Here is a 53275-nt window from a genome sequence, read left to right as displayed (position 1 = left end):
CTCCACGGCCGTGAGCGCCGTGGCCACGAACCTCGCGGTCCGCGCCGAGCTGCGCCGCCTGCAGCGCGTCATCATCGCGGCAGAGTCGTCCCCGGCGTCGACGTCGTCGACGCCCTCGGAGAGCGCCGACACGAGCTTCTCCGGGGGGCGCGGCATCGTCGCCGAGGGGCGCGACATCACGACCGTCGTCGCGCCCGACGCCGACGTGCGCATTCTGCTCACCGCGAGCGAGGAGGCGCGCCTGGCCCGCCGCTCGCTCGAGGTGCACGGCGCCGCCGACGCGGCCGCGGTCGAGGCCACCAAGGACCAGGTGCTGCGCCGCGACCGCGACGACTCGACCGTCTCGCAGTTCCACGTCGCGGCCGACGGCGTCGTGACGGTCGACTCGTCCGACCTCGACTTCGAGCAGACCGTTCAGGCCGTGCGCGACGTCGTCGAGCACGCCACGGCCACCACCGCCGCGGGGGGCGAGGGGACCGCTCGGTGAGCACCCCGCACGTCCCCTCTCCCACCGGGCCCGCCTGGTCCCGGTGGGTGGGGCGCTTCCTCGCGCGCGTGATCTGGGACACCCACGTGGTCGGGGCCGAGCACGTCCCCGCCACCGGACCCGTCCTGCTCGCCGCCAACCACACGGGCCTCGTCGACGGACCCCTCGTGCTGGGCGTCGCCCCCCGGCCCCTGCACGTCCTCGTCAAGGAGGAGATGTTCGTCGGGCCGATCGGATGGATCCTGCACGCGGCCGGGCAGATCCCCGTCGACCGCCGCGGCGGACGATCGGCCCTCGTGACGGCGCTCGCGGTCCTGCGGCGCGACGGAGGAGTGGGCGTGTTCCCCGAGGGCAACCGCGGGCGCGGCGACGCCACGTCCGCGCGCGCCGGCGTGGCCTGGCTCGCGCTCAACGGCCACGCGCCCGTGGTCCCCGTCGCGGTGCTCGGCACGCGCCGCACCGGCGACGGCGTCAACCGCGTCCCCGGGTTCCGTCGCCGCCTGTACGTCGAGTTCGGCACGCCGGTCGTCGTCTCGACGGCCGACGGCGTGCGCGGCAAGGCCGCCCTCGACGCCGCGAACGAGCAGATCCGGGCCGCGCTCGCGACGCTCGTGACCGGCGCCGTGGACCGCTCGGGCATCGCGCTGCCGGTCGACGGACCCGAGCGCCTCGTCCCCGGAGGACGCCCCGCGCAGTGACGTCGTGCACTCCGGGCGTGTCGCGCACGGTCCTCGTTCGGAGAACTGCCCGGTTGCTGGGAGAATGGTCGCCATGACCACACCCGACCACGCACAGCCCGATGCCCAGGCATCCCTCGACGAGGTGTCGCAGACCCCCGGTGAGACGATCGACCAGGCGAGCGACGTCGTCGGGCAGCCCGAGGACACCACCGAACCACTGCTCGCCGCCGAAGGTGACGAGCAGGACGACGAGAGCCGCGAGCGCGCCCTGCGCGCCGGCCTCGAGGACTACGAGCTCGCCGACGAGGACATGGCGCTCCTGTCCGGCGAGTACGACGAGGACGGGAACCTCGAGCCCGAGGCGCCGCTGCCGGTCCTCGCGATCGTCGGCCGCCCCAACGTGGGCAAGTCGACGCTCGTCAACCGCATCCTCGGCCGCCGCGAGGCCGTGACCGAGGACAAGCCCGGCGTCACGCGCGACCGCGTCTCCTACCCGGCCGAGTGGGCCGGACGCCAGTTCACGCTCGTCGACACGGGCGGCTGGGAGGTCGACGTCGCCGGCATCGAGGCGCGCGTCGCCGAGCAGGCCGAGGTCGCCATCGCGCTCTCGGACGCCGTCGTGTTCGTCGTCGACGCGACGGTGGGCCCCACGGCCACCGACGAGCGCGTCGTGAAGCTGCTCCGCAAGTCCGGCAAGCCCGTCGTGCTGTGCGCCAACAAGGTCGACGGCGCACGCGGCGAGGCCGACGCGACCGAGCTCTGGAGCCTGGGTCTCGGCGAGCCGCACCCCGTCTCCGCCCTGCACGGCCGCGGCACGGGTGACCTGCTCGACGCCGCCATGGAGGCGCTGCCGCTCGTCTCCGAGCACGCCGTCGTCCTGCCGTCCGGCCCCCGCCGCGTCGCGCTCGTCGGCCGCCCCAACGTCGGCAAGTCCTCGCTCCTGAACAAGGTCGCTGGCGCCGACCGCGTCGTCGTCGACTCCGTCGCCGGCACCACGCGCGACCCCGTCGACGAGCTCGTGCTCCTCAAGGGCATCCCGTGGTGGTTCGTCGACACCGCCGGCATCCGCCGCCGCGTGCACCAGACCAAGGGCGCCGACTTCTACGCCTCGCTGCGCACCCAGGCCGCGATCGAGAAGGCCGAGGTCGCCGTCGTGCTCGTCGACGCGTCCGTCCCGCTCACCGAGCAGGACACGCGCGTCATCTCCCAGGTCGTCGACGCCGGGCGCGCCCTCGTCATCGCCTACAACAAGTGGGACCTCATGGACGAGGACCGTCGCCCCTTCCTGGAGCGCGAGATCGAGAAGGACCTCGTCCAGATCCAGTGGGCACCGCGCGTCAACGTCTCGGCCCGCACCGGCTGGCACACCGACCGCCTCGTGCCCGCGCTCGAGCGCTCGCTCGAGTCCTGGGACAAGCGCATCCCCACCGGGCGCCTCAACGCGTTCCTGGGCGAGCTCGTCGCGGCCCACCCGCACCCGCTGCGCGGCGGCAAGCAGCCCCGCATCCTGTTCGCGACCCAGGCGTCCACGCGCCCGCCGCGCTTCGTGATCTTCGCGACCGGCTTCCTCGAGGCCGGCTACCGCCGCTTCATCGAGCGTCGCCTGCGCGAGACCTTCGGCTTCGAGGGCACGCCCATCGAGATCTCGGTGCGCGTGCGCGAGAAGCGCAAGCGCTGACGCACCTCCTGCCGGGGCCCGTGGGGCTCCAGCGGGGCGTGTGAGGCGTCGAGAGACCCCACGGGAGGGCCGTGCGTGCCGGAAGGCGCGTGCGGCCCTCCTGGGCGTTTGTGGGGCGCGCTGGGGGAGTGCTGGGACCGGGTGGGGGCTGACGGCGTCCTGGTGGGGCACTGGTGGCGCGCTGGGCATGGCCTCGACATGGCCTGTGACGCAGCCGAGGACTCCCCGGACGCGCGTGACCCGTGCCACTCACCAGCGACGATGCACGGAGCACGCCCAAAGTGGGGTATTGTTTCTCTCGGCCCTGAAGGGCTGGTGAAGCCCTCCGGGGCTCACGGGCTGTGGCGCAGCTTGGTAGCGCACTTGACTGGGGGTCAAGGGGTCGCAGGTTCAAATCCTGTCAGCCCGACCAAAAGCCCAGGTCAGGAGGTGTTTTTCACCTCCCGACCTGGGCTTCGTCGTTGGAAGCTTCCACAAATGGCACATGGCGTCACGTCATAGCAGTGCTAGGACGGCGGCGACGTCTCCACAAACTTGGACGTGCGGCTCTCCGCACGGTGCGGCATCCAGTGCGAGGCCGACGGTCCCTGCGCTCGCTCGTGGCGACACGCGGTGATGGGAGCCATCGGGCCGCCGCATAGAGACGGCATGGCCCGTAGCAACCGTCTGTTGACCGTGAGCGACCTCGCCGCCCACCAGGGCTCGGCCCGCCGTGCCAGCCACCCCTTCCACGCATCCAGGGCGAGTCCGCGTGCTCCACGTGTCGGGAGTAGGTTGCGGTACCGGCAGGACGACGGCCAGACATGGTCGTACTCGGCCACGATGGAGCCCACATTCGTTTCGATGTCTGGCGGCGATCGACCGCTGGACCTGATCCGGCGGTCGTCATGATGCACAATGGTGGAAGACCTCAGCGTTTACCCGGCACGCACGGCGCCCTGGTCCCGAAGAAGACCGCGAACGGGCGCTGGAGGGTCGATGCCCGTGGAAGCGATGGCGACGGGATAGTGCGTCGCATCCAGGTAACCGAAGACTCGCCGGCCACCGCGATCACCGCGTGGGCGAGGAAGTTCTACTCCAACAGCGGACGCGCGGACAGCGTCACAGACCTGACTGCGAACACATTGTTCGAGACGGTGGCCCGCCTGTGGGTCACCTTGCGCATGGAGGAGGCTCACGCCCCTGGTGGACGGGTGCGGGTTCAGACAGTGGAGCAGGACCTACGGCTGCTGCGTGTCGACGTGGTGCCCGTCATCGGGCAACTCAGGTTGCGTGACCTGACCACTCCGCTGCTGGAACAGTGGTTGGCGTCCATCCGTGGTGCCGACGGTGCGGAACATTCCCTGAATGACAAGCGCCGCAAGTGCAGGTCCCTCGTCAAGCGGATCCTGGACTACGCGATCCGCATGGGTGCGATCGAGGGTGTGAACGTTGCCGAGCGAACCACTGTCCCACCCAAGAGAAGGAGCCAGCCCAGGGCGTTGTCCACGGACGAGATCCACGCTCTCCGGGACGCCGCGCGCCGATGGCGTGCTGACTCGGCGAGGCGTCTCGGGCCCGCCCCGTCCCTCAATCTGGCCGTGCTGGTCGATCTGCTCCTTGGATCCGGGATGCGAATCGGGGAGGCACTCGCATTGCGGTGGGGGAACGTGCACCTTGCGACAGGGCCGGGGGAGCGGTCGACAGTGACGGTGGTGGCGACCATGGTACAGGTTGGCTACCAGTCGGTTCGCCAGGAGGTCACGAAGTCCGAGCGCGGAATGCGCAGCATCACCGTTCCGCCGTTCACCGTCGAATCGCTACGGCTTCTGCGGCCCGACAACGCCGACCCGGATGACCCAGTGTTCAGGACCAGAGTCGGTACCCACTGGCAGACTCAGAACGCACGACGCTCCCTGAAGCAAGCGCTCGAAGCAGCTGGGATCGACCCGAGGTCACTGCACCCGCACACGCTGCGAGCCACCGTCGCCACCGCCCTCCGGGCGGGTGGGTACGAGGTCGCCACCGCCGCCGCTGTCCTGGGGAACACCGAAGCTGTTACAGCGAATTACTACATCGAAGGCGTGCACACCGCCCCGGACGTTCTCGGCGTACTGCAGGACATCGTCGAACAGGCTGATCCACCGAAAGATGATGCCTGACCGCTGCCTCGTGCCCGGCCGTGGTTCGCTACCGCCACTTCTGTACCGAGGCCGAGAAACGTGCCCATGCGCGTGGCCGACAAGGGACGCTTCCTGCGAGGGGGAGACCTCGCTGACCACTGCCTCATCGCCGCCCCCACCCGCAGCGTCTCGAGCTTCAGCGCCAGCACCCGTCGGGTACCGCACCGAGGTGCCGCGCGAGGCCCCAGACCGAACGCGGGTAGACGAGCGATCGTCAGCAGCGCCGTGTGCGCTTGGGTTGGGTCGAGCGGGCTCGCCCGAAGCCGCTGCGCGAGGCCCTGGCCGACGGCAGCTATGAGAACTTCCTCAAGCCCGACGGCGTGCGTGAGCGCGAGGAAGCCGGCGAGCCGTTCTTCCCCCTCGACCTCGCTGCCCTCGTGCACGAGGAGTCCTCGCACCTGGCGCGCGTGCTGCGCGACGAGGCCCTGCGAGAGGGGACCAACGTTGTGATCGACTCCGTGCTGTCCAAGCCGGCACCCGCGGTCGAGCTCGGTGAGAAGTTGGCGGCCGTGGGGTACGAGGTCGAGGTCGTGGACGTCGAGGTGCCCTACGAGCTCTCCCAGGCCCGCATCGCCCAGCGCTGGCGCCAGTCCTACGAGGGCGCCGTCGTGACCGGCGACGGGCTCGGCGGCCGCTGGGTCCCGAGCATCTACGCCCGCGACGTCTTCAACGGCCCCGACGGGCGCTCCCGCTCCCAGGAGTCCGCGGCCGCCCTCGCCACCTCGTGCCCGGCCGTAGTCCGCTACCGCCGCTTCTGGACAGAGGCCGAGAACACGCCCATGCGCGTGGAGACCGACAAGGGACGCTTCCAACGCGGGGGAGACCTCGTCGACCACAGCCTCATCACCGCGCGCACCCGCAGCGCCACGAGCTTCGGCACCAGCACCCGGCCAACCCCGCACCGAGGCGGCGCGCGAGGCCCGCAGACCGAACGCGAGTAGACGAGCGATCCCCGCCCGTCCCGGGACGCGACGACGCCCCGGCAGGCAGGGGGAGCAGCCGGGGCGTCGTCAGGGGGATCGTAGCGCTTGGCGACGCCCAGCAACCCACGAGGACCAAGGCTGAGCGACGCGACCGAACCTCATCGCATCCGGGAGCGTTGGGCGCGTGTGAGGCGGCTGCCGCGGGCGGAGCGGACTTGGTTGAGGCCAGACTTTGAACACCTGACTTGGCTTCGTTGCCTACCTTGAACACCTGAGCTGTCTCAGTCCCCGTCGACGGGCGGTCGCGTCGGCGGCTGGGCTTCCTCGACCGGGACGTCGGGCCGCGCACCTGGCGGGATCCCATATTCGAGACCTTCAGTATTCCTCGCGCTTCGGAACGGCACACGGTGCTCGGATGCGCCGAGCGGTGCCCCGGCTGCTGAGACCGACAGCCTCCGTGTCGTGGTCCCAGCGCCAGCGCTGTGGTGGTGCTGCGGGCTGGTCAGCGGGGCGAGACGCGGACTGAAGCGCCCTTGGGGCCTTCGCCCTGCATGATCGGCACGGCGAAGCTCTCTTCGGCGCTGCCGTACTTGGCCTCGTAGGCAGCGTCGATCGCGGCCTCGTCGTCGCTGCCGGCGTCTTCGAAGGTGACCTCGTAGTCGACGCCGTCCACGCGCACGCGCCCGGCCTTCTGAGTGATCGCGGCCTGGTACCAGCGTGAGTCTTTGCCGTTGGCTGCGCGGACGTAGACCTTGCCGTCCACGACCAGGGCCCAGGTCTGGGTGGGGGTGCCGTAGGTGACCCCGTCTTCGCGGAACGGGGAGACGAAGAGGTCTTCGTGTTCGATGATCGTGCGGAGCTGGTCTGTGGTCCAGGCGGTCATGGTGTCTCTCTCTCGGGTGGTGCGGTGGTCAGAGGTCGATCGAGGCCATGTTGGCGTCGTCGTGTCGTGCGCCAGCGGCGGGCTGCAGGGTGTCGAGGCGGTGGATCTGGTCGGTGGTGAGTTCGATGCTGTCGGCTGCGGTGTTCTCCTCGACGCGGTTCACGCGGCGAGTTCCCGGGATGGGGGCGATGTCCTCGCCGCGGGTGAGCAGCCATGCCAGTGCGGTCTGCGCGGGCGTCGCGTCGATCTCAGCACCGATGGCCTTCACCTCATCGACGAGAGCGAGGTTGCGGCGGAAGTTCTCCCCGGTGAATCGCGGGTTGGTCTTGCGCCAGTCGTCATCGGCGAAGTCGTCGACAGTGCGGATCTGGCCGGTGAGCAGGCCGTGGCCGAGCGGGGAGTAGGGCACCAGGCCGATGCTGAGCTCGCGCAAGAGAGGGAGGATCTCGGCCTCCACGTCACGGGTCCAGAGGGAGTACTCGGTCTGCAGTGCAGTGACGGGCTGAATGGCGTGGGCGCGGCGGATGGTTTCCGGTGAAGCCTCCGAGAGCCCGAAGTGCAGGACCTTACCTTCGGCGATCAGCTCGGCGACGGCGCCTGCGGTCTCTTCGATCGGGGTGCTGCGGTCGACGCGGTGCTGGTAGTACAGGTCGATGTGATCAGTGCCAAGACGCTGGAGGGAGCCTTCGACGGCGATACGGATGTTCTGCGGGCTGCTGTTTGCATTGCGCCCACCTGCCGCATGGGAGAACAGGCCGAACTTCGTGGCGAGGACGACCTCGTCGCGACGGCCGGCGATCGCACGGCCGACGATCTCCTCGCTGAGGAACGGCCCGTAGATCTCGGCCGTGTCGATGTGCGTAACGCCGAGATCGAGGGCGCGGTGGATGGTGCGGATCGACTCGGCATCATCCAAGGCGCCCTCGGAGGTGTAGGTACCGGCCATGGTCATGGCACCCAGACCGATTCGGGAGACCTCGAGGTCTGCCAGGTGTGCATTCTTCATCAGGGGACTTCTCTCAGTCGTGTGAGGTCGTGGTGGGTCCTGTCGCCACGGGTGGGGCGTCCGAAGGGGCGTGTGATCAGGCCTGGTCGGTGGGTACGATCCACAGCTCGCCGATCGATGTGCGGCTGGATCGGGTGACCATGAACGCAACGCCGTCGGCGACGTCCGAGGGCAGGCGTCAGTGCGGGGTGCTGGTCGCGCCCGCCGCGGGGTTGGACGCGACCAGCAGGGGCGCTCAGGCGTCGTAGGTGAGGGATGCCGAGAGCTCGCGGTGGGCGTCGATCTGGGACTGGATGGTGGCGAGCTTCTGCTCCTCGCTGGCCATGCCGTCGGCGCCGGCGATGAAGCGCAGCGGCAGGTCGCCGGAGTCGGAGAGGATCACGAGAGCCTGGGCGAGCTTCTTGGGGTCGCCGCCCTGCTGGCCGTTCATGGCCTTCCAGGCCTCGATGGTCGTGGCGGTGCGCTCGGCGTAGTCCTCGATCTCGAGCTCGGGCCAGATGGTCGATGAGCCCTCGACCAGGAGCTCGGTGCGGAAGAAGCCGGGCTCGACGGCCATCGTCTTGATGCCGAAGGGCTCAAGGTCGAAGCGCAGCGACTCCATCCAGCCCTCGAGGGCGAACTTCGAGGCGGCGTAGGCAGCGCAGAACTCCTGGCCGATGAGGCCAGCCATCGAGGTGACGGTGATGACCTGGCCTGAGCGCTGGCGGCGCATGACAGGCAGCACGGCGCGGGTGACGTTGAGGGGACCGAAGAAGTTGGTCTCCATCTGAGCGCGCAACTGGGCGTCGCTGATGTTCTCGAAGTACCCGGCGTAGAAGTTGCCGGCGTTGTTGACCAGCACATCGATGCGCCCGAAGCGCTCGACCGCTGCTGCCGTGGCGGCCTCAGCCGCGGCTGGGTCGGTGATGTCGAGCGAGACGGTCAGCAGGTTCTCGTGCTCGCCGATCGCGGCGAGCACACGGCTCGCGTCGCGCCCGGTGGCCACTACAGAATGCCCAGCGGCCAGGGCAGCCTGGGCGATGTCGATACCCATGCCGCGGCCGGCACCGGTGATGAACCAGACGGAACTCTGCGTGCTCATGTGATCTCCTCCAGGGTGCGGATCGGCCTTGTTCGCCGGTCTCGGTGGTGTGATGAGATCCAGTCAAGAACATCTCCTGGGGGCCAGGCAGACCCCACCTATACGGTTAATGGCAGTACCCCCCTAGGCGCGGATTCCTGTCGTAGGTTCGGTGCATGGACACCTCCGCCGACATCCGCGAGTTCCTGACGTCCAGGCGCGCCCGGCGCACGCCCGCCGAGGCCGGGCTCCCCGATTTCGGCGGTCGGCGCCGTGTTCCGGGGTTGCGCCGCGAAGAGGTGGCGCTGTTGGCCGGGATGAGCGTGGAGTACTACGTCCGCCTCGAGCGCGGGAACGCCAAGGGAGTCTCAGAGTCGGTCCTCGACGGCATCAGCCGGGCCCTCGACCTCGACGATGCTGAACGTAGCCACCTCTATGACCTCGTGCGAGCCGCGAACGACGGCGCACACCCCCGCCGCAGGCGCGGCCCGTCACGCGCGGAGAAGGTCCCGCAGTCCGTCCAACAGCTCCTGGACGCCATGCGAGACGTCCCGGCGTTCGTCCAGAACGGCCGGCTCGACCTGCTCGCCACCAACGCACTCGGCCGAGCAGTGTTCTCCGAGCTCTACGTCCAGCCCCAGCGCCCCGCAAACTTCGGCCGTTTCGTCTTCCTCGAACCCCGGGCCCTGGACTTCTACCGCGACTGGGACGAGGCCGCCGCGCAGACCGTCGCGCTCCTGCGCTCTGAAGCAGGACGGTCCCCCCACGACCGCGTCCTCAGCGACCTCGTGGGCGAGCTCTCGGTCAAGAACGAGACTTTCCGAGCCCTCTGGGCATCACACGACGTCCGACAGCACAGCACCGGGATCAAGAGCATTACCCACCCGGTCGTCGGTGACCTCGACCTCAACTACGAGGCGATGGCTCTCGCCTCAAGCCCCGGCCTCCAACTCATCGCCTACAGCGCACCCCCAACCAGCACCACCGCCGACGCACTGACCATGCTCGCGAGCTGGTCAGTCACCCACCGCGAAACCGCCACGACAACAGCAGAACCGCGCGAAGGCCCGTAGCCATATCGAGGGCGGGCTCACAATCCGCTCACGCCGACAGCGAGTTCCAAGCGCACGGCGAGCCACGCACCCCTGGGGTTAGGTGTGCGCGCACCCCGGCCGGGTGCGCCCAAGCCTGCCCAACCCTGACGAACTCCAGGAGAACAACCGCACTATGACAGACCTCGCAGCGCCCATCTCTTGGGGCGCGTTCCGATCGGCCAACCGCATTGCACTGGCCCCGATGACCAACAAGCAGAGCCACTCCGACGGAAGGCTTAGCGACGTCGAGATCGCCTGGCTCGCTCGCCGAGCCGTAGGCGGCTTCGGCACCATCATCACCGGCGGCTACGCGGTCTCGCCAGAGGGCAGAGTCTGGGAGGGACAGGCTGGCGTCTACTCCGACGACCACATCGCGCCGCTTGCACGGCTCGCCACAGCCCTGGCCCCGACAAGCACACCCGGCATCGTGCAGCTCATCCACGGCGGTTCTCGCTTCACTCCCGAGATCGCGCACACACAAGGAATCTCTGCATCACCAGGAAGCAGCTGGCGGTCAGCGACAGACCGCGACATCGAGCACCTCATCGACGCGCACCGCTTCGCAGCGCTCCGCGTACAGGCAGCAGGCCTGCAGGGAATCGAGATCCATGCCGCACACGGCTACCTCCCCGCACAGTTCATCAGCCCGACGGAGAACACCCGCACAGACCAGTGGGGCGGAGACTTGAACGCCCGGGCCAGCTTCTTGCGATCGCTCGTACAGACCGTCCGGTCCGCGGTCGGATCCAACTTCGCCGTCGGCGTTCGGCTCTCCGCAGAGGACCCACGGCGAGGTATCACTCCCCAAGAGACGGCGACCATCGCAGGCTGGATCGCGCAGGACGGGATCGACTACCTGCACCTGTCACTGCGCAACGCGCTCGCCACATCGGCCGAGCCCCCGTATACCCACCCCCTCCGCCTCATCCGGGCCGCGATCCCCTCCGAGCTCCGTCTCGTCGTCGCGGGAAAGCTATGGAGCCCGCAGGACGCGAAGTTCGCTCTGACACAGGGTGCAGACATCGTCGCCCTGGGACACGCAGCCATCCACCACCCGAACTGGCCCCAGGGCATGGCCGATCCGACATGGACCCCGACACCACCACCCACGAGCACAACTCGACTGACCGAGCTCGGAGCCAGCGCCCCCCTCCTCCGATACCTGCGCGAGAACTGGCCCGAGACGGTCATGGACGACACATCCGAGGACCACACACCTGGTACGCCGTAGGGCCAGTGTTCTCGGCTGCGGCCGCCTGACAGAGGAAGCTACCAATCCAGACGGACACCTGGCGGGCTCCCGTATTCGAAACCGTCGATATTCCTGGTGCCATCTCCATCGGTGATACCTGACAAGCGGTTGGCATTGCGTCAGAGCATCTGGACGGCGACACGCCGAGAGGTGTCAGTGCCTCGATCTACACTCGAAAGCGTCAGCTCGGGTCACATGGCCCGAACGGCAAGATGGGTCCCGGCGGCAACCGGGACCCTGCCGGCCACTGACTGGATGCGTCGTTGTGAGTGGCCATCGTTCTGCTGAACTCGAACTTGGCCTCATCCTCACACAAGTTTGTCGGGGTCCGCGCACTGAGGAGCCTGTGATTCTTGCAACGCGACGCCTTGTGCACCACGGAGGCACTATGGCAAAGCTCGACTCCCTGACTCTCACCGGGATCACCAACTACCTCAACACCCCGCCGCTGAAGCGCGGGACCCTGATCCGCTCGATGCTCGACTCTGCGGGCGGGTTCGACTACTGGATGCCCATCAAGCAGGCCGCCACCAAGGACCGCAACACGACCCGGGACGGAGCGGCGCTCACGGCAGCTGCAGCGAACGCCCGAGAGGACCGTCGCACTTCGTTCGGGGTGATCGCTCGGGCCTGGGCCGAAACGGTGGTCCCCCGATGGGCCACGTCCACTCCGGTTCCGATCACGCCGGCCACGGTCCAGATCGGGTCCATGGAAGTGCGTGTGCGCCCGCAGTTCGCGGATCAGCGGGCGGACGGACGTGTCGAGGTCGTCTTGGTGTACTGCAACAAGACCCCGCTCGAGGACTTTGCTCTCAACGGGACTCTCCGAGTGATCGAGCGCGCCTACCCCGACATGATCGCGGTGCTGGTGGACCTGCCCCGTGCCGCGATCCACACCAGCGAGCGGAAGCGACTCGAACGCCTCGACCCCGGCCTGAACGCCGAGGTGGCCGGACTTCGCTACCTTCTCTCGCCGGGTGACGCCGTCGCCTGATCCTCGAGGAACCATCGGCCCCAGCGCAGCCCCTTGCGTTGGGGCCGATGCACTCCGGTGACGGGCTCGCGCTGCGCAGGGCCACCGAAACTACAGGCGGGATGCAGCAGCTAGGCGCCGTGCTCAAGGGTGGCCAGGTGTCGGTAGAGGGTGTCTCGGGAGACGCCGATAGCTCGTGCGACGGCAGCGCGGGACTGACCGCCGGCGAGCGCGACGCGGGCGGCATCGATACGCTCGCGCGTCATGACGGTAGGACGGCCGCCGACGCGGCCGCGTGCTCGTGCGGCAGCGAGGCCGTCGAGGGTGCGTTCGCGGGCGAGGTCGGCTTCCATCTGCGCGACAGCCGCGAGGACGTGGACCATGAGGCGCCCAGCCGCGCTCGAGGTATCGAGCGTCTCGGAGAGCGATCGCAGGATGACGGCGCGCTCGTCGAGGTCACGCACCAGGCGGGCGACGTGTGCGGCGGAGCGGCCGAGCCTGTCGAGCTTGGTGACGACGAGGGTGTCTCCCTCGCGGAGGCCGGCGAGCACTCGTGCGAGCTCGGGGCGGTCCTCGCGGGTGCCGGAGGCCTTCTCCACGACGACGTCGCGCTCGTCGACGCCACCGGGCCCGGTGAGGGCATCGATCTGGGCGTTGAGGTTCTGCGCGGTCGTCGAGACGCGGGCGTAGCCGTAGGTGTGAGCCATGGGGTGACGGTAGCGAAAACCCCCGGGGCGCGTTCTGCGACACCGGGGGTTTTCGGGCACTAGTTCTGCGACACGTTCTGTCGGCGTGTCGCTGCCGCGGTGGTGGTGCCTGACAAACGGTCGGTTCTGCGACGTCGAAGAACCTTGGGAGCTTCCGGCAGGAGCGGGGCAGCCGAGTGGCCGGTGGTCAGTGAACAGGGGTGGTCGTCGGATCGGTCGATGGGTGTGGGCGGTGGCGCCTGATTGCCCAGACCGTGAGTGGTGCCCCGATTGCTGTTGGCAGCAACCAGAATGACCAGTCCGGAAGTCGTTCCCACACTGGCAGATGCGGTCCGTTGTCGACGTAGAACGCGGTCAGCATCGTGATGTACGCCAGGCCCATCCATGCGATGTGCGCACCGTCGCTGGCGCCGCGCCGCCGGTTGCGCCAACCGAGCAGCGCGGCGGCCAAAGCGATGCTTCCCAGTGCGGCAAGGTGGATCGTGGCCGGCCAGCGGATCACCACCATGGCGAGCATCGATCCGAAGAGGGCGATGATCCCGCCGAGGAAGACGCGCCCTGCCCCGATGTGCCACCCCCCGCCCTTGTGCGAGAGCATCGCCAAGAGCCCGGCGAGCACAGCGGTGATCCCTGCGGCGATGTGAACGGCCAGTGCCACGTCGAAGATGGGGCCCGCGTCCGGTACCGGTAGTCCGGGGATGTCGATCATTGCCGCCTCCGGGAGACGCGGCGCTCGTGCGAGTCAGCTGCTGGCGGTGGTCTCGGTCAGGGTGGTCGCGAGCTGTGTCAGGGCGCCGGGGATCAGGGAGTAGTAGGCCCAGCGTCCGCGCTGCTCGCGGGTGAGGACGCCGGCGTCGACGAGGATCTTGAGGTGGTGGCTGACGGTCGGCTGGGAGAGGCCGACGGGCTCGGTGAGGTCGCACACGCAGGCTTCGCCGCCGTCGTGGGAGGCGACGATCGAGAGCAGCTGGACCCGGGTGGGGTCGGCCAGGGCCTTGAAGGTGCGCGCGAGGTCGCGCGCGGTCTGGGGGTCGGCGGCCTGGCGGACCAGCGGCGCGCAGCAGGCAGTGCCAGCCGTGCCGGCTGGTGCGAGGGGCAGGTCCGTCGTCGTGGTCATGGACACCATCTTGCCACGTATCGAAGTTTATGGATACGTTGTCAGCATGCGAGTCATTGATGGTTGTCGATGCGAGGAGTGGTGATGAGCGAAGTCGTACGTGCGGAACTTCCGGTCGTAGTGATCGGTGGGGGACCGGTGGGGCTGGCCGCGGCCGCCCACCTGCTGGAGCGGGGCCTGGAGCCGGTCGTGTTCGAGGCGGGCGACGGGCCGGGCGCGGCGGTGGCGTCGTGGGGACACGTGCGGTTGTTCTCGCCGTGGCGCTACGACATCGACGAGGCTGCGCGCCGACTGCTCGAGCCCACCGGATGGAGGGCCCCGGACCTGGACCAGCTGCCCACGGGGCGCGATCTCGTGGACGAGTACCTGGTGCCGTTGGCCGCGATCCCGGCGATCGCCTCGCGGTTGCGGACAGGGACCCGTGTACTGGCCGTGGCCCGTGACGGTGCGGACAAGACCCGGTCCCTGGGCCGGGAGCGGCGCGCGTACCGGGTGCGGACCGTGGGTGCGGACGGGCACGTCGAGGACGTGCTGGCCCGTGCGGTGATTGACGCGTCCGGGACGTTCACGACCTCGAACCCGCTGGGCACCAGCGGCCTTCCAGCGGTTGGCGAGGACCAGGCGCAGGGCTTCATCACCGGCCCCCTGCCTGATGTCCTGGGCTCGCAGCGGGAGCGGTTCGCCGGCCGGCACACGCTGGTGGTCGGGATGGGGCACTCGGCGGCGAACACGTTGCTGTCCCTGGTCGAGCTCGCGGAGTCCGAGCCTGGCACCACGGTGACCTGGGCGATCCGGGGCGGTTCTGCGCGGCGCCTGTTCGGCGGCGGGGCCGACGACGAGCTGCCCGCGCGCGGGCTGCTGGGCACCCGCCTGCAGGCCGCCGTGGAGGCGGGCCGGCTGACCCTGGTGAAGTGGATCTCGATCGAACAGCTCGTGCCCGGCCAGGACACGGTGCGGGTCCTGGGCCGTTCGCGCGAGGAGGTGCTGGACCTGGACGTCCACGCGATCGTGAACGCGACTGGGTTCCGCCCGGACCTGGACATGCTGCGTGAGGTGCGCCTGGACCTGGACCCGGTGGTGGAGTCCCCGCGCCATCTGGCCGAGCTCATCGACCCGAACTTCCACTCGTGCGGCACGGTTCCCCCGCACGGGGAGAAGCTGCTCCAGCACCCTGACGACGGGTTCTACCTGGCCGGGATGAAGTCCTACGGGCGGGCCCCGACGTTCCTGCTCGCCACCGGGTACGAGCAGGTCCGCTCGATCGCCGCCGCTCTCGCGGGCGACCGGGCCGCGGCGGACCTGGTCCAGCTGAACCTGCCCGCCACCGGTGTGTGCTCGACCGACCTGGCACTGGAGACCGACGACGAGGTCGGCGGCTCGTGCTGCGGCACAGGAGCCGCCGAGCCCCAGCTCGTCACGCTCGGGGTCGGGGCACCGGCCGGGTCCGGGTTCGCTACCGGCGTCGTCCACGGGCGCTCCGGCGACGAGCCGGCGCCGGCGAGCACCTGCGGGTGAGCCTGAACCTGCGCGCAGCGAGCCCCGCCGACGCGGCGGGGCTCGCTCGCATCTACGACCACTACGTCACCACCTCCACCGTGACGTTCGAACTGACCGCGCCTGGGCCGGTCGTGTGGGCGCAGAAGGTCGAGGACTTGGGTTCGGCGGGGTGGCCGTTCCTCATCGCCGAACTCGAGGGGCGCCTGATCGGGTTCGCCTACGTGGGCCCCTGGCGCCCGCGCCCGGCGTACGCGCACACGGTCGAGGACACGATCTACCTCGACCCGGCCGTCACCGGCCAAGGGATCGGCACCCGGCTCCTGGCCGAGGTCCTCGATCACGCCCAGGCCGCTGGGGCGCGGGAGGTCGTCGCGGTGATCGCCGACGCCGAGACCGCGGCTTCTCTTGCCCTGCACCAGCGGGCCGGGTTCACCCCGGCAGGGCGCCTGGAGCGGGTGGGCCGCAAGTTCGACCGCTGGTTGGGCACCACGTTGCTGCAGAAGGCTCTGGCCACCGAGTGAACGCATGACGAAGGGCCGGACGCGTATGCGTCCGGCCCGTCGGTGCGTCTGGGGTCAGGCGGTGGCGGGGATCTCGACGGGCTCGACGCCGAGCTCGGTGAGCAGGGTCAGGATGCGGGTGTGGATCTCGTCGCGGATGGGGCGCACGGACTCGATGCCCTGCCCGGCGGGGTCTTCGAGCTTCCAGTCCTCGTAGCGCTTGCCGGGGAAGATGGGGCACACGTCGCCGCAGCCCATGGTGATCACGACGTCGGAGGCCTGGACGGCTTCGGTGGTCAGGACCTTGGGGGTCTGGGTGCGGATGTCGATCCCGGCTTCGAGCATGGCTTCGACGGCGACGGGGTTGATCTGGTCGGCGGGCACGGACCCGGCCGAGCGGACCTCCACGGCCCCGCCGGACAGGGCGCGCAGGAACCCGGCGGCCATCTGGGAGCGGCCGGCGTTGTGGACGCAGACGAACAAGGCGGACGGCTTGTCGGCGGGGGTGTTCTGGGTGGTCATGAGGTTCTCCGGGAGGGCGGTGTGGTCAGGCGGGCAAGGTGAGGTCGGGCAGGAGGTCGGTGAGCAGGGCACGGACCCGGGTGTCGAGCTCGTCGCGGATCGCGGCGACCCCGGTGGGGGAGGCCAGGGCGGGGTCTCCGACGAGCCAGTCCTCGTAGCGCTTGCCGGGCAGGACCGGGCACACGTCGCCGCAGCCCATGGTGATCACGACGTCGGCCGCGCGGACCGCGTCGTCGGTCAACGGCTTGGGGAACGCGTCGTGAGCGGAACCCAGGTCGTCGAGGGCTGCGCGGACCCCGGCGTGGATCTCGGCGGCGGGGGTGGAGCCGGCCGAGCGGACGGTGACGCGGTCACCGGCGTAGTGGCGCACGAGGGCCGCGGCGAGCTGGGAGCGGCCGGCGTTCGCGACGCACACGAACAGCACCTGAGGCTGGCCCGTCGGCTCGCGGGTGATGTCGGCCAGTCGTTGGCGGGCGAAGCGCTCGGTGAGGGTGACCAGGTGAGCGGAGACCTTCGCCGAGCGCGCCAGGTCGGTGTATGACTCGCGCACGACGCGTTGGACGACGTCGAAGCGCACGCCGGGGAACGTGGTCGCGAGCTCGGTGGCCAGGTGGTCCAGGGCCGGGTCGACGTCCTCGAGCCCGCGCAGCACCTCCTGGGTGACCGATGCCTCGAGGGCTGCGGGGGCGAAGGAGTCCAGCAGGGTGGTCACAGCGGCCTTGTAGCCGGGGGTGATGCGGTACCAGACCCACGTGCCGCGCCGCTCGGAGGCCAGGACCCCGACGTCGCGCAGCACCTTGAGGTGGTGGGAGACGGTCGGCTGGGACACGTCGGTCAGGGCCGCCAGGTCGCACACGCACGCCTCGCCGGCCGGGGCGGTGGCGATGAAGGACAGCATGCGCAGTCGCAGCGGCTCGGCCAGGGCCTTGAGCGCGGCCGCGACGACGGTGGCGATGTCGGCGCCGATGGCGTGGGACTCGATCCGGGGGCCGCAGTCCGGGTCGCGCACCGTCAGGGGTAGGGGAGTGGTGGTCATGGGGTCACCTTCTCGGGTTCGGCCACCGGTGCGGTGGCGTAGGGGTCGACGGCGAACCAGCGGCGGGCGATCCACAAGGAGACGTAGACCAGGCCCACCAGGACCGGGACCTCGATGAGCGGACCGACCACCCCGGCCAGAGCCTGGCCAGAGGCGGCACCGAACGTCGCGATGGCCACCGCGATCGCGAGCTCGAAGTTGTTCCCGGCCGCGGTGAAGGCCAGGGTCGTGGACTTCGCGTACCCGAGCTGCAGGGCCTTGCCGGTGACGATGCCCACGCCCCACATCACGGCGAAGTACACCAGCAGCGGCAGGGCGATGCGGGCGACGTCGAGCGGGTTGGAGGTCACTGCCTCGCCCTGCAGGGCGAAGAGCAGCACGATCGTGAACAGCAGCCCGTACAGGGCCCAGGGGCCGATCACGGGCAGGAACGTGTCCTCGTACCAGGCCCGGCCCTTGGTGCGCTCACCGATCAGGCGCGAGGCGAACCCGGCTACGAGCGGGATCCCGAGGAATACCAGGACGTTGAGCGCGATCTGCCCCATGGAGATGTCGAGCCCGGCGGTGTCCAGGCCCAGCCAACCGGGCAGGATCGTGAGGTAGAAGTAGCCCAGCAGCGAGAACGCGAGGACCTGGAAGACGGAGTTGATCGCGATCAGGACCGCCGCGGCCTCCCGGTCCCCGCAGGCCAGGTCGTTCCAGATGACGACCATCGCGATGCACCGGGCCAGGCCCACGATGATCAGGCCGGTGCGGAACTCGGGCAGGTCCGGCAGGAAGATCCACGCCAGGGCGAACATCAGCGCGGGGCCCACGAGCCAGTTCAGGACCAGGGACGAGAATAGGAGCTTCTTGTCCCCGGTGACCGAGGCGACCTTGTCGTAGCGGACCTTGGCCAGGACCGGGTACATCATCACGAGCAGGCCGATCGCGATCGGCACCGAGATGCCTCCGACCTCCATCGAGGCCAGCACGTCCGACAAGACCGGGACGAACCGGCCCAGCAGCAGGCCGGCGACCATCGCGAGACCGATCCACGCGGGCAGCCACCGGTCGAGCGTCGACAGGCGCCCGGCGCTCAGACTGCTCGTGGACGTGGGCTTCTGCACGGCTTGCATCGACATATCTCTATATTGACATGTATCGATATAGATCGCCAAGGCTCCGTCGAGATCGGACCCGGCAGGCTGTGTGCTTCGGGATCCGCCGGCGAACGTCGGCCGCTGGCGTGAGGATCTAGGTGCAGTAGTGCGGGGCCTCGCCGCACACGACCCCTTGGACGATGTCGGTGAAGCCTGCGACCAGTGCGACGACGGCGACGACCACGAGCACCATCGCCACCAGGAGCACGATCGCGCCGACGACGATCAGCGCGATCGTGCCCCCGCTCATCGTCCGCGGCCGCGCGGGGCGCGCGACCGCGGCGCGCTGCGAGTGCTCGGTCCAACGGTTCCCGTCGAACCAGCGCACCCGCCGCTGATCCTGAGGGTCGGGATACCAACCCGGCTGGTACGTCATGCGTCTCCTCCTCGCCACCACGTCGTGGAGCGGCTCACGATCGTTCGTCGGTCGCGACGTCGCCGGCGCCCCGCCGTCGGGCTCGACGCCTGTCCATGATCGCCGAGACCGTGACGGCCACGAAGACGACGAGGGTCCACAGGGCGAGCATCTGGGCCTCGCCGACCGTGTCCGGCGCCTTGCCCGAGCCCGGCGAGACCAGGACCGCCGGGACGACGAGACCGAACACGACGACGCAGGCGAAGAACGCCACGACGCACGCTCGCCCGAGGAACTCCGCCACCCGGTACAGGCGCTCCCGGTGCGGCGAGCGCAGCGTCAGGGCGACGGAACCGGTCGTCCCGACCAGGCAGAGTCCGAGGAGGAAGAGCACCGCGAAGTTGCCCGACACGATCTCGTCCCCGCCCCGCCAGACGACGAGAGCACCGAGGCCCACGCAGATCGCGGTCATCAGCAGGCCTGCTCGGCGCGTCTGCGCCACGGGGGCGAGCGGTCGGCGACCGTCCGCGCGTCCGCGTCTCGTTCCCCGTCGGGGCGATCGTCCGTTCACCCGCACACGGTACCGCCCGCTCCGGGAGCAGCCCGCGCCGCCGCCCCGCCCCACCGCGCCGTCGCCCTGCCGCCCAGCAGTCAGCCAGTCCTCAGCCCGTCGTCAGCGCGCGAGCAGCCTCCCACTCCCGGAACCCTGCCGCGATCTGCGGCGCGTGCGTGTGGTGGAGGTAGTGCTCGCCGGGTACGGGCACCACGGTGCCGTCCTCGACGCTCGCGGCCTGCTCCTCGTGCAGCGCCAGCCAGTCCGGGTTGGTCGCGTTGTCGGCCTCGACGAACAGCAGCAGCGGCAGGTCCGCCGGGAACGTCGTGCTGAGCGCGCGCTCGAAGTTCGCGGCGATGTGCGACATCTCGTCGAGGTACGTGGGTCGCAGGGAGTTCCGGTGGGCGAGCATCGTCATCTGCTCGCGCGCGTGGTCGGAGTACACGGAGCCGTCGAGCCCGTCGCCGCCCAGGGCGGTGAGGACGCGGGCCAGGCCGAGGTTCCTGGCCGCGGACATGAGGCCCGTGGGGAACTCCGTGTCCATGTGCGGCTGGCCGGGGACGCTCGTGTCGATCCCGACGAACGCCGTCACCTCGTCGGGGTAGCGCGAGGCGTACTCGATGCCGTAGATCCCGGCGATCGAGTGCCCCATGAGGACGTAGCGGTCGACGCCGAGCTCCTGGAGCGCCTCGTGGACCTCGGCCACGACGTTCTGCGTGGTCCGCTCGACGTCGGTGCCGTCGCTCAGGCCGTAGCCGAAGGGTTCGACGACGACGACACGGTGATCCTGGGCGAGGTCCGCGACGAGCGGCTCGAAGTCGAGGACGGGCGAGGCGGTCCCGAACCCCGGCAGCAGGACTACGTCCACGGGGCCGCTCCCGCTGACGCGGACGTTCATCTGCCGTCCGTCGACCGTCACGGTCTGGCCGTAGGTCTCGATCAGGTCGCTCTCCCTGCTGGTCGCGACCGCGTTCACGACGCTCGTCGTGCCCAGGCCGAGCACCAGCACGGCCCCGACGGCCGCCACGGCCACGAGGGCTCTCTTCGCAGGCTTCTTCACGCGTTCCTCTCCACGGAGCACCCGGTGCGCTCCGCCGTCGGTCCAGCATCGTGGCCCGGCTGACGACGCGCGTCAGCCCGGCGTGGACACCTGCGTACCGCGATCGCGGTACGCGCACGTCACCTTCCTGGGCGATCCGCCGCCGTCGGCGGGCCGGGATACTGGGGGAGTGACGTCACCCCGTGCTGCCGCGGCAGCGGTTCCCCTCAGCGACGTCGTCGCGATCGCCGTCGTCGTCCTCTTCGGCGTCCTGCCGTTCCCCGACGAGCTGTTCCGGACACGGGGGCTGCTCGTCGTCGTCGCGCTCCTGCCCGTCGTGGTGATCCCGTGGCGGCGTCGCCGACCGCTCGTCGCCCTCGGGGTGAGCCTCGCGTGCACGGTCGTCGTGGCGCTCGCCGGCACGCTGTCTCCGAGCGCCCTCGTCGCGGTCGTGATCACCGCGTTCGCGGTCACCGACCGGACGCGCCGCACGGTCGGCATCGCGTGCGTGGGCTCAGCCGCCCTCGTCGTCTTCCTCGTGGCCGCCGTCCCGCTCGACGGCGAGCTCTTCGACTCGCGGGCGATGCAGTTCGTGACGTTCGTCGTCCTCGCCGGAGCCCTGGGCGACGCGACCAGGTCGCGGCGTGAGGCGCTCGCGGCCGTCACGGAGCGTGCCGAACGCGCGGAGCAGGACCGCGACGAGGAGGCCCGGCGGCGCGTGGTCGAGGAACGGGTGCGCATCGCCCGCGACCTGCACGACGTCGTCGCGCACCAGATCTCGGTGATCAGCCTCAGCGCGGGCGTGGCGTCGTCGTCGCTCGAGACCCGGCCCGACCGTGCGCGCGAGGCGCTCACGACGATCCGCAGCGCCTCGCGCACGGTCCTCGCGGACATCGGCGGGCTCATGGCCCTCCTGCGTGCGGAGGGAGACGGCGAACGGCAGGACCTCCACCCGCAGGCCGGGCTCGACCAGCTCGACGCCCTGGTCGCACGGTTCGCCGACGTGGGCCTGCACGTCGACCTGCGGCGTGCCCCGGGCGCCGTCGCCCTCTCGCCGGCGAGCGACCACGTCGCCTACCTCGCCCTGCAGGAGGGGCTCACGAACGCCCACAAGCACGGCGCGGGCGACCGGGCCGTCGTGGAGCTCCGTCACCGCGACGGCGTGCTCGCCCTGACCGTGACGAGCCCCCTGCGCGCGGGGGGCGCCGCGGTCCCCACCAGCGGGCACGGGCTGCGCGGCCTGCGGGAGAGGGTCGCGTCCGTGCGGGGACGGGTCGAGACGTCGCGCGCTGACGGCGAGTTCCGGCTCGACATCGCGGTTCCCGCCGAGCGGGCCGCGGTCACCGCAGCGAGCGGGTCGCGACGATGATCACCGTGCTCGTCGTCGACGACCAACCGCTGGTGCGTCAGGCCGTGCGCGACATCCTCACCGACAGCGGCGGGATCCTCGTCGTGGGCGAGGCGTCGAACGGCCGGGAGGCCGTCCGGGCCGCCGCGGCGTCGGCCCCCGACGTCGTCCTGATGGACATCCGGATGCCCGAGCTCGACGGGATCGCGGCCACCGAGCAGATCTGCGCCGGCCCGGCGGGCAGCACGACACGGGTGCTCGTCCTGACGACCTTCGAGGAGGACGAGTACGTCGTCGCGGCCCTGCGCGCGGGCGCGAGCGGGTTCATCGGGAAGGGCGCCGAGCCCGAGGACATCGTGCGCGCGGTGCACACGATCCACCTGGGCGAGGCGCTGCTGTCGTCGGCCGCGACGCAGGCGCTCGTCCAGCGCTTCGTGCACCGGCAGACGCCGCGAGCGGACGCGTGGGAGGGCGATGGGCTCGACCGCCTCACCGAGCGCGAACGCGAGGTGTTCCTCCTCGTCGCCCGCGGGCTGACGAACCAGGAGATCGCGACCGAGCTCGTGATCTCGACCCATACCGCCAAGACGCACGTCAATCGCATCATGGCGAAGGTCCACGCGCGCGACCGCGCGCACCTGGTGATCCTCGCCTACGAGTCGGGTCTCGTCACCGCGCGGTCGTAGGCCCGACGGCGTCGCGCGGGTCGTGCGTCCATGCCCGGCCCGCGGGAGGGCGACGACCTGGGGCGGCGGTACGTCCACGTCGCGAGCTAGGGCCGCGTCTCGCCGCCCGGGAACCCCGTCCAGCGCAGCTCGTCCGGCAGGTGGCTCAGGTCGTTGAACACCACGAGCGTCGGTGGCAGGCCGGGACGGAGCTCGATCACCGTCAGCGCCGTGTTCGCGCTGTTCAGGCCGAGCCACCGCTCGGGCGGCGCGCCGAGCGCGTGGCGCACGAGCCAGGCGACCGGGTAGTCGTGCGTGATCAGTACCTCGTGGACGTCGGTACTGCCCGCACCCGGCTCCGGCGGGGTCGCGAAGCGCGCGACCAGCGCGTCGGCGGTCCGGCGCCCCCCAGCGGCCTCGGCCTCGTCCCAGCCGTCGAAGAAACCCGCCCAGGTCGCCGGCGTCTCGGAGCGCGCGGGCACGTACGGCACGTGGTCGACGAGCTCGGCCGCCTCCGCGACCCTCGCGCCCGGCAGGTGTCGCGCGACGACGGCGGCGCTCGCGGCCGCCCGAGGGAGCGGCGAGTGCCAGACGGCGGTCACGTGCACTCGTGCGAGACGCTCGCCCAGCAGGTCCGACTGTCGGCGCCCGACGTCGGTCAGCTCACCGAAGGCGTCGGCCGCGCCATGCCGAGCGAGGTAGAGGTGTCGGACGCTCATCGGGTGTCTCCTGGTGTCGAGGGGCGGTCGCCGTCCCGGGGCGGTGCCGACAGTGTGCGTGGGTCAGCGACCGTCCCGGCCTCGCCGTCGACGGTCACCAGGCTGCCGTCGGCGATCAGCCCGGTGGCCCCCGTGACCCCCACGACGGCGGGGATGCGGCGCTCGCGGGCCACGATCGCCGCGTGGGACAGCACCCCTCCCGTCTCGGTGACGACGCCCGCGGCGATGCGCAGCAGGGGAGTCCAGGCGGGGTCGGTGAAAGGGCAGACCAGGACGTCGCCGGGGCGCACGCGTGAGAAGTCGGCCGGTCCGCGGACGATCCTGGCCGGCCCGGTCGCGACGCCGGTGCTGCCCGCGGTCCCGCGCAGCAGGCTCCCGTCGCCGAGCCGTGGTGCGCTTCCCGTGACGTCCGTCGAAGGGGCCGGGAGCGGCGCCGTGATCGGGCGGGCCTGCACGATCCAGAGCATGCCGTCCGCGAGCGCCCACTCGACGTCCTGCGGCCCGCCGAGGAGGTTCGCTGCACGCCACCCCAGGCGGGTGAGGCGGAAGACGGTCGCGTCGTCGAGCGTCGACCGCAGCCGGTCGCCCGGGGGCACGTCGCGCGTGACCAGGCGGGTGTCGTCCCGGTCGAGCCGGGTCTGCTTGTCGGCGACGACCCGTGAGGCCACGCGAACGGCCCTGCGGCCGAGGGCCCCGTGCGCCACGACGCGGTAGGTGTCGGGCGTGACCGTGCCGCCCACGACCGAGGGGCCGAGGCCCCAGGACGCCTCGATCACGGTCGGGTCGTCCGGATCGTCGGGCGCGAACATGACGCCGGAGACCTCGGCGTCGACCAGGCGTTGCACGAGCACGGCCATGGCGGGCTCGCCCGAGGCTGCCCCGTCGCCGCCGTCGGCGTCGAGCCCCGCCCGGTAGTCGACCGCCCGGGGCGAGTGCAGCGAGGCCCAGCAGGCGCGGACGGCGTGCGCGACGTCGTCGGGCGCCTGGACCGCGAGGACGCTCTCGTGCTGCCCGGCCGCCGAGGCCTGGGCCGTGTCCTCGCCCGCGGCCGAGGACCGGACCGCGACGGGCGGCGAGCCGAGGGTGCGCAGGGCGGAGGCCAGCGCGTCGCGCAGCACGTCGTCGGGGACTGCCGCCCGGTGGACGTCGAACGGCACCACGAAGCCGTCGGGGACGGGCAGACCTGCCCGCAGGAGCGCGCCGAGCGCGGTGGCCTTGCCGCCGCACGTCGCGCGCGCGGCCTCTTCCAGTGGAACGAGCACCCGAACCCCTTCAACAGATCGTTGACAACATTTCGTTGATTGTGCAGGATCGTCGCATGCCACGCAACGACGACACCGCTCCTGCGGTGGCTCAGACCGCCCACGCCGACCACGCCCAGGCTCGCCGCGAGCAGGACGCCCGCATCCACCTGCTCGCCCGGGGTGCGGACGCGCTCGCGCCGAGGCCGTGGCAACCCGCGCCCGTGCCGCCGTCGGCCGTGGACCTCGCACGGTTCGCCCTCTGGCGGTCCGCTGACCTGCCGCCCGAGCACCTCCTCGACGCCCTCGCGCTGCTGCCCGCCGCGCGCGCCGAGGTCGACGGCCTCGAGAGCGGCCTGCTGTTCACGGCCCGCAGCGCAGGCCTGACCTGGGCCCAGATCGCCGACGCGATGGGTTTCAACTCCCCGCAGGCGTGCCAGCAGCACTTCCACCGTCTCTCGGCACGGCAGGAGGGCCGCTCATGACCCAGGACTCCCCGGTCGACCTGCTCGTCCTGCACGCGGTCCGCGTCTGCGGATACGCCGACTCTGCGACGCTCGCCCGCCGCTTCGACCTCGACCCGGCCGAGACCGACGAGCTGCTCGGCGACTTCGAGGCGTACGGGTGGGTGCAACGGTCCGCGTTCGCGGACCTGAGCGGCTGGTCGCTGACCGAGGCGGGACGGGGCGAGGACGAGCGTCGGCTCGCCGCCGAGCTCGCCGCCACGGGCCGGGCCGACGACGTCCGCGACGCCTACCGCGAGTTCCTGCCGCTCAACGCGCGTCTCCAACGGGCGTGCACCGACTGGCAGCTGCGGCCCGTGCCAGGAGCGCGACTGGCCCCCAACGACCACGCCGACCCCGCCTGGGACGCCGACGTCCTCGACGAGCTCGCCGCGATCGGTGACGCCCTGGCCCCGCTCGCGCACCGGCTCGGCGACGTCCTCGCCCGGTTCGGCGGGTACCACGACCGCTACTCCACGGCCCTGCGCCGGGCCCGCGCAGGGGAGGGCGGCTGGGTCGACGGCACCGACGTCGACTCGTGCCACCGCGTGTGGTTCGAGCTGCACGAGGACCTCGTCGCGACGCTCGGGCTCGACCGCGGGGCCGCGCACTGAGCGTCGGGGCGTCCCGCACGGCCACGGGCGTCGAGGGGGGAGCGTGACGGCGATCACGACCCCTCGACCTGCGAGCGCACGGCACCCGGGCCACGATGGAAGGAGCGCAAGGCGCTGATGGACCGAGCACCGAGGAGGAATACATGGCTGTCCGCAAGGAGCTGCCCGAGTACACCGTCCCGTCGCTGACCCTGAAGGATGGGGGGAAGATCGCCGCGATCCTGCAGAAGCGTCTGCACGCGCTCAACGACCTGGCGCTGACCCTCAAGCACATCCACTGGAACGTCGTGGGGCCGCACTTCATCGCCGTCCACGAGATGATCGACCCGCAGGTCGATGCCGTCCGTGCCATGGTCGACGCCACGGCCGAGCGCATCGCCACCCTCGGCGTCCCGCCGCGCGGCACGCCGGGCGCGATCGTCGCCGAGCGGACCTGGGAGGACTACAGCCTGGGCCGCGCGTCGACCATCGCCCACCTGGGTGCGCTCGACGAGGTCTACCAGGGAGTCATCGCCGACCACCGCAAGGCGGCCGCCGACACCGAGGAGCTCGACACCGTGACCAACGACCTCCTGGTCGGTCACCTGCACGAGCTCGAGCTCTTCCACTGGTTCGTCCGTGCGCACCTCGAGTCCTCCGGTGGCGAGCTCTCGACCTCGGGGGCGACGACCGAGACCGGCGCGGCCCGCAAGGCGGAGTCCGCAGCCAAGAAGGAAGCCTGACCGACCCCTGCCGAGCCCCTCTCCCCGCGCGGGGAGAGGGGCTCGGTGCTGTCCGCGTCGCAGGCGCTCGCGGGCTCAGGCCGACAGCGGCGCGTTCCCGGAGGTGAGGATCACGAGCTGCTGGGTCGCGCGGGTCATCGCGACGTAGCGGTCGACCGCGCCCGCGATGCTGTCGTCGCCCTCGCCGAACGACGCGGGGTCGACCAGGACCACGAGGTCGAACTCGAGCCCCTTCGCGAGCACCGGGGTCAGGGACCGCACGCGCTCGGTCGCCCGGAACGTGGGGTCCCCGACCACGCACGCGACGCCCTGGTGCTCCGCGAGCCAGGTCTCGAGGACGGTCCCCAGGTCCCCGGGGGCGCCGTGCAGGACCGGGGCGTGGCCGCTGCGGACCGACGTCGGCACGTTGGCGTCCGGAAGCGCGGCCCGGATGACCGGCTCGGCCTCGGCCATGACCTCCTGCGGCGTCCGGTAGTTGATGGTGAGCGACGCCACGTCGACGTGCGACAGGCCCACGCGTTCGAGCCGCTCGCGCCAGGACTCGGTGAACCCGTGCCGTGCCTGCGCGCGGTCGCCGACGACCGTGAGGCTGCGCGACGGGCAGCGCAGCAGCAGCATCTGCCACTCGGCGTCCGTGAGCTCCTGCGCCTCGTCCACCACGACGTGCGCGAACGGCCCCGCGAGCCTGTCGGGTGCCACGCCCGGCAGGGACGCGCCGTCGACCAGGGCGTCGCGCAGGTCCTGGCCGCGCAGCATCGACATGACCCGCAGCTCCGAGTCGTCGGTCTCGACGAGGTGGTCGACGACGTTGCTCATCTCCTCGCGCTCCGCCGCGACCTGCGCCGCGTGCTGCCGACGGCGACGCGACGCCTCGGGGTCGCCGAGCCGCTGCCGCGCCGCGTCCAGGAGGGGTAGGTCCGAGACCGTCCAGGCCTGCGGCTCGTCGCGCTGCAACGTCCGGACCTCGTCCGGCGTGAGCCAGGGCGCGCACATCCTCAGGTAGGCGGGCACGTCCCACAGGTCCCCGACGAGGTCGGTCGGTTCGAGGAGCGGCCAGGCCTTGTTGAGGGTCTTCGCCAGGTCGCGGTGGGTCACCAGGGAGCGGCGCACGAGGTCGAGCGGCAGCTCGTCGTCGTCCTGCGCGTCACCGAGCCTGTCCATCAGGATCTCGATCAGCGCCTCCCAGACCATGTCGCGTGCCTCGTTGTGGGGCGTGCCGGGGTCGGGGGCGTCGAACGCCTCGGCCCAGTCGTCGGCGCTGAGCCAGAGGTCGAGCCACGGGGTCTCGACGGTCGTGCCCGTCCGGGGAGGACGTTCGTACAGGCGCACCGCGGGCTCGATCGCCCCGACCATCCGGGCCGAGGCCTTGAGGCGGGCCACGGCCGGCTCTGCCTCGACGGTGGCCTTCGCCCCCTCGGGGACGAGGTCCCGCAGGGTGCACGTCTGCACCCCCTCCTCGCCCAGGCTCGGCAGGACGTCCTCGACGTAGTCCAGGTACGGTTGGTGCGGCCCGACGACGAGCACCCCTCCCCGGTGCTGACCGACGTGCGGGTCCGCGTACAGCAGGTAGGCCGCGCGGTGCAGGGCCGCCACGGTCTTGCCCGTTCCCGGCCCGCCGTCGACCACGAGGGCGCCGTCCGAACCCGCGCGGATGATGGCGTCCTGGTCAGCCTGGATGGTGCCCAGCACGTCGCGCATCCGCGGGGTCCGCTCGGCTCCCAGGCTCGCGATGAAGGCAGACTGGTCGTCGAGGCTCACGTGGGACGCGAGGCCCGCGGCCGTGCCGTCGGTCGTGAAGACCTCGTCCCAGTAGTCGCTGATACGGCCCTGCGTCCAACGGTACCGGCGGCGGCTCGCGAGCCCCAGGGGGTGGGCGCTCGTGGCGCTGAAGAACGGTGCGGCGGTGGGGGAGCGCCAGTCGACCAGGAGGCGCCGCCCGGCGCGGTCGGTGAGGCCCAGGCGCCCGACGTACACGGGCTCGGAGCCGTCCGCGGCGACCATGCGGCCCAGGCACAGGTCCACGCCGTAGCGGCGCAGCGTCCTGAGCCGGGACGAGAGGCGGTGGATCTCCTGGTCGCGCTCCAGGGCGAGCGTCCCGCTGCCGCCGGGGGACCTGCGGGCCGCGTCGAGGCGCGCGGAGACGTCCGCGACCGTCTCGTCGAGGGTGGCGGCGATGGCCGCGAGGTGCTGCTCGTCGCGGTCGACGAGGGCCGGGTCGGCCTTGGGGGAGAGGCGGGGTGGGAGGGCGAACACGCTCGTGCTCGAGGGGGTCATGGCTGTGGCTCGTTCCGTCGTTCTGGCCTCGGGCCGACCATCCTGCGCCACCACGGGGGCCTTGCCGCAAGCCCCCCGGTGCGCTATAGATTGAGAGTGGCGGGAGGTCCGAGGACCTGCCCGCCACTCTCGTGCTCCGTGAGCGCTCACCCGGAGCGCTCACCTGTCGCGCGGTCGGTCAGCCGCCCACGTACGCCGCGAGGTGCTCGCCCGTGAGGGTCGAGCGGTCCGCGACGAGGTCCGCGGGGGTGCCCTCGAAGACGACGCGCCCGCCGTCGTGCCCGGCGCCCGGACCGAGGTCGATGATCCAGTCCGCGTGCGCCATGACGGCCTGGTGGTGCTCGATCACGATGACCGACCGGCCCGCCTCGACGAGCCGGTCGAGGAGCCCGAGAAGCTGTTCGACGTCGGCCAGGTGCAGGCCCGTGGTCGGCTCGTCGAGGACGTAGACGTCGCCCTTGGCGCCCATCTGCGTCGCGAGCTTGATGCGCTGGCGCTCGCCGCCGGACAGCGTCGTGAGGGGCTGTCCCAGGCTCAGGTACCCGAGCCCGACGTCGACGAGCCGGCTCAGGATCGAGTGGGCCGCGGGGATGCGTCCGTCGCCCTCGGCGAAGAACCTCTCCGCGTCCGTCACCGACATCGCGAGCACCTCGGCGATGTCGCGCCCGCCGAGCGTGTACTCGAGCACGCTCGCCTGGAACCGCTTGCCGCCGCACTCCTCGCACGTGGTCTCGACCGTGGCCATGACGCCGAGGTCGGTGTAGATGACGCCCGCACCGTTGCAGACCGGGCACGCGCCCTCGGAGTTGGCGCTGAACAGCGCGGGCTTGACCCCGTTGGCCTTGGCGAACGCCTTGCGGATCGGGTCGAGCAGGCCCGTGTAGGTCGCGGGGTTGCTGCGCCGGGAGCCGCGGATCGCGCTCTGGTCGATCACGACGACGCCCTCGCGCCCCGCGACCGACCCGTGGACGAGCGAGCTCTTGCCCGACCCGGCCACGCCCGTCACGACGCACAGCACGCCGAGCGGCACGTCGACGTCGACGCCGCGGAGGTTGTGCTCGGTCGCGCCGCGGATCTCGAGCTGCCCGCTCGGTTGGCGCACGGTGTCCTTGAGCGTCGCGCGGTCGTCGAGGTGACGGCCCGTGGTGGTGTCGGAGGCCCGGAGGCCGTCGAGCGTGCCCTGGAAGACGATCTCGCCGCCCGCCGTGCCCGCGCCCGGGCCCAGGTCGACGACGTGGTCCGCGATCGCGATGGCCTCGGGCTTGTGCTCGACGACGAGGACCGTGTTGCCCTTGTCCCGCAGCTGGAGCAGCAGGGAGTTCATGCGCTCGATGTCGTGCGGGTGCAGACCGATGGTCGGCTCGTCGAAGACGTACGTGACGTCGGTGAGCGAGGAGCCGAGGTGGCGGATCATCTTGGTGCGCTGGGCCTCGCCGCCCGAGAGGGTCCCGGACGGTCGGTCGAGCGAGAGGTACCCCAGCCCGATCTCGGCGAACGAGTCGAGCAGGTGCTGCAGGCCCTTGAGCAGCGGGGCCATCGACGGCTCGTCGAGCCCGCGGACCCACTCCGCGAGGTCGGTGATCTGCATCTGGCACGCGTCGGCGATGCTGGTGCCCGCGATCTTCGACGACCGCGCCTCAGGGCTCAGGCGCGTCCCGTGGCACTCGGGGCACGTCTGGAACGTCACGGCCTTCTCGACGAACGCCCGGATGTGGGGCTGCATCGCGTCGACGTCCTTGGACAGGAAGGACTTCTGGATCTTGGGGATCAGGCCCTCGAACGTGACGTTGATGCCGTCGACCTTGATCTTGGTCGGTTCCTTGTAGAGCAGGTCGTGCAGCTCGCGCTGGGTGAACGTGCTGATCGGCTTGGTCGCGTCGAAGAACCCGGAGCCCCGGTAGATGCGCCCGTACCATCCGTCCATCGAGTAGCCGGGGATCGTGAGCGCGCCCTCGTCGAGGGACAGGCTGTCGTCGTAGAGCGCGGTCAGGTCGAAGTCGTTGACGTTGCCCATGCCCTCGCAGCGCGGGCACATGCCGCCGAGCTGGTGGAACGTCGCCTTCTCGGCCTGCGTCTTACCGCCCCGCTCGATCGTGATCGCGCCGCTGCCGGACACCGAGGGCACGTTGAACGAGTACGCCTGCGGCGAGCCGATCTGCGGCTGCCCGAGGCGGCTGAACAGGATGCGCAGCATCGCGTTCGCGTCGGTGACGGTCCCGACCGTCGAGCGGGGGTTGGCCCCCATGCGCTCCTGGTCGACGATGATGGCCGTCGTCAGCCCTTCGAGGTGGTCGACCTCGGGCCGCGAGAGCGAGGGCATGAAGCCCTGCAGGAACGCGCTGTACGTCTCGTTGATCATGCGCTGCGACTCGGCCGCGATCGTGCCGAACACCAGGGAGCTCTTGCCCGAGCCCGAGACCCCGGTGAAGACCGTGAGCCGGCGCTTGGGGATCTCGACGCTGACGTCCTTGAGGTTGTTCTCGCGCGCACCCTGCACGCGGATCATGTCGTGGCTGTCGGCAAGGGGCAGTGCGGACGACTCGTCCGTCCTCGTGACCGTGCTCATGGTCTCTCCATCTGTCGGGTCGGCAGGCGCGCGTGAGCCTGCGGCCGGGCATGTCGTCTCTCGTCCGTCCCAGCCTAGGGCCCGGCACCGACGGGGCACGGGACGGACGGTCACGGGTCCGTCCCGGTCATGCAGCACGGTTCAGCCCGACGGCGCTACGTCCGCGGGAGCGTCGGCGGGCCCGGGCTCGGGCTCGACCTGGGGGAGGCCGACGACGGCCCGCCGCGTGGGCCACCAGAACGCCCGCCCTTCGAGCGCGGCGAGCGCGGGCACGAGCAGCGGCGCCATGAGGAACGCGGCGGCGACGATCCCGACCGCGACGCCGAACCCGAGCTGCGCGAGGTTCGCGATGCCGGTGAGCATGAGCGAGGCGAACGTGCAGGCCAGGATGATCCCGGCCGCAGCCGCCGTCGGCGCGTCCTGGGTGATCGCGACGCGGGCCGCCTCGCGCGAGGTCGCACCCGCGCGGTACTCCTCGTGCATGCGCGCGGCGACGAGGATGTTGTAGTCGGTGCCGATCGCGACGACGAACAGGTACAGCACGATGGGGATCGAGAAGTCGATCCCCGCGTACCCGAGCGCGTGCAGGTAGAGCAGGACGACCGCGCCGAGGGTCGCGGTGAACGTGAGCGCGACGCACACGAGCAGGTTGACGGCGCCGAGCACGGCAGTCAGGAGGAGCCCGAGGATGACGACGATGATGACGGCGGCGATCGGAAAGACGCGGCCGGTGTCGGCGCGGAGCTGGTCGCGCACGTCGACGAACGCCGACGTCTGCCCACCGACGTAGACCTGCGCGCCGGGGACCGACCCGTGCGCGGCGTCGCGCAGCGGGCCCTCGACCGTGGCCATCGCGGCGTCGGAGTACGGGTCGTCGGCGAGCACGACTGTGACGAGGGCGGCCGTGCCGTCGGTCGTGGCCGTGGGCGGTGCGACCGACGTGACGCCCGGGACCGCGGCGAGGTTCGTCGCGAGCGTCGTCAGCGCGGTGGGGTCGAGGGGAGCGGTCCCCACGACGTACACCTGCGTGGGGCTCAGCGCCCCCGCGGGGAAGGACGCGTCGAGCGTCGTGTAGGCCTGGCGCGAGGCCGTGTCCGCGGGGAGCTCGTCGAGCGTGTCGTACGTCGCCTTGTACCCCGAGGCGAACAGCGTGAGGACCACGAGCACGGCCCCGACGGCGAGCGCCGGGACGACGGGTCGGCGGGCCGTGAACGACCCGAGGGCCGCGAACGGGCTGCGCCGGGCGTCGTGGCCCGGGCCGAGGGGCCAGAAGAGCGCCCGGCCGAGGACCACGAAGAGCGCCGGGACGAGCGTCAGCGCCGTCACGAGCATGGCCGCGACGGCCACGATCAGCCCCGGCGCGAGGGTGCTCAGCGACTCGAGCTGCGCGAACAGCAGCGCCGCGAAGGCGCCGATCACGGTGAGCGCCGAGGACGCGACGACCCGGCCCACGACCCCCACCGACGCCTCGAGCGCCTCGTGGTGGCTCTCGCCCCGGCGCAGGTGCTCGCGGTAGCGGAACAGGACGAACACGATGTAGTCGGTGCCGATCCCGAACAGGACCACCACGAGGATCGGCTGGAGCGTGTCGCTGACCTGGAAGTCGAGCAGGTCCGCGAGCCACGCGGTCAGGCCCGTGACGACCGAGAGCACCACACCGATCACGACGATCGGGATCACCGCGATCACGGGGCTGCGGAACACGAGGCCGAGCAGGACCACGATGAGCAGCACGGTAGCGATCGTGATGGTCCGCTCGGCCGCGGCGTAGGCCGTGGTGGTGTCGACCTGGATCGCGGCGTTGCCCGTGAGCGCGCCGGTCAGGTCGGTGCCCTGCAGGGCCGCGTCGGTCGCGGCGCGCAGCGCAGGCACGGCGTCGTCGACCGCCTCGTCGCCTGGCTGGCCGTCGAACGCGACCGACAGGGCGGCGGTCCGGCCGTCCTGCGAGAGGGACTGCGGGGTCTCCTGCACCGCGACGACCCCGGGGATCGCCTCCCCCTCGAGCGTCGTCGCGAGTCCGGCGACGGCGGTCTGGTCGTCCGCGGTGAGCGCCGCGCCGTCGGACCGGACGACGACCAGGCTGCCCGTGGCCCCCGACTGCGCGGGGAAGCTCTCGTCGCCTGCGTCCTGCGCCTCGACCGACTCGAACGACGCAGGCAGGAACGACTGCTGGTTGCCCGTCGTGTAGTCGTCCAGGTTCGGCGAGAAGACGACGACCGCGGCCGCGAGGAGCACCCAGACGCCGATCACACGCCACGGGTGAGCGATCACCGTCCGAGCGATGCTGCCGAACATGGGTGCGCCTTCCCTGGCGGTTCCCGGGTCCACGACCACTCCAGCGTGGCACCGGCGCCCGGGGGCGACAACCGGGAGCCCGGTGCAGCATCACCACCCGCCGGGTCGCGCCCGTCAGGGGCTCGCGGTCTCGTCGAGGAGGGTCGCGCGGATCGCCTCGACCCCGACCTGCACCTCGGCGAAGCTCGTCGACAGGGGCGAGAGCCCGAGCCGCAGGCCGTCGGGCCGGCGGAAGTCGGGGACGACCCCCTGCGCCCACAGGCGAGGGATCACGCGTTCGAACGCGGCGTGGTCGATCGTCACGTGGCTGCCGCGCCGCGCCGGGTCGCGGGGCGAGGCGACCCGCACCCCGAGCGGCACGAGGAGCTCGTCCACGAGGTCGAGCGCGAACCCGGTGAGCCGGACCGACTTGTCCCGCACGGCATCGGACCCGGCGACGTTCCCCGCCTCGTCGAGCAGGTCCAGCATGTCCTGCATCGCGAGCATCCCGACGACCGCGGGCGTCCCGCTGAGGAATCGCCGCACCCCCGTGTGGGGTGCGTACTCGGGCCCCATCTCGAACGGCGCGTCGCTGCCCATCCAGCCCTGGATCGGCTGGGTCAGCGCCGCCTGGAGGTCAGCGCGCACGTACCCGAACGCGGGCGACCCGGGTCCGCCGTTGAGGTACTTGTAGGTGCAGCCTGCCGCGAGGTCCACGTCCCAGGCGTCGAGCGTGACGGGCACGGCCCCCGCGGAGTGGCACAGGTCCCACAGCACGAGCGCCCCGGCGTCGTGGGCGACGCGCGTGATCGGTTCGGCGTCGGCGAGGTACCCGGACCGGTAGGCGACGTGGCTGAGCACCACGAGCGCGGTCTCCGGCCCGACGGCGTCCGCGACCTGGTCCGTGGTCACACCCGCGTCGGGGTCCGGGGAGAGCCAGCGCAGCGTCGCGCCCCGTTCGGCTGCGATGCCCTGGAGGACGAACCGGTCCGTGGGGAAGTTCCCGGTGTCGACCACGATCTCGGTGCGCCCCGGGCGGGCGTCGAGCGCCCCGCGCACGAGCTTGTAGAGGATCACGGTGGTCGAGTCGCCCACGAACGTCTGGCCCGGTGCCGCGCCGAGCGCTGTCTCCCCGATCCGGTCGCCGATCGCGAGCGGCAGCTCGTACCAGGACTCGTCCCAACCGCGGATGAGGCGCGAGGCCCATTGCTCGGTCGCGAAGCGCGCGAGCCGTTCGACGCTCGCGCGCGTGGGCCGCCCGAGAGAGTTGCCGTCGAGGTAGGCGACGACGTCGGCCGAGGGCACGAACTCCTCGCGGAAGCGGGTCAGCGGGTCGGCCGCGTCGAGCGCTGCGGCGCGCTCGGCAGGACCGGCCGCAGGCGCCCCCGACGGGCGGACGGGAGGGGTGGTGCTGGTCACGGGCGGCCTCCTGGGGACGGTCTGGGCTGGTCGGGGCTGGTCACGGTGGGTGCCGGTGCGGGGTCCAGCAGGTCGTGGGGCGTGAGCACGCCCGCCCGCGCGAGCCACGCGGCGACCTGCGCGGGCGGTGTGCCCGGTTCCGGGCGGTCCCCGGGCAGGAGCGTGAGTGCGACCGTCGCCGGACCCGACGTCAGGGCGCGGAGCACACCGTCCAGGGTCAGCCCGGCGTCGAGCAGCGCCGCCAGCTCGCGCTCGTCGACCCCGACCGGCAGCGGACCGTTGCCCTGGTCGGTCCCGTAGACGGCCGCCCCACCCATGGCGACGAACCGCGTCAGGTTGTCGAGGGCCAGCGCGTACGGTTCCGTCGGGGTGCCCCAGCCATGGACGTCGAGCGTGCTGACCCAGGCCTGGGAGCGCGCCGCCGCCCGCACCAGGTCGTCCGGCAGCCGCTCGCTGAACGGGCAGTGCGCGAGCCGGTCCACGCCCTCCACGAGCGCCCGCTCGACCTGGCCCACGCCCTCGGTGTGCGCGACCACGGCCCGGCCGCGCTCGTGCGCCCGCCCCACGAGCGCGCGGAGGGTCGCGTCGTCGGGCACGGGACCCGCGCCCGTGTGCAGGGCGACCTTGACGAAGCTCGCCCCGGCCTCGACCTGCCGGTCGACCGCGGCCACGGCCTGCTCGGGGTCGGCGATCACCTCGACCGATCCTGGCGAGGCCCACGACCGGTCCGACGGGTAGCCGCCGGGAGCGGTGAGGAAGGCCCCGGCGAAGCGGACCTCGGGCAGGGCGTCGGTACGGCCGGACCGCGCGGCGAGCGCCGCCAGCACCGCAGGGTCGCCGCCCAGGTCGTCGACCGCGGCGAGGCCGCCCCGGAGCAGTGCCCCGGCGTCGACCAGCGCCAGGTGGACGTGGGCGTCGCGGAAGCCGGGCATCAGGACGCCCGCGAGGTGGCGGGTCGGGGCGGGGTCGGTGCCCACGCGCGAGCGGAACCCGCCCCGGGTGGCGACGACCGCCGTCGGGCCCGTCCACCCTGTGCCCCGCTCCCAGCGGGCGTCGACCGTGAAGGTGACCGCAGCGCGCCCGTCCGGTCCAGCGCTCACGGCCGGCCGATCTCGGTGCGCACCGCGAACAGCTCGGGGAAGAACGTCAGGTCGAGGGCCTTCTCGAGGAAGCCCACGCCGCTCGACCCGCCCGTGCCGCGCTTGGTCCCGATGATGCGCAGCACGGTCTTCATGTGGCGAAAGCGCCAGAGCTGGAAGTTGTCCTCGAGGTCGACGAGCTCCTCGCAGCTCTCGTAGGCGAGCCAGTTGCCCTCGGGGTCGTCGTAGATCGCACGGAAGGTCTCGACCAGGTCCTCGTCGAGCGTGTAGCCCTGCGTGACGTCGCGCTCGAGCACGCGGGCGGGCACGTCGTGGCCGTGCCGAGCGAGGTAGCGCAGGAACTCGTCGTAGACGCTCGGCTCGTGCAGCAGGCGCTCGAGCTCGGCGCGCGCCGCGGGCTCGGCGTCGAACACCGACAGCATGCGTGCGTTCTTGTTGCCCAGCAGGAACTCGACCGCGCGGTACTGCCACGACTGGAAGCCCGACGCGTGACCGAGGAACCCGCGGAACTGGGCGTACTCGCTCGGCGTGAGCGTCGCCAGGACGGACCACTGCTCCGTCAGCGTGCGCTGGACGTGCTTGACCCGCGCGATGCGCTTGAGCGCGGACTGGAGGTCGTCGGCCGCGATGAGGGCCCGCGCCGAGACCAGCTCGTGCAGGACGAGCTTGAGCCACAGCTCGGTCGTCTGGTGCTGCACGATGAAGAGCATCTCGTCGTGGTGCGCGGGCTCGCTGACCGGGGCCTGCGCGTCCAGGAGCGTGTCGAGGTGCAGGTACGAGCCGTACGTCATCTGCTCGCGCAGGTCGGTCACGATGTCGGGCTCGAGGGGGCGCTCGCTGCCCGGTGACGGCGTTGTCATCCCCCGAGAGTAGGTGCCGTGGGCGACGGGTGCCACGAGTCCCGTGCCGGACGGCACGTGCCCGGGGGTACGGTCGCCGGGTGGACACGACGACCGGGCGGACCAGCAGCACGCTCCTCGACGACCTTGCGCGGGACCCGGCGTCCCGCGAGGAGGTGCTGGGCCGGTTGCGCGGGGTCACGGCCCGGCCTGGGCAGGACCGGTTCGTCTCGTCGGCCGCCGAGATCGTGGCTCTTGCCGAGGCAGACCCGGAGCGTCACCTCCTGGTCGTCTCACGAGGCGGAGAGGTCGCGGCGTTGGGAGTGCTGCATCCCGGCGGCGCGCCCGGCGAGGTCGTCGCGCTGCTCGACGGGCCTGCGACCGGCGACGTCGTCCTCTTCCGCGGGTTCCTCGTGGACCGGGCGCACCAGGGGCAGGGGGTCGGCACGGCCGTGGCCGCCGCGCTGCCGGCGCTCGCGGCCCGCCTCGCCGAGCGTCTGGGACGCGAGCCGTTCGAGGTCGTCGTGCTGACCGTCAACGAGGAGAACGCCGCCGGGCTGCGTGCCTACGCGCGCGGCGGGTTCGTGGACCGCGGGCGCTACCTCGGGGGTGACGCCGGGCCGCAGCGCGTCATGGCGCACGCGCTGTAGCGGCGCGCACCCCGGGGCGCCCGGGGTGCGCGGGGTGCGCGGGAAGTCGACGGGCCATGCCGGTGGTCGGGTCCAGGGGCGTGCCGAGCAGGCGGTTGTCGTCGGGCGAGCATGCGGTTGTCGTCGAGATCCGGCAGGACCCGAGCGGCGACCGGATGCTCGGCACCTCTGGTAGACCTGGAGGCAGCAGGTGTGGGACGTGCGTCTTACAGTGCAGGCATGCGCACGCGGGACCCCGACCGGGCACCCGAGCACGACCGGGGAGGCGCCATGACACGAGCAGTGGTGACGGGTATCGGCGCGGTGACACCGCTGTCGTCGACGGCCCCGGGGACGTGGGACGCCCTCGTACGCGGGGACCAGGGCGTCCGGGCGATCACGGACGAGTGGGCACACGACCTGCCCGTACGGATCGCAGCGCGCGTCGACGACGCGTTCGCCGAAGCGCTCGGCGTACGCCTGCTGCGCCGCACCGACCGCGCGGAGCAGCTCGCGCTCGTCGCGGGCCGCGAGGCCTGGGCCGACGCCGGGAGCCCTGACGTCGACCCCACCCGCCTGGCCGTGGTGGTCGGCTCCGCGAACGGCGGCATCGCGACGACCCTCGCCCAGAGCCGTCTCTTCGACGCCCACGGCCACCGCCAGGTCTCCCCGCACGCCGTGACCATGCTCATGGCCAACGGCCCCGCGGCCTGGCTGTCGATCGACCTGGGCGCACGGGCCGGCGCCCGGGCCCCGGTCAGCGCGTGCGCCGCGGGCAGCGAGGCCATCGCCACGGGACGCGAGATGATCCTCGCCGGGACCGCCGACGTCGTCGTGTGCGGGGGAGTCGAGGCAGGGGTCCAGGCGTTCTCCCTCGCGGCCTTCGCCCAGGCGCGGGCCATGTCGACGCGCAACGACGAGCCCGAGCGCGCCTCGCGCCCGTTCGACGCCGCGCGGGACGGGTTCGTCATGGGCGAGGGGTCCGCGATCCTCGTCCTGGAGAACGAGGAGCACGCCCGGGCGCGCGGCGCCCGCGTCGTGGGCGTGGTCTCGGGGGCCGCGCTGACCTCGGACGCCTACGACATCGTGGGCGGCGACCCCCAGAACCAGGCGCGCACCGTGACGCTCGCGCTGCGCTCCGCCGGGCTGTCGCCCGGCGACCTGGGGCTCGTCCACGCCCACGCGACCTCGACCCCCGTGGGCGACCGCAACGAGGCCGACGCGCTGCGCTCGGCCCTGCCCGACCCGCCGCCCGTGACCTCGACCAAGGGCGCGACCGGGCACCTGCTCGGGGCCTCGGGATCGCTCGGCGTCGTCGTCGCGCTGCTCGCGCTGCGCGACGGCGTGGTGCCGCCCACGCTCAACGTCGACGACCTGGACCCCGCGATCGACCTCGACGTGGTGCGCGGGACCTCCCGCGCGACGACGGCGCGGCACGCGCTGGTCGACGCGTTCGGCTTCGGCGGGCACAGCGTGAGCGTCGTGCTCTCGCGCGACTGAGGACACCGGGCAGCCGACGAGCCCGCACCGAGCGGGGCGCTCGGCGCGGACCCGGGGCGGGATCAGCCCCGGCGCGCCTTCCGCGTCGTGCCGCGGCGCGGCTGCGGTCGCTGCCCGCCGACGCGCGCGGGGGCAGCGTGTCCGGTGGGCTCGCCGGCCTCGGCCGTCGCAGGACGGGACGCCCGCGCCACGTCCTGGTCGCCCGACGGCACGAGGCGACCGGTCACGAGCTGCTGCCCGAGCCCCCACAGCGACGACGTCGCCCAGTACAGGACCACGCCCACGGGGAAGCCCACGGCCACGACCGCGGAGACCGCGGGCAGCACGAACGCGAACGTGCCCTGCTGCCGGGCCAGGGGGCTCGTGGGGTCGACCAGGTTGGCGCGCGCGCTCAGCCGCTGGGTCAGGACCTGCGCGGCGTACATCACGACGATCAGCACGGCGGGCACCAGGACGCCGACCAGGCCACCGGCCGCAGCGCCGCCCGTGAACGCCCCGGCCAGCGTCCCCGACAAAGGGGCGCCGAGGAGCGTCGCGGCGTCCGCCTCGCGGACCAGGTCACCGGTCAGCGCCCCGACGGGCACCTGGCGGCCGATCCCCGAGAGCACCGAGTACAGCGCGAACAGGACCGGCGCCTGCACGAGCATCGGCAGGCAGCCCGCGAGCGGGTTGGCACCTGTGCGCGCCATGAGCTCCTGCTGCTCGCGGCGGGCCGCGTCCCGGCTCGCCGGGTCGCTCTTGCCCCGGTACTTCTCCTGGATCCGGCGGATCTCGGGCGAGGCCAGGCGCATCGCCCGCATCCCCCTGACCTGCACGACGACGAGCGGGACGAGCACGAGCCTGACGATCACGACCAGGCCGACGATCGAGAGGCTCCACGCGGCACCCCCGGCAGGGTCGAGGCCGAGCGCGGTCAGCGCCGAGTGGAGACGGACGAGGATCCAGGCGACCACCAGCTGGATCGGGTGGACGAGCGTGGACAGGGCATGGGTGAGGGCATCGACGACGGGCACGGTGGACTCCTGCGGGTGGAGGGGAGGGGGAGCGTGGAGCTCCCGCGCCAGCTCCGCAGGGACCGGTAGGACCCCCGGGCCGACGACGGCTCGGGGGAGTGCTGGAGGTTCAGGCGGTGCGCGGGAGCGGGCTCGCTCCCGGCGCTCGCGGCTGGGGCCGTCCGGGGGTCGTGGGGCTGTGCTGGCGCACGGGTGCCGGCAGCGGCACGGGCTCGGGACCGACGGGCACCGCGAGCAGCAGCAGGACCGCGACCGCGACGCACGCGAGCGCGACGCCGAGCGCCCCGGCGGTGGCGGCGAGCGTCGCGGCACCGAGCAGGGAGAGCACGCCGCCCAGGGACGACGAACCGAACGACTGCCCGACGGCGAGCGCCAGCACCGCCAGGAGCGGCACCAGGGCCACGGCACGGGCCGAGGACGTCGAGGTCAGCCGGTCGTAGCGCTCGCGCAGCGAGGTGGCGCCCCGCACGACATGCTGTGTCCGCACGATCCCCACCTCCTGCGCTCCTGTCGTCGGTCCTTCGTCCAGCCCAGGGTAGCGCCACGCCCGGGGTGCACGGGGCCCGCTCGACGCCCGCGTGCTGCCCGCGGGGCCCCCGGGGTCGAGGCACAGGGGAGAATGGCCCCGTGGACCCGGACCCGATCGCCCGCCTGCTCGCCTCGCCGCCCGATCTCCCGGTCCGCCACCACCTGGCCGAGCTCACCGACGCCGTCCGGGACCGGGGCGTCGCCGTGCTCCAGGCACCTCCCGGCACGGGCAAGACGACCCTCGTCCCGCCGGCGCTCGCGGCTGCACGGCCTGCGGGGCGTGTCATCGTGACCCAGCCGCGCCGGATCGCGGCCCGGGCTGCGGCGCGCCGCCTCGCGCACCTGCTCGGTGAGCCCGTCGGACGCACGGTGGGCTTCTCGGTGCGCGGCGAGTCCCGGACGGGGCCCGAGACACGCATCGAGATCGTCACGACCGGCGTCCTGCTGCGCCGCCTCCAGCGCGACCCGGAGCTGGCCGGGGTCGGCGTCGTCGTGCTCGACGAGGTCCACGAGCGTCACCTCGACGCCGACCTGACCCTCGCGCTGCTGGTCGACGTCCGGACCGCCCTGCGTCCAGACCTGGCCCTCGTCGCGATGTCCGCGACGATCGAGGCCGAGCGCACCGCGAGCCTCCTGGGCGACGAGACCCCTGCCCCGGTCGTGGTCGCGGACGGCAGCCTGTTCCCCGTCGAGGAGGTGTGGGCGCCGTCGCCCGGGCCGCGGCTCGACGAGCGTGGCGTGCCACGCGCGTTCCTCGACCACGTCGCGGCGACCGCACGCCGGGCGCTGACCGAGCTGGTCTTCGTGCCCGGCGCGGGCGAGGTCGACGGCGTCGCTCGCCGCCTGGCCGGCGTGGAGGCAGACGTCCGCCCCCTGCACGGGCGGCTGCCCACGCGCGAGCAGGACCTGGCCCTGACGCCCGGGCCGCGCCGCAGGGTCGTGGTCTCCACGGCCGTCGCCGAGTCCTCGCTCACCGTGCCCGGGGTGCGGGTGGTCGTCGACGCGGGCCTGTCCCGGGAGCCGCGCACCGACCACCGGCGCGGCCTCGCGGGTCTCGTGACGGTCCGCGTGAGCCGTGCGGCGGCCGAGCAGCGCGCCGGGCGCGCGGGACGCGAGGGGCCGGGGGCGGTGTACCGCTGCTGGTCGCCGGGCGAGCACGCCCAGCTCGTCGCGCACCCGACGCCCGAGATCCTCACTGCCGACCTCGTCGCGTTCGCGCTCGAGCTCGCGTGCTGGGGGAGCCCGGACGGGACGGGGCTCGCGCTCCTCGACTCCCCGCCCGCGGCCGCGATGACGGTCGCGCGCGCGACGCTCGAGGCGCTCGGCGCGGTCCACCCGGACGGCACGGTCACCCCGCGGGGACGCGAGATCGCCCGCGTCCCGGCCGACCCCCGGCTCGCGCGCGCCCTCCTGGACGCGGGCGACGTCGTCGGGCCGCGGCTCGCTGCCGAGGTGGTCGCCCTCCTGTCCGACGACGTGCGCGCGCCCGGGGCGGACCTCGTCGCGGCCCTGCGGGACGCCCGGCGGGGTGGTCCGGCGAGCGGGTCGTGGCGCGCGCAGGCCGAGCGGCTCCAGGGGCTCGTCGCCGCGCCAGGGCGGAGCCGCCGGGAGGACCTGAGCCTGGACCTCGCGGTCGGGCTCGTCGTCGCGCTCGCGCACCCGGACCGGGTCGCGCGGAGGCGGCCGAACGGGACCACGTACCTCATGACGTCGGGCACGGGGGCCGCGCTGCCGCCGGGCTCCCCGCTCGCGGGCTACGACTGGCTCGCCGTCGCGGACGCCGACCGCGGCGCCGGCAGGCGTGACGCGACGATCCGGTCGGCCGCACCCGTCGACGAGGACCTCGCGTACGAGGCCGCGTCCTCAGCCCTGCGCGAGGACGAGACCGTCACGTGGTCGGACGGGCGCATCCAGGCGCGGCGCACGACGCGGCTCGGCGCGATCGAGATCGCCTCGCAGAAGGTCGCCGACCCGCCCCCCGACCAGGTCGTGGCGGCGCTACGGACCGGGCTCGAGCGCGAGGGCCTCGACGTCCTGCCCTGGCGCGAGCCCGCGCGCGAGCTGCGGCACCGCCTTGCGTTCCTGCACCGGGCCCTGGGCGACCCGTGGCCCGACGTGTCCGACGAGGCCCTGCTCACGGGCCTCGACGCGTGGCTCGGGCCCGACCTCGCCAAGGTCCGCAAGGCTGCCGACCTCCAGCGCCTCGACGTGACCAACGCCCTGCGGCGCCTGCTGCCGTGGCCCGCCGCGGGCAGGCTCGACGAGCTCGCCCCCGTGCGCGTCGACCTGCCCGGGGGCCGCAGCGCCCGCCTCGACTACACCGGGGACCAGCCCGTGCTCGCCGTCAAGGTCCAGGACGCGTTCGGGTGGCGTGCCACGCCCCGGGTCGCCGACGGACGCGTGCCCGTGCTGCTGCACCTGCTGTCCCCGGCCAGGCGGCCTGCGGCGATCACCGCGGACCTCGAGTCGTTCTGGGGTACCGGGTACGCGCAGGTGCGCGCCGAGCTGCGCCGCCGCTACCCCAAGCACGACTGGCCCGAGGACCCCACGGCCTGACGTCGACCCGTGCGGGCCGACGTGCCCGGAGTAGGCTGAGAACGCGCCTGCCCGAGGAGGGGACCATGTCCAGTCCCAGCGGACCCAGACCCGTCGGCAACGTGCTCTGGCTCGCGCTCGGCGCGTTCGTCCTCGCGGCCGTGCTGATCGCGACCGGCGCCCCCGTCCTGCCGTTCCTGCTCCTCGTGCTGGCCGTGATGTGGGGCACGGTCGGCCTGACGCGCTACCTGCGTGCGCGGCACGGCTCCCCACCCGGCCACGTCCCGCCCGGCCGGGCACAGCCCCGCTGACCCTCTCCGCCGACACCCGCCGATACCCGCCGATACCCGCCGACACCTAGGAGTGCACCGTGGCGCTGCTGACCTGCACCGGCATCATGTCCCTTGACGGCTACGTCGCCGACGCCTCGGGCTCGTTCGAGTGGAGCGCCCCCGACGAGGAGGTGCACACGTTCGTCGACGACCTCGAACGTTCCGTCGGGACGTTCCTCCTGGGACGCCGGGTCTACGAGGTCATGCGCGTCTGGGACGACCCCGCCATGCTCGACGACGAGTCGCCCGCCGTCCGTGACTACGCGCGCATCTGGCGCGACGTGGACAAGGTCGTGTACTCGACCACGCTCGACGACCCGGGCGTCCCGCGCACGCGCGTCGAGCGGACCTTCGACCCTGCCGCCGCCCGCACCCTCGTCGACCGCGCCGAGCGGGAGGTCGGCATCGCCGGCCCGACCCTGGCGGCGCAGGCGCTCGCGGCGGGGATCGTCGACGAGCTGCGCGCCTTCGTGCACCCCGTGCTCGTGGGCGGCGGGACGTCCTTCTACCCCGCGGGCGCCCGGCTCGACCTCGAGCTCCTCGACGAGCGCCGCTTCACGGGCGGCGTGGTCTACACGAGATACCGCGTGGCGCGCTGAGCCGTCGCCCTGCGCCCGGGCCACGCCCGGACACGGCCGCGCCGTGGGCCTCGTCACGTCGCGCGACTCCACCGGGCCGCTCCTGCGTCGCCCTGAGAAGGTGGGGCCATGCGCGCACACTCCGAGCCCCGGACCGAGCGACCCCACGACCTGGAGGACCTGCAGCACCGCATCGCGAGCATGGACACCCAGGAGGTCGTCGACGAGCTCGGGCGCCTGGGCGACCAGCGGCGCGCGGTCGCGTTCCGCCTGCTGCCCAAGGGGCGCGCGGTCGAGGTCTTCGAGGACCTCGGCCCGGCGATCCAGGCGGAGCTCGTCGAGGCGTTGCGGTCCGAGGCGACCGCGGAGATCTTCGCGGCCCTCGACCCGGACGACCGGGCGTCGCTGCTCGACGAGCTGCCCGCGGGCGTCGCGGCCCGGCTCCTGGGCGGTCTGGGTCCCGACGAGCGGGCCCTGACGACCGCGCTGCTCGGATATCCCGAGGACAGCGCGGGCCGACGCATGTCGCCCCGGGTGGCCTCGGTGCGGCGTGGCACGACCGTCGCGGGGGCCCTCGACGCGCTGCGCCGGGCGGGTGACGACGTCGAGACGATCTACACCGTGCCGGTCCTCGGTGCCGGGCGGGTCGTCGAGGGGGTGGTGTCGCTGCGCCGGCTGCTGGTGAGCGACCCGGACACCCTGGTCGAGGACGTCATGTCCCCGGCGGTGACGGTCGAGGCGACGGACGACCAGGAGCACGCGGCCAACGTCGTGCGCGACGGCGGGTACGTCGCGGTGCCCGTGGTCGACCACGAGCGCCGCCTCCTGGGCGTCCTGACGGTCGACGACGCGATGCGCATCCTCGAGGCCGAGGACGACGAGGACTCGGCTCGCGTGGGTGGCTCGGAGCCGCTGCGCCGCCCGTACCTGACCGTCTCGGTCCTGGGGCTGGTGCGGGCGCGCGTGGTCTGGCTCCTGCTGCTGATCGTCGCGGCGAGCCTCACGGTCGGGGTGCAGAGCTACTTCGAGGCCGAGCTCGACGCGGTCGTGGCGCTCGCGCTGTTCATCCCGCTGCTCATCGGCACGGGCGGGAACGCGGGGTCGCAGGCCGCGACGACCGTGGTCCGCGCCCTGGCGGTGGGCGACATCCGCCGCGGAGACCTGCTGCGCGTCGTGGGGCGCGAGATGCTCACGGGTCTCCTGCTCGGGACGGTGCTCGCTGCGGTCGGCTTCGGTCCGGCGGCGTGGGTCGCGGGTGTGTCGATCGCGCAGGTGCTCGCGATCACGGTCGTGGGCGTGTGCGTGCTCGCGACGACGGTCGGGTCGAGCATCCCGATCCTGGCGCGCCGCGTGGGCATCGACCCGGCGATCGTCGCGGCGCCGTTCATCTCGACGTTCGTCGACACCCTGGGGCTGGTCATCTACTTCTCGGTCGCGAAGGTGGTCCTGGGCATCTGAGAAGCGCTCGGGCCGTGCGACCGCACGGGCGGGCGCTCAGTCCTGCGGGGGCCGCGCGCCGCGGACCTGCGCGGAGCGTCGGCGCGCACCGACGACGCTCAGGGACATCGCGGCCAGGACGGCGAGGGACGCGATCACCCAGCCGTAGGCCGGGACCTCGGGCGTCGTGCCCGCACCCGGCGGGGTCGGGCTCCCGGAGGGCGTCGCCGGGCCCGACGGCGTCGCGCCCGTCTCCTGCGCGGCCGCGACCCGCGTGTCGGTCGCGTCACCCGTCCCGTCCGCCGGGTCGGCCCCTGTCTCGGTCCCGGCACTCTCGGCGCCGGTGGCGTCGGGAGCCGCAGGCGAGGGCGCAGAGGCGGGCGGCGGGTCGAGTGCGAGCGCCGCCGTCGTCGCCGGCCCCACGACGCCGTCCGTGGCCAGACCTCGTGCGCCCTGGAACGCGAGGACCGCGGCGGCGGTCGCGGGGCCGTACGCGCCGTCGCCGGCGACGTCCTGGCCGTGGAGGCGCAGGCGTTCCTGGAGGGCCAGGACCTCGGGGCCCGACGCGCCGGGCACGAGGCCGACGGGGGAGCGCGGGCGGTCTGCCGCCGACCTGCCCGTCTTGTCCGTCTCGCCCGCCGTGTCCGAGGCGCCCGGCGGTCGGGTCGACCGGTCGGGGCCCGCCTCGGCGGGAGCCTGCGCAGGAGGAGGCGGGGCCGCGCCGGGGTAGGCCGCGAACACCTCGGCGACGTACGCGCCCCCGGCGGCGTCGGTCGCGTACCCGACGCCGAGCGACGTGAACGCCGAGGACAGGATGTTGGCCCGGTGCCCCGAGGACCCCATGAGGCTCGCGTGCAGTCCGGACGGCGACGGGTCGCTCGACCAGGCGACGTTCTCGCCCCAGGTGGACCACCCGCCCGGGATCTGCGCGCCGGTCGACGGGTTGTGGCTCATCGAGCCGTTCGCCGCCATCCGCTCGGCCCACGCCTGGGCGACGCCCGCGAGCCCGGCGTCGTGCGCCAGGGGCGCGAGACCCGCGGACGAGCGCGCGCCGTTCACGAGACCCGCCACGTCCCCGGCCCCCGAGGCGCGAGCCGGGGCGCTCGTGCCCAGGCCCACCGGCACCGTCAGGACGACGGTCGTGAGCGCGACGAGGAACGTGGTCAACCGGCGTGCGCGCACGGGACCTCCCGGGTGGTCGGGCAAGGACGGGTCGGGTCCACTGTGCCGTCACCCGGCTGATCGTGCGCGCGGACGGCGCCTCGACCGTCTCCGGTGCGGTGCCCGGCCAGGCCCTCAGCCCCGCGGCTCCGGAGCGACCCGGGTCGCCTTCCACTCCCGGTACTGCTCGCGCAGGCACACGGCGCACGGCCGGTACCCGGCGGCGACCGCGGTCTCCTCGTCGGCGAAGAACACGCGGTGGGCCACGTAGCCCCCACGGGCGATCGCCCGTGCGGCGCCGGGACAGTCGAGCCGGCCGTAGACCCGGGAACGCCGGTGCCCGCCGAGCGTCCCGGGAACGGGGCTGAGGGTCGGCACACGGTCGGGCCCGAGCAGTCGGTAGAGCTTCGGTCTCGCGCTCATGAGGTGCTCCCGGGGTGCAGGCAGGTCGGGCGGGGGTGCTCCGTAGACGCCCGCGCCCCGAGCGACGTGAGGTGGAAGGCGAACGGGAGCGGCGCCGTCGGGCAGGACGGACCTTCCTGATGCCGACCGCAGCGCGCGCGGATACGTTCGCCCGTGAGGCGCGCACGGCGCCCACGGGCGAGAGGCGGGCACATGCCGACGAGCACCAGGGCCACCACGGCACGGCGACCGTGGTTCGTGTTCGCGTCCCTGCAGGGGTACCGCGGGGCATGGCTGCGGGGCGACGTGGTCGCGGGCCTGACCGTGTGGGCCGTCCTGGTGCCCGAGTCGCTCGCCTACGCGACCATCGCGGGCGTCTCACCCGTCGTGGGCCTGTACGCCGCGGTGCCCTCGCTGATCCTGTACGCGGCGTTCGGCAGCTCGCGCCACCTGGTCGTGGGGCCCATGTCCGCGACCGCGGCCCTGTCCGCGAGCGTGGTCGCGGCGTTCCGGCCCGGCGACGACGCGGCGTTCGTCGCGCTGACCACGGCCGTGGCGCTCGTGACCGGCGTCCTGTGCCTCGTCGCGGGCATCGCACGCCTCGGGTTCCTGGCCTCGTTCATCTCCGAGCCCGTGCTCAAGGGGTTCATCGTGGGCCTCGCGCTCACGATCGTCATCGGGCAGGTGCCGGCCCTGCTGGGCGTCGACAAGGGCGAGGGGAACTTCTTCGAGAAGCTGTGGGCGATCCTCACCGAGCTCGGCACCGCGCACCCCCTGACCGTGGTCCTGGGCCTGGGGTCCCTCGCAGCCGTCCTTGCGATCAAGCGCTGGCTGCCCAAGGTGCCCGGCTCGCTCGTCGTGGTCGGGATCGGGATCGCCCTGGTCCTGCTGCTCGGCCTCGACGACGACGGCGTCGACATCGTCGGCCCCATCCAGGCGGGCCTGCCCGCGCTCGGCCTGCCGACCGGCGTCGACTGGAACACCTACACCGACCTCGTCGGGCCCGCCGCGGGCGTCATGCTCGTGGGCTTCGCCGAGGCCCTGGGCGCCGCCAAGACGTACGCCTCGCGCGAGGGCTACGACATCGACGCCAACCGCGAGCTCGTCGGCATGGGCGCCGCGAACCTCGGCTCGGGCCTCGCGTCCGGCATGGTCGTCAACGGCAGCCTGTCCAAGACCGCGGTCAACGGCGGTGCCGGGGCCAAGAGCCAGGTCTCGGGCCTCGTCGCGGCCGCCCTGACGCTCCTGACCCTGCTGTTCCTCACGCCCGTGTTCGAGTCCCTGCCCGAGGCCACGCTAGCGGCCGTCGTCATCGCGGCCGTGATCGAGCTCGTCGACGTCAAGGCCCTGCGCCGCCTGTACCGCCTCGCGACGCCGCGCTCCAAGGCCCTGTACGGGGGAGCGGCCCGGCACGACTTCTGGGCGGCGCTCGCGGCCATGGTCGGCGTCCTGGTGTTCGACACCCTGCCCGGACTCGTGCTCGGGATCGTGCTCTCGCTGTTCCTGCTCCTCGGTCGAGCCTCGCGCCCCCACGTCGCCGTGCTCGTGCGCAGCTCGCACGGTGTGTGGGTCGACAGGGCGCGGCGCATCGCCACGGGCAAGGACGGGGGCACCAGCGTCGAGGGTGCGCTCGTGGTGCGCGTCGAGTCGGGCCTGTTCTTCGCCAACGCGGACACCGTGCGTGCGGCCGTGCGCCGCCTGGCCGCGGACACCTCGCCGCGCGTCGTGGTCCTCGACGCCGAGACCGTGCCGTTCCTGGACGTCGAGGCCGCCGAGATGCTCGTGACCCTGGCCCGCGACCTCGACCGGGTCGGTGCCCGCCTGGCCCTGGCCCGGGACGTCGGCCAGGTGCGGGACGTGCTGCGCGGCGCCGTCGGGCCGGACGAGCTGCCACCCACCTACCCCGACGTCGACTCCGCGCTGAGCGACCTCCTGCCCGCCGCGGCGGGGGACGCGGGCGGGGCCCCGGCGGCCGCGCCGCCCGCCTGACGCCCGCCTGCCCGACGCCGCCGCTCGCCTCGCGGCGGCCCGCCGCCCTTCGCGCGCGGTCGGCAGGGCGTGGCACTACGGTCGGGTTGACCGGTCCCGCGAGCAGTCACGAGACCTGGAGCGCGACGCCGGGACGGCGGCGCACGACGAGAGGAAGTGCCGTGGGCCCAGCCGTCGGTCAGTCCCTGCCCATCGCTGTGGGTGTCCTCATCAGCCCCATGCCCATCGTGGCGGTCGTGCTGATGCTCGTCAGCAGGAAGGCGAAGGCCAACGGCTTCTCGTTCCTGCTGGGGTGGATCGTGGGGATCGCGGCCCTCGGGTCGGTCGTGCTGCTCGTGGCCGGTGCGGCCTCGCCCGACGCGGCCGGGCCGCCCGCGTGGGCGAGCGTCGTCAAGATCGTCCTGGGCGTCCTGCTGCTGCTCCTCGCGTTCAGCCAGTGGCGTGGACGCCCGCGCGAGGGCGTGAGCCCGCAGACGCCGAGGTGGATGAGCGCGATCGACGCGTTCACGCCCGTCAAGGCGTTCGGCCTCGCTGTCCTGCTCGGGGCGGTCAACCCCAAGAACCTGCTGCTCGTCGTCTCGGGGGCCGCGGCCATCGCCGCCGCGACCTCCCAGACGTCCGAGCAGCTCGGGGCGCTCGCGGTGTTCGTCGTGGTCGCGAGCCTCGGGGTCGCCGCCCCCGTCGTGATCTACCTGGCGATGGGGTCCCGGGCCGCGACGATGCTCGACGGCCTCAAGACCTGGATGATCCAGAACAACGCCGTCATCATGGCCGTGCTGCTCCTGGTGCTCGGGGCCAAGATGATCGGGGACGGGATCACGGCGCTGTGAGCGACGAGGTGGACGCACCGAGCCTGTCCGCGCGACCCGCGCGTGATCTCCCCGAAAAACCCTTGCCCCGGCCCGGGGGCGGGCCGCTACTGTGGTGCACGTCCGGTCAGGAGGCCGGTCGCCGGTCGGGCCAGCCCCCACGGCGTTCGCTCCTGACCCGTTCTCGTGAGGTGCCGCTCCGGCGGCCCGCACGAGCTGACGCACACGAGACCGCGCCACAGTGGTAGCGCGGCGAGCCAGGCACATGAACCTGGCCACGACGGGGACCCGTGGTGTGCGTGGAGGTTCCAAGTCGCCCGGACTGCAGTCGGGCGGCACCCCTGGAGAGGCATGTGCCAAGGACGGCGACGGGGCGCACCAGCGCCTCGTGGGGCGGGTTCGATTCCCGCCCTCTCCGCAGACGACGTGGGTGGCCCGCGGCGCCGAGGATCTCGGTACCGCGGGTCGCAGACAGGGAGTCGGTCGATGAGCGAGGTCCTCATCTACAACCTGGGCGGTGGGCAGGTCCTGGGGCGTGTCTCGCTCGGGCACGCGATCCGCATGCTGCACCGCCGGGTCGCGGCCGTGCGCGAGGCGGTCGAGGGGGAGACCTTCGGCCCCTACCAACGCCCCCTCTCGGTCGAGCTGGTCCGTTATGTCCACTCCCGCTGGGTCTACGAGCGCACGGGCCGCGTGCCGTACTCGCGCGCCGCGCTGATGCGCCGCGACAAGTTCCGCTGCGGCTACTGCGGGGCACCTGCGACGACCATGGACCACGTGGTGCCTCGGTGCCAGGGCGGGACCACGACCTGGCTCAACGCCGTGGCGGCGTGCGAGCCGTGCAACAGCGCCAAGGCTGGTCGGACCCCCCAGGAGGCGGGCATGAGGTTGCGCTCGCGGCCGTTCGAGCCCGTGCTCGCCGACGTCTACCCGTACGGCAAGCGCTGAGCCTCAGGGCTGTGGAGAGTTCTCGACCCTGATGGTCCCGTCGTCGTCCAGGACCAGTCGGTGCGGGTCGCCGTCCGCGAGGACAAGGGCGTGCTCGAGCGCGAGCCGTGGCACGTCCAGGGCCCAGTCCGGCAGGTAGCGGTGCGTGCGCAGCGCGTCGAGGATCGGGCCGGGCGGGATGCGGCGGGACGTCAGGTCGGACACGACTCCAGGATCCCACGTCGCTCGCAGCGGGCTGCGCCGTCGTGCCCCTCGCGCTCGCCGCGCCCCCGGCCGCCGCCCTGGCTGGGGTGTGCGCGGCGTGGGTCGCGATCGGCGCGGGCTGGTCCTCGGTCGAGACACCCGGGCGCCTCGTACGGCGCGTGGTGGACCGACGTGACCTCCACCTGGCCTTCGCCGCGCAGTTCTCGCTGTCGCACGCGTGCTGGTTGGTCGCCTGCCCGCTCGCAGGGCGGCTCGGCACGTGCGGTCTGGCGCGCGCCGCGACGACGCCGGCCGTCGTCGCGGTGGCCGCGACCGTGCTCGCCCGCGTGCTGTGGCCGGCGTCCGCCGACTGGGCGGGGCAGCTGCCGCGCGCGGGTCCCGGACGAACGGGCACGAGGGTGGGACCATGAAGGGGATGTCCACCACGCAGCGCGACCCGCGCCCCGTCGCGCCCCCCGAGGTCGACCTCGACCGAGCGGTCGAGGTGCTTCGCCTGCTCGCCGACCGCACTCGCCTCGCGGTGCTGCACATGCTGACCGGGACGGAGATGTCGGTGACCGCGATCGCCGAGGCCCTCGACCGTCCCGTCCCCGCGATCTCGCAGCACCTCGCCAAGCTGCGTGCCGGACACCTCGTGACGTCGCGGCGTGCGGGCACGAGCGTCTACTACGCCCCCGCGACCGAGCACGTCGAGGCGCTCGTCACGAACGTCCTCCACCACACCGAGCACACGCTCTACCCGCTGCCCCCGCACCACGCCCGCGAGGACTGAGGCCCGGTCCCCGCCGGTGCTCGCCCCACGGACGAGGGTTGGTCCCGTGCGCGGGGCGGACTAAGGTGGGGCTCCTAGGAGTCAGGAAGCGGCCCCTCGACACGCACGTGCTGAGAGCGAGCCATCATGCCCACCGACCCGTCCCCTCGTAGGCGTCGCCGCGACCCGCTCGCCGAGGCGTTGAGCCTCGGGCGAGCCCACCCCACCGGCCAGTACCGGGTCGACCTGCGCACCGGTGAGTGGTGGTGGTCCGAGGAGGTCTACCTGCTGCACGGCCTGGCGCCCGACTCGGTCGTCCCGAGCGCGGGCCTCCTGGCCCAGCACAAGCACCCCGACGACCGCGACACGGTCCTGCGCGACCTCGCGCTGCTGCGCACCACGGGGCGCCCCTTCAGCACCAGCCACCGCATCGTGGACGCGCGCGGCCGGACCAAGACCGTCACGGTCACCGGCCAGGCGCGCCGCGACGCGTCGGGCGCCGTGGTCGAGGTGATCGGCATGATGATCGACACGTCCGCCGCGCACGAGGACGCGTTGCGCCGCGAGGTCACCCGACAGGTCGCGGTCGGGCTCCAGGACCGCGCCGTCGTCGACCAGGCCAAGGGGGTCATCATGGCCTCGCACGGCCTGGACCCCGACGGTGCGCTCGACCTGCTCGTCGTGCACGCGAGCGAGAGCAGCCGACGCCTGCCCGACGTGGCACGGGAGCTGATCGACTCGATCGCGGCCGGCGGCGGGCTGGGCGGTCGTGCCAAGGACCGCGTCGACGCGTGCCTGGCAGCCCTCGAGCCCGGCAGCGTGAGCCGTCCCGGCGGTGCACAGCTCTTCCGGCGCAAGGGAGCCGTCACGGGCTGAGGACGGTGCCCTGCAGGGGCGGTCGGCCGACCCGTGGGCCGTGGCGGGCGCACCGGTGGCCCGCCGCGCCGGGCGGCCTACGTCGTCGGGAACCGGCGCGTCTCGACGACCTCGCGGGCGAGGTCGTAGAGCTTGACGTTCGAGTCCTGCGAGACGCGGCTCAGGACCGAGAACGCGCGCTGCGCGGAGAGCTGGTAGCGCTCCATGAGGATGCCCTGGGCCTGGCCGATCACGGTGCGGGTCTGCACGGCGCTCGTGAGCTGCTCCTCGGTGCGCGCGGCGGTCAGGGCCGCGGCGGCGACCGCGGCGAACGTCGAGACGATCGACAGCGCCGTGGCGGGGAACGCCCCCGTGGAGCGTGAGTACAGGTTCAGGGCGCCGTGCGAGGTCTCGCTCGTGAAGAGCTGCACGCACAGCATCGAGCGGACCCCGAGCTCCTCCTGCACCTGGTCGGCCCACCGCTGCCAGCGCGGCTCGGCCGCGAGATCGTTGGTGCGCACCAGGTCGGTCTCGCGGATCGCGTCGAGGCACGGCCCCTCGTTCAGCGCGTACTGGAGCTCGTCCCCGCGCCGGGCGAGGTCGTGCGACGCGGCGGGGGTCTCGATGTGCCCCTTGCGGGTCACGAGCGAGATC

The 53275-nt window shown here is 72.7% G+C and carries 53 protein-coding genes and 2 tRNA genes; 29 read left to right on the top strand and 26 right to left on the bottom strand.

The genetic code is table 11. The features are described 5' to 3' along the window. The 6 genes from H9652_RS14910 to H9652_RS14885 all read left to right on the top strand — a co-directional run. A partial coding sequence (locus H9652_RS14910; protein ID WP_191796944.1) for a (d)CMP kinase occupies nt 1-487 on the top strand: 487 nt, incomplete at its 5' end. Beyond that, nucleotides 484-1185, top strand: a complete 702-nt coding sequence (locus H9652_RS14905) for a lysophospholipid acyltransferase family protein (RefSeq protein WP_191796943.1) — start codon at nt 484-486, stop codon at nt 1183-1185. The genes H9652_RS14910 and H9652_RS14905, both read left to right, overlap by 4 nt. Nucleotides 1186-1258: 73 nt before the next feature. Beyond that, nucleotides 1259-2845 (top strand): ribosome biogenesis GTPase Der, encoded by a 1587-nt coding sequence (gene der, locus H9652_RS14900; RefSeq protein WP_191796942.1) that lies wholly within the window; start codon nt 1259-1261, stop codon nt 2843-2845. Between the two features lie 335 nt (nt 2846-3180). Next, nucleotides 3181-3257 (top strand) — tRNA-Pro (locus tag H9652_RS14895). A 391-nt stretch (nt 3258-3648) separates the two neighbouring features. Next, on the top strand, nt 3649-4986 hold the full coding sequence (locus H9652_RS14890) for a tyrosine-type recombinase/integrase (protein WP_191796941.1): 1338 nt from the start codon (nt 3649-3651) through the stop codon (nt 4984-4986). 254 nt (nt 4987-5240) lie between these two features. After that, nucleotides 5241-5948, top strand: a complete 708-nt coding sequence (locus tag H9652_RS14885) for a zeta toxin family protein (protein WP_056761865.1) — start codon at nt 5241-5243, stop codon at nt 5946-5948. Between the two features lie 484 nt (nt 5949-6432). On the opposite strand, the gene H9652_RS14880 is transcribed toward H9652_RS14885, so the two are convergent. The 3 genes from H9652_RS14880 to H9652_RS14870 all read right to left on the bottom strand — a co-directional run bounded on the left by H9652_RS14880 (nt 6433) and on the right by H9652_RS14870 (nt 8900). After that, nucleotides 6433-6813 (bottom strand): DUF2255 family protein, encoded by a 381-nt coding sequence (locus H9652_RS14880; protein WP_056761863.1) that lies wholly within the window; start codon nt 6811-6813, stop codon nt 6433-6435. A gap of 28 nt (nt 6814-6841) precedes the next feature. Continuing rightward, nucleotides 6842-7819, bottom strand: coding sequence for an aldo/keto reductase (locus H9652_RS14875; RefSeq protein ID WP_056761861.1), 978 nt, complete (start codon nt 7817-7819; stop codon nt 6842-6844). 235 nt (nt 7820-8054) lie between these two features. Next, the gene (locus H9652_RS14870; protein WP_191796940.1) at nt 8055-8900 is read right to left on the bottom strand and encodes an SDR family oxidoreductase; all 846 of its coding nucleotides are present in this window, start codon (nt 8898-8900) and stop codon (nt 8055-8057) included. Between the two features lie 155 nt (nt 8901-9055). Between H9652_RS14870 and H9652_RS14865 the strand changes: the two genes are divergently transcribed. The 3 genes from H9652_RS14865 (at nt 9056) to H9652_RS14855 (ending at nt 12219) form a co-directional block, all read left to right on the top strand. After that, nucleotides 9056-9952, top strand: a complete 897-nt coding sequence (locus tag H9652_RS14865) for a helix-turn-helix domain-containing protein (RefSeq protein ID WP_056761856.1) — start codon at nt 9056-9058, stop codon at nt 9950-9952. Nucleotides 9953-10106: 154 nt separating this feature from the next. After that, a complete protein-coding gene (locus H9652_RS14860) occupies nt 10107-11204 on the top strand; it encodes an NADH:flavin oxidoreductase (RefSeq protein ID WP_191796939.1) in 1098 nt (365 codons plus the stop codon). Between the two features lie 409 nt (nt 11205-11613). Beyond that, nucleotides 11614-12219 (top strand): hypothetical protein, encoded by a 606-nt coding sequence (locus tag H9652_RS14855; protein WP_056761851.1) that lies wholly within the window; start codon nt 11614-11616, stop codon nt 12217-12219. A 110-nt stretch (nt 12220-12329) separates the two neighbouring features. Here H9652_RS14855 and H9652_RS14850 read toward each other — a convergent pair whose 3' ends face one another. The 3 genes from H9652_RS14850 to H9652_RS14840 all read right to left on the bottom strand — a co-directional run bounded on the left by H9652_RS14850 (nt 12330) and on the right by H9652_RS14840 (nt 14031). Then, the gene (locus H9652_RS14850) at nt 12330-12905 is read right to left on the bottom strand and encodes a recombinase family protein (protein ID WP_056761848.1); all 576 of its coding nucleotides are present in this window, start codon (nt 12903-12905) and stop codon (nt 12330-12332) included. Between the two features lie 187 nt (nt 12906-13092). Continuing rightward, nucleotides 13093-13614: a hypothetical protein gene (locus H9652_RS14845; RefSeq protein ID WP_056761846.1), complete on the bottom strand. Its 522-nt coding sequence runs from the start codon at nt 13612-13614 to the stop codon at nt 13093-13095. Between the two features lie 33 nt (nt 13615-13647). Further along, the gene (locus H9652_RS14840; protein ID WP_404822045.1) at nt 13648-14031 is read right to left on the bottom strand and encodes an ArsR/SmtB family transcription factor; all 384 of its coding nucleotides are present in this window, start codon (nt 14029-14031) and stop codon (nt 13648-13650) included. Nucleotides 14032-14106: 75 nt separating this feature from the next. Here H9652_RS14840 and H9652_RS14835 point away from each other — a divergent pair, with 75 nt between their 5' ends. Together H9652_RS14835 and H9652_RS14830 are read left to right on the top strand one after the other, a co-directional pair. Then, nucleotides 14107-15537 (top strand): FAD-dependent oxidoreductase, encoded by a 1431-nt coding sequence (locus H9652_RS14835; protein WP_056761840.1) that lies wholly within the window; start codon nt 14107-14109, stop codon nt 15535-15537. Continuing rightward, nucleotides 15534-16040: a GNAT family N-acetyltransferase gene (locus tag H9652_RS14830; RefSeq protein ID WP_056761838.1), complete on the top strand. Its 507-nt coding sequence runs from the start codon at nt 15534-15536 to the stop codon at nt 16038-16040. Before H9652_RS14835 ends, H9652_RS14830 begins: the two co-directional genes overlap by 4 nt. Nucleotides 16041-16094: 54 nt before the next feature. Here H9652_RS14830 and H9652_RS14825 read toward each other — a convergent pair whose 3' ends face one another. From H9652_RS14825 to H9652_RS14800, 6 genes are all read right to left on the bottom strand, one after another. Then, complete coding sequence (locus tag H9652_RS14825; RefSeq protein WP_191796937.1) at nt 16095-16541, bottom strand: arsenate reductase ArsC; 447 nt, start codon at nt 16539-16541, stop codon at nt 16095-16097. Between the two features lie 25 nt (nt 16542-16566). Continuing rightward, nucleotides 16567-17577 carry a metalloregulator ArsR/SmtB family transcription factor gene (locus H9652_RS14820; RefSeq protein WP_191796936.1) on the bottom strand — a complete coding sequence of 337 codons (1011 nt, stop codon included), beginning with the start codon at nt 17575-17577 and terminating at the stop codon, nt 16567-16569. Beyond that, complete coding sequence (gene arsB, locus H9652_RS14815) at nt 17574-18695, bottom strand: ACR3 family arsenite efflux transporter (RefSeq protein WP_191796935.1); 1122 nt, start codon at nt 18693-18695, stop codon at nt 17574-17576. The genes H9652_RS14820 and arsB overlap by 4 nt, the downstream gene beginning before the upstream one ends. 118 nt (nt 18696-18813) lie before the next feature. Continuing rightward, the gene (locus H9652_RS14810; protein ID WP_191796934.1) at nt 18814-19095 is read right to left on the bottom strand and encodes a DUF2510 domain-containing protein; all 282 of its coding nucleotides are present in this window, start codon (nt 19093-19095) and stop codon (nt 18814-18816) included. A 34-nt stretch (nt 19096-19129) separates the two neighbouring features. After that, nucleotides 19130-19546: a hypothetical protein gene (locus H9652_RS14805; RefSeq protein WP_191796933.1), complete on the bottom strand. Its 417-nt coding sequence runs from the start codon at nt 19544-19546 to the stop codon at nt 19130-19132. 190 nt (nt 19547-19736) lie between these two features. Next, the gene (locus tag H9652_RS14800) at nt 19737-20687 is read right to left on the bottom strand and encodes an alpha/beta fold hydrolase (protein ID WP_191796932.1); all 951 of its coding nucleotides are present in this window, start codon (nt 20685-20687) and stop codon (nt 19737-19739) included. A 169-nt stretch (nt 20688-20856) separates the two neighbouring features. Here H9652_RS14800 and H9652_RS19880 point away from each other — a divergent pair, with 169 nt between their 5' ends. Beyond that, on the top strand, nt 20857-22035 hold the full coding sequence (locus H9652_RS19880) for a sensor histidine kinase (protein WP_318244193.1): 1179 nt from the start codon (nt 20857-20859) through the stop codon (nt 22033-22035). Beyond that, nucleotides 22032-22700 (top strand): response regulator, encoded by a 669-nt coding sequence (locus H9652_RS14790; protein WP_191796931.1) that lies wholly within the window; start codon nt 22032-22034, stop codon nt 22698-22700. Before H9652_RS19880 ends, H9652_RS14790 begins: the two co-directional genes overlap by 4 nt. An 86-nt stretch (nt 22701-22786) precedes the next feature. On the opposite strand, the gene H9652_RS14785 is transcribed toward H9652_RS14790, so the two are convergent. Together H9652_RS14785 and H9652_RS14780 are read right to left on the bottom strand one after the other, a co-directional pair. Then, nucleotides 22787-23398, bottom strand: coding sequence for a histidine phosphatase family protein (locus tag H9652_RS14785; RefSeq protein WP_191796930.1), 612 nt, complete (start codon nt 23396-23398; stop codon nt 22787-22789). Continuing rightward, nucleotides 23395-24660: a PEP/pyruvate-binding domain-containing protein gene (locus H9652_RS14780; RefSeq protein ID WP_191796929.1), complete on the bottom strand. Its 1266-nt coding sequence runs from the start codon at nt 24658-24660 to the stop codon at nt 23395-23397. The genes H9652_RS14785 and H9652_RS14780 overlap by 4 nt, the downstream gene beginning before the upstream one ends. A gap of 56 nt (nt 24661-24716) precedes the next feature. Here H9652_RS14780 and H9652_RS14775 point away from each other — a divergent pair, with 56 nt between their 5' ends. The 3 genes from H9652_RS14775 to H9652_RS14765 all read left to right on the top strand — a co-directional run bounded on the left by H9652_RS14775 (nt 24717) and on the right by H9652_RS14765 (nt 26478). Continuing rightward, on the top strand, nt 24717-25124 hold the full coding sequence (locus H9652_RS14775; protein WP_191796928.1) for a DNA-binding protein: 408 nt from the start codon (nt 24717-24719) through the stop codon (nt 25122-25124). Next, a complete protein-coding gene (locus H9652_RS14770; RefSeq protein ID WP_191796927.1) occupies nt 25121-25756 on the top strand; it encodes a transcriptional regulator in 636 nt (211 codons plus the stop codon). Before H9652_RS14775 ends, H9652_RS14770 begins: the two co-directional genes overlap by 4 nt. 143 nt (nt 25757-25899) lie before the next feature. Further along, nucleotides 25900-26478, top strand: a complete 579-nt coding sequence (locus tag H9652_RS14765) for a Dps family protein (RefSeq protein WP_138824486.1) — start codon at nt 25900-25902, stop codon at nt 26476-26478. 75 nt (nt 26479-26553) lie between these two features. Here the strand turns inward: H9652_RS14765 and helR are convergent, their stop codons facing one another. From helR to kynA, 6 genes are all read right to left on the bottom strand, one after another. Next, entirely contained in the window at nt 26554-28752 is a 2199-nt protein-coding gene (helR, locus tag H9652_RS14760) for an RNA polymerase recycling motor ATPase HelR (RefSeq protein WP_191796926.1), read from the bottom strand. A gap of 178 nt (nt 28753-28930) precedes the next feature. Next, entirely contained in the window at nt 28931-31318 is a 2388-nt protein-coding gene (locus H9652_RS14755) for an ATP-binding cassette domain-containing protein (protein WP_191796925.1), read from the bottom strand. Between the two features lie 141 nt (nt 31319-31459). Next, nucleotides 31460-33613 carry an MMPL family transporter gene (locus tag H9652_RS14750; RefSeq protein ID WP_191796924.1) on the bottom strand — a complete coding sequence of 718 codons (2154 nt, stop codon included), beginning with the start codon at nt 33611-33613 and terminating at the stop codon, nt 31460-31462. A 114-nt stretch (nt 33614-33727) separates the two neighbouring features. Continuing rightward, nucleotides 33728-35011, bottom strand: a complete 1284-nt coding sequence (locus H9652_RS14745; RefSeq protein ID WP_191796923.1) for a kynureninase — start codon at nt 35009-35011, stop codon at nt 33728-33730. Then, nucleotides 35008-36111 (bottom strand): amidohydrolase family protein, encoded by a 1104-nt coding sequence (locus H9652_RS14740; RefSeq protein ID WP_191796922.1) that lies wholly within the window; start codon nt 36109-36111, stop codon nt 35008-35010. The genes H9652_RS14745 and H9652_RS14740 overlap by 4 nt, the downstream gene beginning before the upstream one ends. After that, entirely contained in the window at nt 36108-36971 is an 864-nt protein-coding gene (gene kynA, locus H9652_RS14735) for a tryptophan 2,3-dioxygenase (RefSeq protein WP_191796921.1), read from the bottom strand. The genes H9652_RS14740 and kynA overlap by 4 nt, the downstream gene beginning before the upstream one ends. A gap of 80 nt (nt 36972-37051) precedes the next feature. Between kynA and H9652_RS14730 the strand changes: the two genes are divergently transcribed. Next, nucleotides 37052-37600 (top strand): GNAT family N-acetyltransferase, encoded by a 549-nt coding sequence (locus H9652_RS14730; protein ID WP_318244192.1) that lies wholly within the window; start codon nt 37052-37054, stop codon nt 37598-37600. 219 nt (nt 37601-37819) lie between these two features. Further along, on the top strand, nt 37820-39079 hold the full coding sequence (locus H9652_RS14725; protein ID WP_225228287.1) for a beta-ketoacyl-[acyl-carrier-protein] synthase family protein: 1260 nt from the start codon (nt 37820-37822) through the stop codon (nt 39077-39079). Nucleotides 39080-39141: 62 nt separating this feature from the next. Here the strand turns inward: H9652_RS14725 and yidC are convergent, their stop codons facing one another. Next, nucleotides 39142-40092 carry a membrane protein insertase YidC gene (gene yidC / locus H9652_RS14720; protein WP_191796920.1) on the bottom strand — a complete coding sequence of 317 codons (951 nt, stop codon included), beginning with the start codon at nt 40090-40092 and terminating at the stop codon, nt 39142-39144. A gap of 109 nt (nt 40093-40201) precedes the next feature. Continuing rightward, a complete protein-coding gene (locus H9652_RS14715; RefSeq protein WP_191796919.1) occupies nt 40202-40579 on the bottom strand; it encodes a hypothetical protein in 378 nt (125 codons plus the stop codon). A gap of 140 nt (nt 40580-40719) precedes the next feature. Here H9652_RS14715 and hrpB point away from each other — a divergent pair, with 140 nt between their 5' ends. From hrpB to mgtE, 4 genes are all read left to right on the top strand, one after another. Further along, nucleotides 40720-43176, top strand: coding sequence for an ATP-dependent helicase HrpB (gene hrpB, locus H9652_RS14710; RefSeq protein ID WP_318244191.1), 2457 nt, complete (start codon nt 40720-40722; stop codon nt 43174-43176). A 65-nt stretch (nt 43177-43241) separates the two neighbouring features. After that, the gene (locus tag H9652_RS14705) at nt 43242-43466 is read left to right on the top strand and encodes a hypothetical protein (RefSeq protein ID WP_191796918.1); all 225 of its coding nucleotides are present in this window, start codon (nt 43242-43244) and stop codon (nt 43464-43466) included. A 59-nt stretch (nt 43467-43525) separates the two neighbouring features. Then, entirely contained in the window at nt 43526-44086 is a 561-nt protein-coding gene (locus H9652_RS14700) for a dihydrofolate reductase family protein (protein WP_191796917.1), read from the top strand. A 108-nt stretch (nt 44087-44194) separates the two neighbouring features. Then, on the top strand, nt 44195-45523 hold the full coding sequence (gene mgtE, locus H9652_RS14695) for a magnesium transporter (protein WP_191796916.1): 1329 nt from the start codon (nt 44195-44197) through the stop codon (nt 45521-45523). A gap of 36 nt (nt 45524-45559) precedes the next feature. Here the strand turns inward: mgtE and H9652_RS14690 are convergent, their stop codons facing one another. After that, entirely contained in the window at nt 45560-46684 is a 1125-nt protein-coding gene (locus H9652_RS14690) for a CAP domain-containing protein (RefSeq protein ID WP_191796915.1), read from the bottom strand. A 114-nt stretch (nt 46685-46798) separates the two neighbouring features. Further along, a complete protein-coding gene (locus tag H9652_RS14685) occupies nt 46799-47086 on the bottom strand; it encodes an Ada metal-binding domain-containing protein (RefSeq protein WP_191796914.1) in 288 nt (95 codons plus the stop codon). Nucleotides 47087-47278: 192 nt separating this feature from the next. Between H9652_RS14685 and H9652_RS14680 the strand changes: the two genes are divergently transcribed. From H9652_RS14680 to H9652_RS14665, 4 genes are all read left to right on the top strand, one after another. Then, the gene (locus tag H9652_RS14680) at nt 47279-49054 is read left to right on the top strand and encodes a SulP family inorganic anion transporter (protein ID WP_191796913.1); all 1776 of its coding nucleotides are present in this window, start codon (nt 47279-47281) and stop codon (nt 49052-49054) included. A gap of 161 nt (nt 49055-49215) precedes the next feature. Further along, a complete protein-coding gene (locus tag H9652_RS14675; RefSeq protein WP_191796912.1) occupies nt 49216-49884 on the top strand; it encodes a GAP family protein in 669 nt (222 codons plus the stop codon). Between the two features lie 298 nt (nt 49885-50182). After that, nucleotides 50183-50281 (top strand) — tRNA-OTHER (locus tag H9652_RS14670). Between the two features lie 68 nt (nt 50282-50349). Further along, on the top strand, nt 50350-50811 hold the full coding sequence (locus H9652_RS14665) for an HNH endonuclease (protein ID WP_138824454.1): 462 nt from the start codon (nt 50350-50352) through the stop codon (nt 50809-50811). A 3-nt stretch (nt 50812-50814) separates the two neighbouring features. On the opposite strand, the gene H9652_RS14660 is transcribed toward H9652_RS14665, so the two are convergent. Beyond that, complete coding sequence (locus H9652_RS14660; RefSeq protein ID WP_191796911.1) at nt 50815-51015, bottom strand: hypothetical protein; 201 nt, start codon at nt 51013-51015, stop codon at nt 50815-50817. Between the two features lie 41 nt (nt 51016-51056). Here H9652_RS14660 and H9652_RS14655 point away from each other — a divergent pair, with 41 nt between their 5' ends. The 3 genes from H9652_RS14655 (at nt 51057) to H9652_RS14645 (ending at nt 52642) form a co-directional block, all read left to right on the top strand. Further along, on the top strand, nt 51057-51425 hold the full coding sequence (locus tag H9652_RS14655; RefSeq protein WP_191796910.1) for a hypothetical protein: 369 nt from the start codon (nt 51057-51059) through the stop codon (nt 51423-51425). Between the two features lie 5 nt (nt 51426-51430). Beyond that, the gene (locus tag H9652_RS14650; protein WP_191796909.1) at nt 51431-51787 is read left to right on the top strand and encodes an ArsR/SmtB family transcription factor; all 357 of its coding nucleotides are present in this window, start codon (nt 51431-51433) and stop codon (nt 51785-51787) included. A 126-nt stretch (nt 51788-51913) separates the two neighbouring features. Further along, nucleotides 51914-52642, top strand: a complete 729-nt coding sequence (locus H9652_RS14645; protein WP_191796908.1) for a PAS and ANTAR domain-containing protein — start codon at nt 51914-51916, stop codon at nt 52640-52642. Between the two features lie 77 nt (nt 52643-52719). Here the strand turns inward: H9652_RS14645 and H9652_RS14640 are convergent. Beyond that, nucleotides 52720-53275: GAF and ANTAR domain-containing protein (locus H9652_RS14640; protein ID WP_191796907.1), on the bottom strand; the 556-nt coding region annotated here is incomplete at its 5' end.

Source organism: Oerskovia rustica (assembly GCF_014836555.1).
GTDB lineage: Bacteria > Actinomycetota > Actinomycetes > Actinomycetales > Cellulomonadaceae > Oerskovia > Oerskovia rustica.
Note: the sequence above shows the minus strand (reverse complement) of the source record. Positions and strands in the feature narration are given on the sequence as shown.

Coding starts and splice junctions, on each gene's coding strand:
- H9652_RS14755 (WP_191796925.1), bottom strand. CDS start 31,318: ATGAGCACGGTCACGAGGACGGACGAGTCGTCCGCACTGCCCCTTGCC.
- H9652_RS14665 (WP_138824454.1), top strand. CDS start 50,350: ATGAGCGAGGTCCTCATCTACAACCTGGGCGGTGGGCAGGTCCTGGGG.
- mgtE (WP_191796916.1), top strand. CDS start 44,195: ATGCGCGCACACTCCGAGCCCCGGACCGAGCGACCCCACGACCTGGAG.
- H9652_RS14650 (WP_191796909.1), top strand. CDS start 51,431: ATGTCCACCACGCAGCGCGACCCGCGCCCCGTCGCGCCCCCCGAGGTC.
- H9652_RS14875 (WP_056761861.1), bottom strand. CDS start 7,819: ATGAAGAATGCACACCTGGCAGACCTCGAGGTCTCCCGAATCGGTCTG.
- H9652_RS14890 (WP_191796941.1), top strand. CDS start 3,649: ATGGTCGTACTCGGCCACGATGGAGCCCACATTCGTTTCGATGTCTGG.
- H9652_RS14840 (WP_404822045.1), bottom strand. CDS start 14,031: ATGGTGTCCATGACCACGACGACGGACCTGCCCCTCGCACCAGCCGGC.
- H9652_RS14645 (WP_191796908.1), top strand. CDS start 51,914: ATGCCCACCGACCCGTCCCCTCGTAGGCGTCGCCGCGACCCGCTCGCC.
- H9652_RS14785 (WP_191796930.1), bottom strand. CDS start 23,398: ATGAGCGTCCGACACCTCTACCTCGCTCGGCATGGCGCGGCCGACGCC.
- H9652_RS14805 (WP_191796933.1), bottom strand. CDS start 19,546: ATGACCGCGATCTGCGTGGGCCTCGGTGCTCTCGTCGTCTGGCGGGGC.
- H9652_RS14835 (WP_056761840.1), top strand. CDS start 14,107: ATGAGCGAAGTCGTACGTGCGGAACTTCCGGTCGTAGTGATCGGTGGG.
- arsB (WP_191796935.1), bottom strand. CDS start 18,695: ATGCAAGCCGTGCAGAAGCCCACGTCCACGAGCAGTCTGAGCGCCGGG.
- H9652_RS14820 (WP_191796936.1), bottom strand. CDS start 17,577: ATGACCACCACTCCCCTACCCCTGACGGTGCGCGACCCGGACTGCGGC.
- H9652_RS14765 (WP_138824486.1), top strand. CDS start 25,900: ATGGCTGTCCGCAAGGAGCTGCCCGAGTACACCGTCCCGTCGCTGACC.
- H9652_RS14865 (WP_056761856.1), top strand. CDS start 9,056: ATGGACACCTCCGCCGACATCCGCGAGTTCCTGACGTCCAGGCGCGCC.
- H9652_RS14685 (WP_191796914.1), bottom strand. CDS start 47,086: ATGAGCGCGAGACCGAAGCTCTACCGACTGCTCGGGCCCGACCGTGTG.
- H9652_RS14725 (WP_225228287.1), top strand. CDS start 37,820: ATGCGCACGCGGGACCCCGACCGGGCACCCGAGCACGACCGGGGAGGC.
- H9652_RS14790 (WP_191796931.1), top strand. CDS start 22,032: ATGATCACCGTGCTCGTCGTCGACGACCAACCGCTGGTGCGTCAGGCC.
- H9652_RS14825 (WP_191796937.1), bottom strand. CDS start 16,541: ATGACCACCCAGAACACCCCCGCCGACAAGCCGTCCGCCTTGTTCGTC.
- H9652_RS14870 (WP_191796940.1), bottom strand. CDS start 8,900: ATGAGCACGCAGAGTTCCGTCTGGTTCATCACCGGTGCCGGCCGCGGC.
- H9652_RS14680 (WP_191796913.1), top strand. CDS start 47,279: ATGCCGACGAGCACCAGGGCCACCACGGCACGGCGACCGTGGTTCGTG.
- helR (WP_191796926.1), bottom strand. CDS start 28,752: ATGACCCCCTCGAGCACGAGCGTGTTCGCCCTCCCACCCCGCCTCTCC.
- H9652_RS14705 (WP_191796918.1), top strand. CDS start 43,242: ATGTCCAGTCCCAGCGGACCCAGACCCGTCGGCAACGTGCTCTGGCTC.
- H9652_RS14880 (WP_056761863.1), bottom strand. CDS start 6,813: ATGACCGCCTGGACCACAGACCAGCTCCGCACGATCATCGAACACGAA.
- H9652_RS14750 (WP_191796924.1), bottom strand. CDS start 33,613: ATGTTCGGCAGCATCGCTCGGACGGTGATCGCTCACCCGTGGCGTGTG.
- der (WP_191796942.1), top strand. CDS start 1,259: ATGACCACACCCGACCACGCACAGCCCGATGCCCAGGCATCCCTCGAC.
- H9652_RS14860 (WP_191796939.1), top strand. CDS start 10,107: ATGACAGACCTCGCAGCGCCCATCTCTTGGGGCGCGTTCCGATCGGCC.
- H9652_RS14775 (WP_191796928.1), top strand. CDS start 24,717: ATGCCACGCAACGACGACACCGCTCCTGCGGTGGCTCAGACCGCCCAC.
- H9652_RS14845 (WP_056761846.1), bottom strand. CDS start 13,614: ATGATCGACATCCCCGGACTACCGGTACCGGACGCGGGCCCCATCTTC.
- H9652_RS14770 (WP_191796927.1), top strand. CDS start 25,121: ATGACCCAGGACTCCCCGGTCGACCTGCTCGTCCTGCACGCGGTCCGC.
- H9652_RS14810 (WP_191796934.1), bottom strand. CDS start 19,095: ATGACGTACCAGCCGGGTTGGTATCCCGACCCTCAGGATCAGCGGCGG.
- kynA (WP_191796921.1), bottom strand. CDS start 36,971: ATGACAACGCCGTCACCGGGCAGCGAGCGCCCCCTCGAGCCCGACATC.
- H9652_RS14850 (WP_056761848.1), bottom strand. CDS start 12,905: ATGGCTCACACCTACGGCTACGCCCGCGTCTCGACGACCGCGCAGAAC.
- H9652_RS14855 (WP_056761851.1), top strand. CDS start 11,614: ATGGCAAAGCTCGACTCCCTGACTCTCACCGGGATCACCAACTACCTC.